This is a genomic window from Undibacterium sp. Jales W-56, assembly GCF_025548535.1.
Classification (GTDB): Bacteria; Pseudomonadota; Gammaproteobacteria; order Burkholderiales; family Burkholderiaceae_D; genus Undibacterium.
This window is the reverse complement of sequence record NZ_JAJLQW010000002.1, coordinates 287,552-345,222: the sequence shown is the minus strand read 5'-3', so window position 1 is coordinate 345,222 and position 57,671 is coordinate 287,552. Positions and strand designations below refer to the sequence as shown.

Annotated in this window: 47 protein-coding genes and 1 tRNA gene (1 of these 48 cut by a window edge); 29 read left to right on the top strand and 19 right to left on the bottom strand. The window is 51.5% G+C overall.

From position 1 onward, the window contains the following. The 16 genes from rpsB to LPB67_RS07405 all read left to right on the top strand — a co-directional run. Positions 1–569: the 3' portion of a 30S ribosomal protein S2 gene (rpsB, locus tag LPB67_RS07480; RefSeq protein WP_262836493.1), read on the top strand. The gene continues 181 nt to the left of window position 1, outside the view; the window shows 569 of its 750 coding nt (coding positions 182–750); its start codon lies beyond the left edge, outside the window; its stop codon occupies positions 567–569. Between the two features lie 125 nt (positions 570–694). Next, entirely contained in the window at positions 695–1,576 is an 882-nt protein-coding gene (gene tsf, locus LPB67_RS07475) for a translation elongation factor Ts (protein ID WP_262836492.1), read from the top strand. Positions 1,577–1,749: 173 nt separating this feature from the next. Further along, entirely contained in the window at positions 1,750–2,466 is a 717-nt protein-coding gene (gene pyrH, locus LPB67_RS07470; RefSeq protein WP_262836491.1) for a UMP kinase, read from the top strand. 64 nt (positions 2,467–2,530) lie between these two features. Next, on the top strand, positions 2,531–3,091 hold the full coding sequence (frr, locus tag LPB67_RS07465; RefSeq protein ID WP_262836490.1) for a ribosome recycling factor: 561 nt from the start codon (positions 2,531–2,533) through the stop codon (positions 3,089–3,091). Between the two features lie 87 nt (positions 3,092–3,178). Further along, positions 3,179–3,934: a polyprenyl diphosphate synthase gene (gene uppS / locus LPB67_RS07460; protein ID WP_262836841.1), complete on the top strand. Its 756-nt coding sequence runs from the start codon at positions 3,179–3,181 to the stop codon at positions 3,932–3,934. A 15-nt stretch (positions 3,935–3,949) separates the two neighbouring features. Further along, a complete protein-coding gene (locus tag LPB67_RS07455) occupies positions 3,950–4,774 on the top strand; it encodes a phosphatidate cytidylyltransferase (protein WP_262836489.1) in 825 nt (274 codons plus the stop codon). Continuing rightward, positions 4,774–5,955, top strand: a complete 1,182-nt coding sequence (ispC, locus tag LPB67_RS07450; protein ID WP_262836488.1) for a 1-deoxy-D-xylulose-5-phosphate reductoisomerase — start codon at positions 4,774–4,776, stop codon at positions 5,953–5,955. The genes LPB67_RS07455 and ispC overlap by 1 nt, the downstream gene beginning before the upstream one ends. Next, positions 5,952–7,331: an RIP metalloprotease RseP gene (gene rseP, locus LPB67_RS07445; protein ID WP_262836487.1), complete on the top strand. Its 1,380-nt coding sequence runs from the start codon at positions 5,952–5,954 to the stop codon at positions 7,329–7,331. The genes ispC and rseP overlap by 4 nt, the downstream gene beginning before the upstream one ends. 72 nt (positions 7,332–7,403) lie before the next feature. Further along, positions 7,404–9,767, top strand: coding sequence for an outer membrane protein assembly factor BamA (bamA, locus tag LPB67_RS07440; protein ID WP_262836486.1), 2,364 nt, complete (start codon positions 7,404–7,406; stop codon positions 9,765–9,767). 104 nt (positions 9,768–9,871) lie between these two features. After that, positions 9,872–10,348 (top strand): OmpH family outer membrane protein, encoded by a 477-nt coding sequence (locus tag LPB67_RS07435; RefSeq protein ID WP_262836840.1) that lies wholly within the window; start codon positions 9,872–9,874, stop codon positions 10,346–10,348. Between the two features lie 12 nt (positions 10,349–10,360). Continuing rightward, positions 10,361–11,410 (top strand): UDP-3-O-(3-hydroxymyristoyl)glucosamine N-acyltransferase, encoded by a 1,050-nt coding sequence (lpxD, locus tag LPB67_RS07430; RefSeq protein ID WP_262836839.1) that lies wholly within the window; start codon positions 10,361–10,363, stop codon positions 11,408–11,410. Beyond that, complete coding sequence (gene fabZ / locus LPB67_RS07425) at positions 11,410–11,874, top strand: 3-hydroxyacyl-ACP dehydratase FabZ (RefSeq protein ID WP_262836485.1); 465 nt, start codon at positions 11,410–11,412, stop codon at positions 11,872–11,874. Before lpxD ends, fabZ begins: the two co-directional genes overlap by 1 nt. Position 11,875: 1 nt before the next feature. Next, on the top strand, positions 11,876–12,664 hold the full coding sequence (gene lpxA / locus LPB67_RS07420; protein WP_262836484.1) for an acyl-ACP--UDP-N-acetylglucosamine O-acyltransferase: 789 nt from the start codon (positions 11,876–11,878) through the stop codon (positions 12,662–12,664). Beyond that, positions 12,665–13,834, top strand: a complete 1,170-nt coding sequence (gene lpxB, locus LPB67_RS07415; RefSeq protein WP_410482719.1) for a lipid-A-disaccharide synthase — start codon at positions 12,665–12,667, stop codon at positions 13,832–13,834. It abuts the gene before it with no gap. 142 nt (positions 13,835–13,976) lie between these two features. Beyond that, positions 13,977–14,756, top strand: coding sequence for a TatD family hydrolase (locus LPB67_RS07410; protein WP_262836482.1), 780 nt, complete (start codon positions 13,977–13,979; stop codon positions 14,754–14,756). A 6-nt stretch (positions 14,757–14,762) separates the two neighbouring features. Beyond that, entirely contained in the window at positions 14,763–15,449 is a 687-nt protein-coding gene (locus LPB67_RS07405; RefSeq protein ID WP_262836481.1) for an ankyrin repeat domain-containing protein, read from the top strand. A 98-nt stretch (positions 15,450–15,547) separates the two neighbouring features. Here the strand turns inward: LPB67_RS07405 and LPB67_RS07400 are convergent, their stop codons facing one another. From LPB67_RS07400 to LPB67_RS07370, 7 genes are all read right to left on the bottom strand, one after another. Further along, on the bottom strand, positions 15,548–16,879 hold the full coding sequence (locus LPB67_RS07400) for an alpha/beta hydrolase family protein (RefSeq protein ID WP_262836480.1): 1,332 nt from the start codon (positions 16,877–16,879) through the stop codon (positions 15,548–15,550). Between the two features lie 98 nt (positions 16,880–16,977). Then, on the bottom strand, positions 16,978–18,198 hold the full coding sequence (locus tag LPB67_RS07395) for an MFS transporter (RefSeq protein ID WP_262836479.1): 1,221 nt from the start codon (positions 18,196–18,198) through the stop codon (positions 16,978–16,980). A gap of 411 nt (positions 18,199–18,609) precedes the next feature. Further along, entirely contained in the window at positions 18,610–20,781 is a 2,172-nt protein-coding gene (locus LPB67_RS07390; protein WP_262836478.1) for a hypothetical protein, read from the bottom strand. 154 nt (positions 20,782–20,935) lie between these two features. Beyond that, positions 20,936–22,450 (bottom strand): hypothetical protein, encoded by a 1,515-nt coding sequence (locus LPB67_RS07385; RefSeq protein WP_262836477.1) that lies wholly within the window; start codon positions 22,448–22,450, stop codon positions 20,936–20,938. A gap of 6 nt (positions 22,451–22,456) precedes the next feature. Then, on the bottom strand, positions 22,457–23,701 hold the full coding sequence (locus tag LPB67_RS07380; RefSeq protein WP_262836476.1) for a RimK family alpha-L-glutamate ligase: 1,245 nt from the start codon (positions 23,699–23,701) through the stop codon (positions 22,457–22,459). 2 nt (positions 23,702–23,703) lie between these two features. Further along, positions 23,704–25,116 (bottom strand): pyridoxal phosphate-dependent decarboxylase family protein, encoded by a 1,413-nt coding sequence (locus LPB67_RS07375; protein WP_262836474.1) that lies wholly within the window; start codon positions 25,114–25,116, stop codon positions 23,704–23,706. A 347-nt stretch (positions 25,117–25,463) separates the two neighbouring features. Further along, positions 25,464–25,748: a hypothetical protein gene (locus LPB67_RS07370; protein ID WP_262836473.1), complete on the bottom strand. Its 285-nt coding sequence runs from the start codon at positions 25,746–25,748 to the stop codon at positions 25,464–25,466. Positions 25,749–25,759: 11 nt separating this feature from the next. On the opposite strand from LPB67_RS07370, the gene LPB67_RS07365 reads away from it, so the two are divergent. Both LPB67_RS07365 and LPB67_RS07360 read left to right on the top strand, forming a co-directional pair. Then, the gene (locus tag LPB67_RS07365) at positions 25,760–25,984 is read left to right on the top strand and encodes a hypothetical protein (RefSeq protein WP_262836472.1); all 225 of its coding nucleotides are present in this window, start codon (positions 25,760–25,762) and stop codon (positions 25,982–25,984) included. Positions 25,985–26,127: 143 nt separating this feature from the next. Continuing rightward, positions 26,128–26,844, top strand: coding sequence for a hypothetical protein (locus LPB67_RS07360; protein WP_262836471.1), 717 nt, complete (start codon positions 26,128–26,130; stop codon positions 26,842–26,844). Positions 26,845–26,912: 68 nt separating this feature from the next. Here LPB67_RS07360 and LPB67_RS07355 read toward each other — a convergent pair whose 3' ends face one another. From LPB67_RS07355 to LPB67_RS07345, 3 genes are all read right to left on the bottom strand, one after another. Continuing rightward, a complete protein-coding gene (locus LPB67_RS07355) occupies positions 26,913–27,920 on the bottom strand; it encodes an LLM class flavin-dependent oxidoreductase (protein ID WP_262836470.1) in 1,008 nt (335 codons plus the stop codon). Between the two features lie 396 nt (positions 27,921–28,316). Then, positions 28,317–29,183 (bottom strand): glutamate racemase, encoded by an 867-nt coding sequence (gene murI / locus LPB67_RS07350; RefSeq protein ID WP_262836469.1) that lies wholly within the window; start codon positions 29,181–29,183, stop codon positions 28,317–28,319. Positions 29,184–29,206: 23 nt separating this feature from the next. Further along, complete coding sequence (locus LPB67_RS07345; RefSeq protein ID WP_262836468.1) at positions 29,207–30,727, bottom strand: fumarate hydratase; 1,521 nt, start codon at positions 30,725–30,727, stop codon at positions 29,207–29,209. Positions 30,728–31,138: 411 nt separating this feature from the next. Here LPB67_RS07345 and acs point away from each other — a divergent pair, with 411 nt between their 5' ends. Continuing rightward, complete coding sequence (gene acs, locus LPB67_RS07340) at positions 31,139–33,121, top strand: acetate--CoA ligase (RefSeq protein ID WP_262836467.1); 1,983 nt, start codon at positions 31,139–31,141, stop codon at positions 33,119–33,121. Between the two features lie 226 nt (positions 33,122–33,347). After that, complete coding sequence (locus LPB67_RS07335; protein WP_262836466.1) at positions 33,348–33,818, top strand: GNAT family N-acetyltransferase; 471 nt, start codon at positions 33,348–33,350, stop codon at positions 33,816–33,818. A gap of 246 nt (positions 33,819–34,064) precedes the next feature. On the opposite strand, the gene dbpA is transcribed toward LPB67_RS07335, so the two are convergent. From dbpA to LPB67_RS07320, 3 genes are all read right to left on the bottom strand, one after another. Continuing rightward, positions 34,065–35,450, bottom strand: a complete 1,386-nt coding sequence (gene dbpA / locus LPB67_RS07330) for an ATP-dependent RNA helicase DbpA (protein WP_262836465.1) — start codon at positions 35,448–35,450, stop codon at positions 34,065–34,067. A 96-nt stretch (positions 35,451–35,546) separates the two neighbouring features. Continuing rightward, positions 35,547–35,783: a hypothetical protein gene (locus LPB67_RS07325; protein WP_262836463.1), complete on the bottom strand. Its 237-nt coding sequence runs from the start codon at positions 35,781–35,783 to the stop codon at positions 35,547–35,549. 127 nt (positions 35,784–35,910) lie between these two features. Further along, positions 35,911–35,987 (bottom strand) — tRNA-Met (locus LPB67_RS07320). Between the two features lie 274 nt (positions 35,988–36,261). Between LPB67_RS07320 and LPB67_RS07315 the strand changes: the two genes are divergently transcribed. The 3 genes from LPB67_RS07315 (at position 36,262) to LPB67_RS07305 (ending at position 41,584) form a co-directional block, all read left to right on the top strand. Next, complete coding sequence (locus LPB67_RS07315; RefSeq protein ID WP_262836462.1) at positions 36,262–38,970, top strand: GGDEF domain-containing protein; 2,709 nt, start codon at positions 36,262–36,264, stop codon at positions 38,968–38,970. 195 nt (positions 38,971–39,165) lie between these two features. Next, positions 39,166–40,536: a nucleotide 5'-monophosphate nucleosidase PpnN gene (gene ppnN, locus LPB67_RS07310; RefSeq protein ID WP_316685143.1), complete on the top strand. Its 1,371-nt coding sequence runs from the start codon at positions 39,166–39,168 to the stop codon at positions 40,534–40,536. Positions 40,537–40,627: 91 nt separating this feature from the next. Beyond that, the gene (locus tag LPB67_RS07305) at positions 40,628–41,584 is read left to right on the top strand and encodes a chemotaxis protein (RefSeq protein ID WP_410482715.1); all 957 of its coding nucleotides are present in this window, start codon (positions 40,628–40,630) and stop codon (positions 41,582–41,584) included. Between the two features lie 103 nt (positions 41,585–41,687). Here LPB67_RS07305 and LPB67_RS07300 read toward each other — a convergent pair whose 3' ends face one another. Then, on the bottom strand, positions 41,688–42,119 hold the full coding sequence (locus LPB67_RS07300; RefSeq protein WP_262836461.1) for a hypothetical protein: 432 nt from the start codon (positions 42,117–42,119) through the stop codon (positions 41,688–41,690). A gap of 212 nt (positions 42,120–42,331) precedes the next feature. On the opposite strand from LPB67_RS07300, the gene LPB67_RS07295 reads away from it, so the two are divergent. The 3 genes from LPB67_RS07295 (at position 42,332) to LPB67_RS07285 (ending at position 44,633) form a co-directional block, all read left to right on the top strand. Next, a complete protein-coding gene (locus tag LPB67_RS07295) occupies positions 42,332–42,556 on the top strand; it encodes a hypothetical protein (RefSeq protein WP_262836460.1) in 225 nt (74 codons plus the stop codon). Between the two features lies 1 nt (position 42,557). After that, positions 42,558–43,211, top strand: a complete 654-nt coding sequence (locus LPB67_RS07290; protein ID WP_262836459.1) for a chloramphenicol acetyltransferase — start codon at positions 42,558–42,560, stop codon at positions 43,209–43,211. Positions 43,212–43,358: 147 nt separating this feature from the next. Next, the gene (locus LPB67_RS07285) at positions 43,359–44,633 is read left to right on the top strand and encodes a DEAD/DEAH box helicase (protein WP_262836458.1); all 1,275 of its coding nucleotides are present in this window, start codon (positions 43,359–43,361) and stop codon (positions 44,631–44,633) included. 147 nt (positions 44,634–44,780) lie between these two features. Here LPB67_RS07285 and LPB67_RS07280 read toward each other — a convergent pair whose 3' ends face one another. Then, on the bottom strand, positions 44,781–45,317 hold the full coding sequence (locus LPB67_RS07280; RefSeq protein ID WP_262836457.1) for a sugar O-acetyltransferase: 537 nt from the start codon (positions 45,315–45,317) through the stop codon (positions 44,781–44,783). Continuing rightward, complete coding sequence (gene pssA / locus LPB67_RS07275) at positions 45,317–46,669, bottom strand: CDP-diacylglycerol--serine O-phosphatidyltransferase (protein WP_262836456.1); 1,353 nt, start codon at positions 46,667–46,669, stop codon at positions 45,317–45,319. Before pssA ends, LPB67_RS07280 begins: the two co-directional genes overlap by 1 nt. A 302-nt stretch (positions 46,670–46,971) precedes the next feature. Here pssA and LPB67_RS07270 point away from each other — a divergent pair, with 302 nt between their 5' ends. The 3 genes from LPB67_RS07270 to LPB67_RS07260 all read left to right on the top strand — a co-directional run bounded on the left by LPB67_RS07270 (position 46,972) and on the right by LPB67_RS07260 (position 51,673). After that, positions 46,972–47,340: an FKBP-type peptidyl-prolyl cis-trans isomerase gene (locus LPB67_RS07270; protein WP_262836836.1), complete on the top strand. Its 369-nt coding sequence runs from the start codon at positions 46,972–46,974 to the stop codon at positions 47,338–47,340. 99 nt (positions 47,341–47,439) lie between these two features. Then, a complete protein-coding gene (locus tag LPB67_RS07265) occupies positions 47,440–49,536 on the top strand; it encodes a CocE/NonD family hydrolase (protein ID WP_262836455.1) in 2,097 nt (698 codons plus the stop codon). Positions 49,537–49,600: 64 nt separating this feature from the next. Next, the gene (locus LPB67_RS07260) at positions 49,601–51,673 is read left to right on the top strand and encodes a M13 family metallopeptidase (RefSeq protein WP_262836454.1); all 2,073 of its coding nucleotides are present in this window, start codon (positions 49,601–49,603) and stop codon (positions 51,671–51,673) included. Between the two features lie 110 nt (positions 51,674–51,783). On the opposite strand, the gene LPB67_RS07255 is transcribed toward LPB67_RS07260, so the two are convergent. The 3 genes from LPB67_RS07255 to cphA (LPB67_RS07245) all read right to left on the bottom strand — a co-directional run bounded on the left by LPB67_RS07255 (position 51,784) and on the right by cphA (LPB67_RS07245) (position 57,110). Then, a complete protein-coding gene (locus LPB67_RS07255; RefSeq protein ID WP_262836453.1) occupies positions 51,784–52,050 on the bottom strand; it encodes a hypothetical protein in 267 nt (88 codons plus the stop codon). Between the two features lie 164 nt (positions 52,051–52,214). Beyond that, positions 52,215–54,785 carry a cyanophycin synthetase gene (gene cphA / locus LPB67_RS07250; protein WP_262836452.1) on the bottom strand — a complete coding sequence of 857 codons (2,571 nt, stop codon included), beginning with the start codon at positions 54,783–54,785 and terminating at the stop codon, positions 52,215–52,217. Positions 54,786–54,932: 147 nt separating this feature from the next. Then, positions 54,933–57,110: a cyanophycin synthetase gene (gene cphA / locus LPB67_RS07245; protein WP_262836835.1), complete on the bottom strand. Its 2,178-nt coding sequence runs from the start codon at positions 57,108–57,110 to the stop codon at positions 54,933–54,935. Positions 57,111–57,671: the final 561 nt, after the last annotated feature.

Genomic DNA, 57,671 nt, shown 5'->3' with positions numbered 1-57,671 from the left:
CTAACCGCGGCACAATTTTGCTGGTTGGCACTAAGCGTCAAGCCCGCGACATCATGGCTGCTGAGGCGCAACGCGCCGGCATGCCTTTCGTTGATCAGCGCTGGTTGGGCGGCATGCTGACTAACTTCAAAACTGTCAAAACATCGATCAAGCGTCTGAAAGACATGGAAGCTTCTGTTGAAGACGGTTCTGTAGAGAAATTGAGCAAAAAAGAAGCGTTGATGTTCCAGCGCGAAATCGTTAAATTGCAAAAAGCAATCGGCGGTATCAAGGATATGGGTGGTATTCCTGACGCAATTTTCGTGGTTGACGTTGGCTACCACAAAGGTGCGATCACTGAAGCCGCTAAATTGGGCATCCCGGTTATCGGCGTGGTTGATACCAATCACTCCCCGGAAGGCGTTACTTATGTCATTCCTGGCAATGATGACTCTTCCAAGGCGATTGCCCTGTACGCTCGTGGCGTAGCTGATGCAATTTTGGAAGGCCGTGCGAATGCAGTGAATGAAGTCTTGGAAGCGGTTAAGCCAAGTTCCGATGAATTCGTAGAAGTACAAGATCAGGCGTAATTGCAGGATACTTCGTTGAATTCACTGGCGTAAAGCAAGTAAAAGGGGGCAACAGTCGTTCGCCCCTTTTTTTAAATAAATTTTGATGACAGCGCCCATTTGGCGCTACTGATTAGGAGAAAAACATGGCGGCGATTACAGCAGCGATGGTAGGCGAATTACGTGCAAAGACAGATGCGCCGATGATGGAATGCAAAAAAGCACTGACAGAAGCTGAAGGCGATATGGACCGTGCGGAAGAGTTGCTGCGCGTTAAGTTGGGCAGCAAGGCATCCAAAGCGGCATCCCGCATCACAGCCGAAGGCGTTGTAGCAACGCATATCATCGGTAATGTCGGTGCGATGGTCGAAGTTAACTGCGAAACTGACTTCGTGACTAAGAACGATGATTTCATCGCTTTGGTGAATACATGTGCAAGATTGATTGCAGAGCACAATCCAGCCGACGTAGCTGCGTTGTCCGCATTGCCGCTCGAAGGCGGTACAGTTGAATCAGTGCGCGCTGCATTGATCGGTAAAATCGGCGAGAACATGTCTATCCGTCGTTTTGTGCGCTTCAACACAGAATCGAAACTGGCTGCTTACCTGCATGGCACACGTATCGGTGTGGTTGTCGATTTCAATGCTGCGGATGACCAGGTTGGTAAAGACGTAGCGATGCATATCGCGGCGATGAAGCCAGTTTCTTTGTCTGCTGACCAGGTGCCGGCGGATCTGATCGAAAAAGAGCGCTCTGTCGCCTCACAAAAAGCGGCTGAATCTGGCAAGCCTGCAGATATCGTTGCTAAAATGGTCGACGGTTCCGTACAGAAATTCTTGAAAGAGGTTTCCCTGTTGAATCAAACATTCGTTAAAAACGACAAACAAACGGTCGAACAGATGTTGAAAGCAGCCAATGCTTCCGTTAAATCTTTCACTATGTATGTAGTGGGTGAAGGCATAGAAAAGAAACAGGATGATTTCGCCGCAGAGGTGGCCGCGCAGGTCGCAGCAGCAAAACAGGCGTAAGCAAGTAAGCGGGCCGAAAGGCCCGTTTTTTTAAGTCTTGGCTTGTAGGAATGGCATTATTGGAATGGCATTACCGATGCGCCAATAATAAAAATATTGTTAAGCGCAAACCGCTATCAAGATTTTTTTCTTAAGTATTATTTATTGATCTCACATCCGAAGGAGTCCAGAACGTGACTAAACCAGCATACAAACGTGTCCTGTTAAAACTCTCTGGTGAGGCCTTGATGGGAGATGATCCCTTCGGCATTAATCGCGCGACGATAGAGCGCATGGTAGCCGACGTCGCCGAAGTGTCGCGCATGGGTGTGGAGCTGGCAATCGTTATCGGCGGTGGCAATATCTTCCGCGGTGTGGCGCCGGGAGCGCAAGGCATGGACAGGGCTACCGCTGACTATATGGGGATGCTGGCAACCGTCATGAATGCGCTGGCTTTGTCCGATGCAATGCGCCAGGTCGGTTTGACCTCGCGTGTCATGTCTGCTATCGCGATCGATCAGGTCGTCGAGCCTTATGTCCGCCCGAAAGCCCTGCAATATCTGGAAGAGGGCAAGGTGATCGTATTCGCCGCAGGTACCGGCAATCCGTTTTTTACGACGGATACCGCTGCCGCTCTGCGTGGTTCAGAGATCGGCGCAGAAATTGTTCTGAAGGCGACCAAGGTCGATGGCGTCTATACAGCGGATCCGAAGAAAGATCCACTGGCGACGCGTTACTCTACCATCTCTTTTGACGAGGCTATTTCGCGTCATTTGCAGGTCATGGATGCAACCGCATTTGCTCTGTGCCGCGATCAAAAATTACCCATCAAAGTATTTTCCATCGTCAAACCAGGTGCGTTGAGAAACGTGATCTTAGGTGCAGACGAAGGTACCCTGGTACACGTATAATTTCCCGTTTGGCACGACGCATTGGCGCTGCTAAATTGATAAGCTTGATGTTGAGGAGGACGGCATGACCGTTGCAGATGTAAAGAAAAATACCGAACAGAGAATGCAGAAGTCGATTGAGACGCTGAAATCTGATTTGTCCAAAGTCCGTACAGGGCGCGCGCATACCGGCATTCTGGACCACGTCCAGGTTGACTACTATGGTACGGCGACGCATATTACCCAGGTCGCTAACGTGACCCTGATCGATGCCCGTACGATAGGTGTGCAACCTTGGGAAAAGAAAATGATCTCGGCGATTGAAAAGGCCATTCGTGATGCGGACTTGGGCCTGAATCCCTCGACGCAGGGCGATATGATTCGCGTCCCGACACCTCCTTTGACTGAAGAGCGTCGCAAAGAGATGGTCAAACTGGTCAAAACCGAAGGTGAAGATGCGAAAATCGCGATTCGCAACATTCGTCGTGACGCTAATGAATCCCTGAAAAAGCTGTTGAAAGATAAAGCTTGCTCCGAGGATGACGAACGCCGTGCGCAAGACGATGTACAGAAATTGACGGATAAATTCGTCAGTGAAGTAGATAAACTGCTTGCTGAAAAAGAAAAAGAAGTGCTGACCGTATAGATTGGTCAGTAGTTTCTTGCTCTGATCCACATGGAGTTGAATATTCCGGATGTCATGTGGGTAAGAATTATTTCATTCTGGATATACATGGCTCATCACAGTTCCACAAAAGCAATTCCTGCTATCAGTAATGTACCCAAGCACATTGCCATCATTATGGATGGCAATGGCCGCTGGGCGACTAAACGTTTTTTGCCGCGGGTCGCTGGACACATTAAAGGGGTAGAAGCTGTCAGGGGAATCGTTGAGGCTTGTATCAACCGGGGCGTTGATTATCTGACCTTGTTTGCCTTTAGTTCAGAAAATTGGCGTCGTCCCGCGGATGAAGTCTCTTTACTGATGCGCTTGTTTGTAACCGCGCTTGAAAAAGAGGTTGCCAAAATGCATGCTAACAATATCCGTTTGAAGGTTGTCGGCGATCTGACGCGTTTTGATGCGCCATTGCAGAAGATGATACAAGTGGCAGAGGCAAAAACAGCCGGCAACTCCGGCTTGACCGTTACTATCTGCGCAAACTACGGCGGTCGTTGGGATGTGGTGCAGGCGTTTAACCGTCTGGTGGCAGAAACGCAAATGACGGCACCCATTGATGAGGATCAATTAGCGCCGTATTTGTCGATGGCCTATGCGCCGGAACCGGATTTATTTATCCGCACTGGCGGCGAAACCAGGATCTCGAATTTTTTACTTTGGCAGTTGGCATATAGCGAACTGTATTTCACCGATACCTACTGGCCTGATTTCGATGCTTCAGCGCTAGATACGGCGATCACTTCCTATCAAACAAGAGAACGTAGATTTGGCCGGACCAGTGCACAATTGGCAGGACAAACATCGTCATAGCTCTCAGGCAAATTAATGCTTAAAACTCGTGTCATCACGGCGCTTCTACTCTTGGCAGTGTTATTGCCTATCCTGTATGCAGGAAATTTCGTCGCGTTCGCGATTGTGTCCACACTATTTTTTGCTGCGGCAATGTGGGAAAACCAGCGGCTATTTGGAAAACCCGCGCCCATCGTGTTAGCTGGCATTTGGACTGTATTGTTTGCTGGCATCATCTTCACTCAAGTCGCTTTTTCGCAATTAATATTATTCGCTTTGTGTACCGCGTTCTGGATTGCGAAGCTGGTGCCATCGCTTGCGTTTGGCCTGCCGGCACCGAATAATCGTATTGGAAATGCGTTGGTCAGCGGTATGTACAGCGCCTCTATTTTTGCTTGTTTCATCGCAATCACCAGCTTGTTTAATCACTCCCCTCAATTTTTATTGTCTGCGATGGCCGTTGTCTGGGTCGCGGATATTGGGGCTTATTTTTCCGGTAAGGCGTTTGGTAAGCATAAGCTGGCACCAGGCATCTCTCCGGGAAAATCCTGGGAAGGGGCAATCGGTGGCTGGATTGCCGTGCTGGTGATAGGATTGGCTGCTACTCAAGTCTCGTGGTTGGCCGATACCTTGCCTGCGAAAACCTTCTCTGCTTTCGGCTGGATAGGATTTGCGGGATTGATGACTTTATTGACTGCCGGCAGCGTCGTCGGCGATTTATTCGAATCTTCATTGAAGCGTCGTGCCGGAGTGAAAGATAGCAGCGCTTTACTGCCCGGTCATGGCGGCGTATTGGATCGTATCGATGCGCTGATCCCTGTGCTGCCGCTCGCCGCTTTGCTAGATATGTGGTTTAAATAATGTCATCTGTTCAGAATATTTGCGTTCTTGGCTCGACCGGTTCCATCGGCGTTTCTACTTTGGATGTGATCGCCCGGCATGCGGATCGGTATCGTGTTTTTGCCTTAACTGCGCATAGTCAGGTAAGTAAGCTGGCTCAGCAATGCGAGCAATTCAAACCGCAAGTGGCGGTAGTCGGCTCGGCAGGCGCGGCGACTGAATTGCAGATACTGCTCACGGAAAAAAAATTAACGACGCAAGTGATGTACGGCCCGCAAGCCTTATGTGATGTCGCATCCGCCAATGAATGTGATACGGTGATGGCGGCGATTGTCGGTGCCGCCGGTTTGCCGGCTTCACTTGCAGCGGCAAAGGCGGGTAAAAAGGTGTTGCTCGCAAATAAAGAGGCGCTGGTCATGTCGGGCCAACTTTTTATTAATGCGATCAAGGCGAGTGGGGCGGCGTTGCTGCCTATCGACAGTGAGCATAATGCGATTTTCCAATGCTTGCCGTCGCACTATGACAGGCTGCCGCAAGCTCACGGCATTCGTAAAATTACCCTCACAGCATCCGGCGGACCGTTCCTGAATCGGAGTTTGGAATCCTTATCGGATGTGACGCCCGATGAAGCAGTTGCGCACCCTAATTGGGTCATGGGCCGGAAAATCTCCATCGACTCTGCAACGATGATGAACAAGGGCCTGGAAGTCATCGAGGCGCATTGGTTATTCGCTACGCCTGCGGAGCAGATCGATGTGTTGATCCACCCGCAAAGTGTGATTCATTCTATGGTCTCGTATGAAGACGGTTCCGTACTTGCGCAGCTTGGCAATCCCGATATGCGCACACCGATTGCGTATGGCTTGGCTTATCCTGAGCGAATTAACTCTGGCGTTGCGCCATTGGATCTGGTGAAAGTCGCAAAATTGAATTTTGAAGCACCGGATTTTTCACGTTTTCCTTGCCTTGCGCTGGCGTATGCAGCTTTGCGGGCAGGGCAAACAGCCTCGATTATTCTGAATGCGAGCAATGAAATTGCCGTGCAAGCTTTTTTAGACGGCAAAATCGGTTTCAGGATGATTGATCAGATCATTGCCCGCGCCATGGATAAAATCGCTTTGTCTGCTGCCCAGGATATGGAAAGTATTCTGGAATGCGATAAAGCGACGCGCGCCATTACCTCCGCGCTGATTGCCTCATGAGCCAGTTGCCGACTTTATTACAAACCTTGTTGGCCTTTGGCTTTGCTTTGGGTCTGCTGGTGATTATTCACGAGCTCGGACACTATGCAGTCGCGCGTTTATGCGGTGTCAAAGTACTGCGGTTTTCAGTCGGTATGGGTAAAGTTATTTACTCAAGGCGACTAGGTGCGGATCAAACCGAGTGGGCGATATCGATTTTACCTCTCGGTGGTTACGTCAAGATGCTGGACGCCAGAGAGCAGGATCTGAGTTCCTTGTCCGAACAAGACTTAAAGCGGGAGTTTGGCCGTCAATCCGTCTGGAAGCGTATCGTCATTGTCGCCGCTGGCCCTGTTGCAAATTTTTTATTGGCGATTTTGCTGTTTACCGGACTCTACGTTCATGGCGTATCAGAACCGGTCAGTAAAATCCGGGTTCCTTCAAGCCATTCGCAAGCTTATGAAGCAGGGTTGCGTCATGGCGATGTGATCGTCAGTGTGAACGGCCAGGCAATCCAGACATTTTCAGAATTGCGTTGGAAATTATTACAATTGGGCTTAGAAAAAACGAATGCCCAAATCGGTGTTAAGCGAGCCAATTTTGATAATAGCGCTCTGCTTGATCAGCGGGTATTTGACCTGCCCTTATCCCAGCTTTCAAATAAAGACCTGGAGACCGATTTCTTAGCCAAGCTCGGATTTTCAGTTGCACGACCCGCCGCTATTTTAAGCGCCGTTGTCGCAGACGGCCCGGCGATGCGGGCAGGGTTGCAGGCGCAGGATCAGATACTTGAAATCGATGGTAAGCCATTGTTGGATGGATTGGAGTTGACTGAGATTGTCAATGCGTCAGCGAATAAACGTCTACATCTGTTGGCCAAGCGCGGTGAACGAATTTTTGAACTCGATGTCACACCAGAGTCCGAAATGCTGAATGGTCAAGCGATAGGGCGTATCAAGGTCCAAATGATGCTCGCGCCAGAGATGGTGCAAGTCGAAAGTTCGGTGCCGGATGCGCTTGTCAAGGGCAGTAAAAAAACTTGGGATACCAGCATACTGACTTTTAAAATGCTGGGAAAAATGTTAACTGGCGATGTTTCTTTAAAGAACATCACAGGCCCAATTACGATAGCTGATTATGCAGGACAAACATCGCGCGCTAGTTTGGTCAGCTATTTAAGTTTCATTGCCTTGATCAGTATTAGCCTTGGTGTAATGAATTTGCTCCCCATTCCTGTGTTGGATGGAGGACATTTGTTGTATTATTCGCTGGAAGTTTTGACAGGGAAACCTGTATCAGAGCGCTTCGGTGAGATAGCACACCGCGCAGGAGTGGCCTTATTGATGGCCTTGATGGCGGTGGCTTTTTTTAATGACATTACAAGACTGATGTCATAATGCGCAGTTCAAGCAAACTATGCTGCTGGTTGCCGATCTTTCCGGTAGAAATTTGAGATTAAATAACACCCAATGAAATTACATATCGAGCACCTTACTTTGTCAAATTCTTTACCTACTTTACGACGCCATGCAGTGGCATTAGCTGCTTTGGCCCTGTGTTCAGGAAGTGCGATGGCGATTGAGCCATTTACCGTTAAAGATATCCGCGTCGAGGGAATTCAAAGAACTGAAGCTGGGACCGTATTTACTTATTTACCGGTTCGCGTGGGTGAGGTGTTTGATGATGCGAAAAGTGTGACCGCGATCAAATCCTTATATGCAACGGGCTTTTTTAAAGACGTCCAGATCGAGGTGCAAAACGGTGTATTGGTGGTGTTGCTCGAAGAGCGTCCATCAATCGCGAGTGTTGATTTTACCGGTACCAAAGAATTTGAAAAAGATGCCTTGATCAAGGCTTTGAAGGACATCGGCGTCGGTGAAGCAAAAATTTTTGATAAAGCGACCGTTGACCGCGCCGAACAGGAGCTGAAGCGCCAATATCTGTCAAAAGGCTTATATGGTGTAAAAATCACCACGACGATCACACCTATCGAGCGTAATCGTGTCAACGTGACGTTCGCCGTCGAAGAAGGCGAGATTGCCCGTATCGCGCAGATTAACCTGGTCGGCAATAAAGCTTTTTCTGACAGCGAATTGCGTGAATTACTCGCCTTGACGACACCCGGCTGGTTTAGCTGGTACACCAAAGCGGACCAATATTCGAAGCAAAAATTATCCGGTGATATTGAGACCTTGCGCTCTTTTTATCAGAATCGTGGCTATCTTGAGATGCAAATTGAATCCACACAGATTTCAATTACGCCGGATAAAAAAGATATTTACATCACGATCAATATTATCGAAGGCGATAAATATACGGTCTCCGATATCAAGCTGGAAGGTGAAACCTTAGGCCGTGAAGAGGAACTGAAATCCTTACTGCTATTGAAGAAGAACGATATCTACAATGCGGCGCGTTTAACCGAGAGCACCAAGCGTATTTCTGAACGCATGGGCAATTTTGGCTACGCGTTCGCTAACGTCAATGCAAATCCATTACTGGATAAAGAAAAGAAGGAAGTAGCCTTTACCATTTTCGTCGATCCGGGCAAGCGCGTATATGTACGCCGCATCAATCTCGCGGGTAATACGCGTACCAGGGATGAAGTTATCCGCCGCGAATTCCGGCAGTTTGAGGGATCTTGGTATGACGGCGAGAAAATCAAAATTTCACGCGATCGCGTAGATCGCCTTGGCTACTTCAAGGATGTCAATCTCGAGACTCCGGAAGTCCCGACCAGCGTTGATCAGGTGGATGTCAATTTGACGATTACCGAAAAGCCTACAGGCAATATCTTACTGGGTGCCGGTTATTCCAACGCGGAGAAATTGACCTTGACCGGCTCAATTCAGCAGGCAAATGCCTTCGGTAGCGGCGACACCATCGGTCTGGATATCAATACCAGCCGACAAAACCGCACGATAGCTTTTTCTCACACGGATCCTTATTTTACCGACGATGGCGTCAGTCGTAGCTTCGACTTGTATTTGCGGACGACTCGCCCGATTATCGGCAGTTATGGCGATTACAAAATCCAGACTACCGGCGGCAATATCCGCTTTGGTGTGCCATTCTCAGAGGTTGATACTGTATTTTTTGGACTGGGATTTGAGCGTACTAATGTGCAAACTATTGATGCTTTGAGTCCAGGTCGTTATAAGCAATATGTGGCTGATTATGGAAATGGAAATAAAGACAAGACCTCTGCCTCATATGGTATAGGTAATGCAATCACCAATTCTTTCCCATTGACGGCAGCATGGCAAAGGGATAGCCGCGATAGCGCTTTAACCCCATCGATTGGCCAATATAAACGCGCCAACCTTGAATTGGCCGCGATCGGTAACTTCAAATACTATCGCGCGATTTATAATCAGCAATATTTTACGCCGGTCTACCGCTCCATCGTGTTAGCGATGAACGGTGAGATTGATTACGGTCATGGACTGGGCGGCAAACCTTATCCATTGTTTAAAAATTTCTATGCCGGCGGTATTGGTTCAGTGCGTGGCTATGAACCTTCATCTCTGGGGAGCAGGGATGCAAATGGCGACGCGCTCGGTGGTGCAACTAGGTTATTGGCTAATATAGAATTACAATTACCATTCCCCGGTGCCGATAAGTCTTTAAGATGGTTCACTTTCTTTGACGCGGGGAATGTGTTTGACGAAGGTCAAAAAATACGTGTCAGTGATCTGAGATATTCTGCCGGTATGGGTATTAGCTGGATTTCTCCGGTAGGTCCGTTAAAATTGAGTATTGGCCGGGCCTTGAATGCAAAGCCTGAGGATAAAAAACAAGGCTTCCAGTTCCAGTTGGGTACCGGCTTCTAAACGTAACGCATGTTTTTCTGCATCGGTTCTAATTTGTTTTAGTTTGTTTTTCGGAGAATATTTTGAGTCAACTTACTACCCCGTCCAAATTGTTGCAACGCCTGATGGTTTGTGCGGCTTGTTTTGTCAGCGTTGCTCAAGTTCATGCACAGGATTCGAAAGTCGCGATTTTCGATTCTCAGCGAGTCATGCGAGAATCCGGCCCTGCTAAAGCGGCAGAAGAGAAGATCAAGCAGGAATTCTCCAAGCGCGGCAAGGAATTAGACGATTTCGGTGCGAAGATCAAGGCATTGGCCGAAAAATTAGAAAAAGATGCACCGGTTATTTCTGAATCCGACCGTATCAAGCGGCAACGCGAGTTGGCCGACCTGGACCAGGATTTCAAACGCAAGCAACGTATCTTCAACGAAGATCTGAACCAGCGTAAAAATGAAGAGATCGCTGCTTTGGTCGATCGCGCCGTCAAGGCCGTGAAACAAATCGCCGAGGCGGAAAAATACGATATCGTATTGCAAGACGCTGTGTACTTTAATCCGCGTGTGGATATTACAGACAAGGTACTCAAAGCCTTATCCAAATAAACAATGACCACCATTAGCATTCGGCTGGGGGAATTGGTCGATCGCTTCGGTGGTCAATTAATTGGATCTCCCGATCTGGCCGTGACGGGCATCGCTCCTCTTAGCGATGCCGGGCCGGATCAATTAAGCTTTCTTTCAAATTCAAAACTGCGCGGGCAGGTGGCTTTGTCCAAGGCTGCCGCCCTCATCGTGTCGAATCAGGATCATGCGGGCTTGATCGATTCCTATCCTGGCGCTTTCATCCTTGTAGATAATCCTTACGTTCATTTTGCCCGTGTAGCCCAATATTTCGCCAGCTTGCATGCGGTTGCGCCTGCGAAGGGAATACACCCTAGTGCATCGGTCAGTCCCCATGCACATGTCGATGCGAGCGCCTCGATTGGTCCTCATGTGACGATTGAGGCCGAAGCCGTGGTGGGGCCGCATAGCGTGATTGGCGCCGGTTGTTTTCTCGGTCGCGGTGTCAGTATTGAAGCGGATAGCTTGATTCATCCTAATGTCACTATTTACGATTATTGTAGTGTCGGATCGCGCGTCATTATTCACTCGGGAGCGGTGATCGGGGCGGATGGCTTCGGCTTTGCGAACGAACGTGGCAACTGGATAAAAATCCCGCAGACGGGCCGTGTTCTGATCGGTAATGATGTGGAAATCGGCGCCAATACCAGCATAGATCGCGGCGCTCTGGCGGATACGATCATCGAGGACGGTGTCAAGCTCGATAACCAGATCCAGATTGGTCATAATTGCCATATTGGTGCGCATACGGCGATGGCAGGTTGCGTCGGTGTCGCGGGCAGTGCCAAGATCGGAAAGCACTGTACATTTGGCGGGGCCGCCATGGTATTGGGACATTTGAGCATTGTGGATAATGTTCATATTTCATCGGGCAGCATGGTGACCCGTTCGATTCTGGAACCCGGTCAGTACACCGGTTTTTATCCTTTGGCAAAAAATGCCGATTGGGAAAAAACCGCCTCTATCGTGCGCAATTTAAGTAGCATGCGCGAAAAAATTCGACAGTTAGAAAAAATAATTAAATCGCTTACAGAGAAATCATGATGAATACCCTCGATATCAATCAAATCAAGCAATACCTCCCGCACCGTTATCCTATGTTGTTAGTGGATCGTGTGCTGGATTGGGAAAGCGGTAAGCGCATTACGGCGATCAAGAACGTGACTGCCAATGAAGAGTTTTTCAATGGACACTTCCCGAACAAACCAGTCATGCCAGGCGTATTGATGATAGAAGCGATGGCGCAAACTGCCGCGATCCTGTCTTTCCTGACCATGGATCAAAAACCCGATGAAAACACCATTGTGTATTTTCTCGGGATCGACGGCGCGCGTTTTAAGCGCCCGGTCGAGCCTGGCGATCAATTAAAAATTGAAGTTGAAATTTTGCGGATTGCCCGCGGTATCTGGAAATATCAAGCCAAGGCGACGGTCGATGGTCAATTGGCAGTTGAAGGCGAATTGATGTGCACGTTGCGCTCGGCAACGGATGCAACAACGGCGGCATAAAATGCTTGTCCATTCAACCGCACTGATTGACCCTCATGCTCAACTCGACAGTAGCGTTGAGGTCGGTGCTTATTCTATTATTGGACCCAATGTCAAGATTGGTGCCGGTACCAAAGTCGGTCCGCATGTCGTGATTGATGGTCATACCACGATAGGCCAAGACAATCATTTCCACGCTTACTCATCGATAGGCGGGCCGCCTCAGGATAAAAAATACGCTGGCGAAGTCACTTATCTGGAAATCGGCGATAGAAATCTGATTCGTGAGTTTTGCACCTTCAATTGCGGCACCGTTCAGGATCGCGGCATTACGCGGATTGGCAGCGATAACTGGTTTCTTGCCTATGTGCACATTGCTCATGACTGCACGGTCGGTAATCACACGATCTTTTCCAACAACGCGGCGCTGGCAGGGCATGTAGAAGTCGGTGATTGGGTTATCATGAGCGGCTTCTCCGCCGTGCATCAATTTTGCAAAATCGGCCCACACGCTTTCGTCGGCATGAATACCAGCCTGACCCAGGACGTACCGCCATTCGTTCTGCTGTCCGGCAATCCGGCGCAAGCGCACGGCGTTAATCTTGAAGGCTTGAAGCGCCGTGGTTTCAACCGAGAGCAATTAAATGCGATCCGTCAGTCATACAAACTGATTTATAAATCCGGCCTGACGCTGGAAGAAGCGAAATCCGCCCTCGATCAGCAACAAGAGGGCATGGCGGCTGACGCGGCTCAACAGGTCAAATCGATGCGCGATTTTCTCGATGCATCTACACGCGGCATCGTCCGCTAAATCCTGCACGTGTCGAATCGCCCCATCATCGCTATGGTCGCTGGAGAAACCTCCGGCGATATGCTGGCTAACCGCATGCTGTCCGGTCTGCGTCCCAAACTTCCCGATGCCTTAATGCATGGGATTGGCGGTCCGAGGATGGCGGAATACGGCTTCGTCAACGATTGGCCCATGGACAAGCTCTCAGTGCGTGGCTTGTTTGAGGTGCTGGCGCATTATCGCGAGATCAGTGGCATACGCAAGCAATTGCGCGAGCAGTTATTGCTTGAAAAGCCGGATGTCTTCATCGGCGTTGATGCCCCGGATTTCAATCTCGACCTGGAGATACAGCTAAAACAGGCGGGCATCCCGACCATGCACTACATCAGTCCCTCGATCTGGGCCTGGCGCGGCGGGCGCATCAAAAAAATCGCCGAAGCCGTCTCGCACATGCTGGTCGTATTTCCATTTGAAGAGCAGATTTACCGCGATGCCGGCATTCCCGCTACGTATGTCGGACATCCGCTCGCCCAGGTGATTCCTTTAGAGATCGATGTCGCTGCGGCGCGCGATGAATTGGGGTTTCCCCGCGATGCGAGGATTGTGACGATACTTCCAGGCAGTCGCATTTCCGAAATCAAATACAACGCCGCAACGTTTATATCTGCTGCGAAGATACTTTGTGAGCGCGATCCGCAACTGCAGATCGTGGTGCCGATGGCCGGCTCCAAGCAGCGCAGCTACTACATCAAACTGGTAGTCCAGGCCAAACTGGAGGGCGTGCCGGTCTTATTGATCGACGGTAAATCGCATCTGGCGATTGCTGCAGCCGATGCCGTATTGGTGGCGTCAGGTACCGCGTCGTTAGAGGTCGCGCTATTCAAAAAGCCGATGGTTATTGCCTATAAGATGATGGAAGCCTCATGGCAGATTTTGCGCCACATGGGCTACCAGCCCTGGATCGGCCTGCCGAATATCCTGGAGCGTGAATTCGTCGTGCCGGAGTTTTTGCAAAGTGCCGCTACCCCTGAGACTTTGGCGGATGCCTTGTGGAAGCAACTCAATGACGCTAGTTTGTGCGATCGCCTGAAGCAGCGCTTTACCGATATGCATCACACGCTGTTACGCGATACCGCCGAATTGTCCGCCAATGCCGTGCTGGACCTGATCGCCCGCAGCAAAGGCAGCTAGTCCGATCTTGCCAAGCCGAGATAGCTGACATATCGGCATTCTGCCATCAGCCATAAATTGGACTATGCTAGCGCTTGTGGCTCCGTTCATCACTCCGTTATTAGCAGCACACTGATTTCCTTTTTATTTAACGCCCTTTTTTATGTACATCGATTCTCATTGCCATATTAATTTCCCGGAACTCGCTGTACGGATGCCAGAGATCATGGCGAAGATGGTGGAAAACGGCGTGACGCATGCTTTGTGCGTATCGGTCGATTTGCCCGATTTTCCGCAAGTATTGGCGCTGGCAGAAACCTATCCGCATATCTACGCATCGGTCGGCGTGCATCCCGATTATGAGGACACAGAAGAACCCAGCGCAGAGCAATTAGTAGCGCTGTCGCAGCATCAGAAAATCATTGCTATCGGCGAAACGGGGCTCGATTATTTTCGGCTCAAAGGCGATCTGGAGTGGCAGCGTGAACGCTTCCGGCAGCATATCCGCGCCTCCAGGCTGAGTCGCAAACCCTTGATCATCCATACCAGGGCAGCCTCGGAAGACACCATCCGCATCATGCAGGAAGAAGGTGCGGGAACAGAGCAGGGCGGTGTCGCAGGCGTTATGCATTGCTTTACCGAATCACTGGAGGTTGCCGAGGCGGCGATCGCGATGGGTTTTTATATTTCATTCTCTGGCATTCTGACTTTTAAGAGTGCCAGGGATTTGCAAGCGGTGGCGCGTGCTTTGCCACTGGAGCGTATTCTGATAGAAACTGATTCACCCTACCTGGCTCCGGCGCCGCATCGCGGCAAGATGAATGAACCTGGTTTTGTCCGCCATGTAGGCGAATTTTTGGCCGACTTAAAAGGTATTCCGCTGAAACAGGTGCAGGAAGTCACATCGGCAAATTTCTTTAAATTATTCAATCTGGCGCATTGATTCTCTATGATGCTATTCGCTAAATATTTTAAAAACCCGATAACAACGACCGTATTGAGATTGCTGAGCGTGATCTTGATCTTCGCTCAAGCCGCCTTCGTGCTGCCGGCACACGCTGACGCTTATGATGATTTGCTGGTAGCAGTGAAGTTCGATGATATCGAGGTAGTCCGCTCTTTACTGAATAAAGGCATAGACCCGAATTCAGTCGAGGCAATTCGGGGCGAAACCATCTTGATGCTGGCATTGCGGGAACATTCTCAAAAAGTGTTCGAGGCACTGTTAAAGCAACCAGACATCAAGATCGAGGCCAGGGCAAACAATGGGGACACCGCCATCATGCTGGCCTGTTTCGAGGGGAATGTAGTCGCAGTCAAGCAATTGCTTGAGGCCGACGCGCAAATCAACCGGCCCGGCTGGACCGCCTTGCATTACGCCGCTGCCAAAGGCAATGTCGAAATCATCGGCATCTTGCTTGAACACTCCGCTTATATCGACGCGGCATCACCGAACGACACCACGCCACTGATGATGGCCGTCCGCTCAGGCAAAACAGATGCGGTAAAGTTCTTGCTTGATGAAGGGGCCGACGCGAGTTTGAAGAATCAATCAGGCATGACCGCCTTGGATTTTGCGCTCGCATTTGAGCAGAAAGAAATTGCCGACTTATTGAAGTCAATAATCAAGAAATAGATTCAGCCTTCCGCTTGCCACGTTGCTTGCTACTGTGATGCAATTGAAAAAAACCGCACTGGCAAGTGCGGTTTTTTTATTTGAGTGTCCTGCATCATCTAAGGCTGGCGCTGTTCCAGTTTCAAGCCGACCGCAGTGCGCGCCGCAAAGCCTTTCCAATAAGTGTGATCACTCTTGAATGCGCCGTTGCTGTCAGCCGACCATTTACCGTCTTTGGCATTGTCGACCAGAGTCAGGTAGGGATCCATCGCCTTATCGTTTTTCAGATATTTCCCCAAAAATGCCGTCACAAAATGCTGTGCAATATTGTTCATGCGGGTGTTATCCCATACCGCATCCATATAATGCTCCGCCGGAGAGCGTTTCATTGCCGGTGCCGGGAGCCAGGCTTCTTTCGGCGGCGGCATCGGTGCGCCGGCATTGTGGTTGGCATTCTCAAACGTCAGCAAAAATCGCGGCGCATTCACACTCGCCTCGAAAATATTCCGCACTCCCGGCGAGTAACCAGAAACATCATCGACACTACCGGCCACAAAAAACACTGGAGTCCTAATAGCCGCCAGGCCGGCAGCATCCCATACACCGAAATTCCAGCCCCAGGGAGCGAAGGCAACCGCAGCCTTAATGCGCTTATCCTGTGACGCAAGGTAATTCGCATTGCCGGACTGACGCAGCGCCAATGCGCCGTTCGGCACGCCGGTAGGGGCTTTCACGCTTTTTTCCGTGAAGCCGCCGCCGATGACATTAACGACGCCGTAGCCACCCATAGAGTAGCCAATCAGGCCGGTGACATCTGCATTGATCAGTCCTTTTAAATTGCCGCCTGCCGCACTGGCATTGAGTCTTGCCATTTCGTTTAATACAAAGAGCTGATCCAAAGGCCGGTTCAATAAGGTACTGGCGAAAGCGCCCTGATCGTTATATGTGCTATCCGTATGATCGATGGCGACCACGACGTAACCTTTGCTGGCAAGATTTTCGGTCAGATGGCTTAATAAAAAACGGTTGCCGGGATAGCCGTGGGAAACGATCAGCAGCGGGTAAGGCCCATGCGCCGTATCGGGCGGCGCATCGCGGACGGCTTTGCCAGCCAGGGTGATCGGCGTTTTTCCATCGCGCAGATAAGTGCTGTAGTGACCTGCGCCGGCTTGGCCGTCGGGCAGACTAGCCGGATACCAGACCTCGACTGTCAGCGGCCTGTCATAAGTGGGAATGGCATCGCCTGGTTTGGCTTTCAGAATATCGAGTTGCCCGGCATGGACGAGTTGCAGGGTCTTTACGCCGATTGCCAGGCTACCGTATTGGGCCAGCTCCGGTGCATCCGGGCGTATTGTATCGATGTGGTTATCTTCTGCTGCGGCATAGCGGGCCTGAGTCAGCGCGAGGCTCAAACAGATTGCAAGAGCCATGGGGAAAAGTTTTTTCTTCATAAGATTCCTTGATTGTGCCGGTATTTAAAAATAGTACCCACCATAGAATATCAGCAGTGCTTGATGGCTTGAAATGACGGTCGTCAACGGTACACTGATCATATCGTTGATTTTTTTCGCAAGTAATAGCTAAAGCGCAGGGCGACCGCTAACACGCCAATCGCGCCGATCAGCATAATATTGGTCGTGCCTATCCGTGCCAGCAATCTTCCCGCAATCCCGACGCCCACTGATTGCCCCAGGAAAAAACACGATGCAAATGCAGAAACCGCGGCACCTCGCCTCTCCGGCGCCATCTGGGTCGCATTGATCTGCAAAGTATTGTGCAGCATGTAAAAGCCGAGTCCCGCAATAAAGCATCCGGGAATAGCCCACCACCAGTCAGGCGCCAGTCCTATCGCCAGTAAAGAGGCCGCTAAAAATATACCGCCCCATCGCGTTAAGCCGGACTCGCCGAAGTAATGAACCAGTTTTGCCGAGCCCACTGCAAACGCAAATCCGCCGAAGCCAAATAGCATAATCAGCGCTCCCGCCGAACTAAGAGAAACGCCATGCACTTGATGTAAATGACTCGCGATAAAAGCGAAAGCACCGTATAAAAATGCACCTTCCAGAAATACCGTACCCAATACCAGACGCGCCCAGGGCAGGGCGGCGATTTGGCGGAATTCTGCGAACATATGAGCAAGCGCTGCACCTTCGATCTTTCGGGTCGATTTGGCATACAAAGGTAATTGCCGGTTTAAGAGGATCAGGCCAATTCCAACCAGCAAAAAAATAATAGTGACCATGATAAACGGCAAGCGCCATTGCCCGGCATCGGCAGCAAAACCGCCGATCAATACGCCGGTCGATAAACCGAGAATTTGTCCGATAAGGAAACGAGCCAGTACCGGTTGACGACGCTCATAGGGAACGACGTCACCTATCCACGCCATGGATAAGGGAATGATCGCAGCCGCAGTCGCACCGGCCATCAAGCGCGCGACGAGTAAATGCTGAAAGCTATTCGCCAGTGCGCACAGCATGGAAGTAAGCGCACAGGCAAAAGCAGCGCAGGCCACCACAAAATATTTACCATACCGGTCGCCAAGCGGACCAAAGAATAATTGCGACAGGCCGTAGGCAATTGAGAACACCGTCACCACTAGCGAGGCGTCCCCAAGTGCGATGGAAAATTCTTTTGCCAGCAAAGGCAGCAGGGGATCCGTCACCCGCAATGAAATACCGCTGCCGAATGCGGCCAGAGATAAAAGCGGTAATGCAATGCCCGGTATCGGCGTCGGTGCAGTTGATGCAGGGGTATTTGCTGGATTCATGAAAACAGTTGTTGTGCAAAAAATTCATTTGAAGCAAAGCGACGGATCAACATGCGCGAGACTGGCGACGGCATAGCGGCATCGATTGATTTCTTATGAGGCAGCCATGCATTTTAGAGGGAAACGATTTTTTGCGTCGGATGCTAAAAAACATTGGACGCGCGGAGTTTGAATGCTGCAGTTTTATTTAAACTGTGTTAGCTCAGACTTGAGCTGGCACTGCCTGTTGATTAGTGCCGTTGAACAGCTGTTAAAGACTGTTTGCGGTCATTAGATCTCTCAAGGAAGCTGCAGAAAGCACCTCCAAAGTGAACATTGTTGCTTCGGGCTTGTTGCGGGGCTCATGACATGTGACCTTATGGAAGTAGAAGTAGATGGCCCTGCAAGAGGCGCACCACTTCGCCTTTGTTTCTACTGTTTCATTAGACTGTCTACCTCTTTGTATAAACGGGTCAGGTGATCAATTGTTAAATCAAGAATCGGTTCATACATGAACGAATTTAGATGAATATTCGAACTCACCGTAATGCCGACTTTTTCAAGCGTTCGAAGTGCTGGAGAATCGGGTTCTAATTTAGTGTATTCCTTTATCAATACCCCAAACTGATTTTTTGATTCACACCAATAATTTTGATCGTCTCTGATTTTTCTGATTTTCTGAATAAGAAACTCTTCCGACCTCATGCGTGTTGCCATGGAAAGCAAAACCTTATCTTCCAGATTCAATCCGGCGTGGTTCATTTCGTTGGATATAGCGTGAGCCTGCTCATGCAGCAAGTCCTTGATGGGCTTGTCATTTCCGACGTGTTCGGTTTCAAAAAGTCTGTTGTACACGTCAAAATAGTCTGCCACTGTGATGCTATCAGTATCCTTCTTCCAATGAAGCAAACAAGTTAACTTGAGATAGTCTGCATCATCTTCGCCCTTGGTGTATTCGATCAGATTGCGAGTGAATGGAATGGTTGCGCACATTACGCGCGAATTTGTGTGGACCTTTTTTTTCAGAATGCCAATGAAGTAATTTTTGATTCCGTCAGCTTTCGAGAGCGATACGCTTGCAGTTTGGCGATTGGCCATCAAGCATCTATCGTGATGAACAAAATTATTCGCAAGAGTTCTAAAAAAATCAAAATTATGGGTCAGAATGAGTTGGTAGAAATTGGGCTTGTTATCCAAGTCTTCAAGGTATTGAATAATGGCATGTTTGTTCTTGTAATCGAATGAATCGGCAACGTCGTCGATGATGAATAAGGTTTCTTGCCCAGATAGTGATCTCGCTTCGACTTCAAAAATAAAATTCAACAAATAGAGAGCACGCTTTTCACCTTGACTCAATGTTTTTATTTCCGATCGAGACCATTCAACAATGTCGTCGCCATCTTTAAACGTAAATTTGAGTCTAGCTTTTTCCTTTCCCAGTGCAGCTTGTGTTTGGTTTGCCACCGATAGAGTGAATGGCATATCCACGAATCGATCATTGAAAAGCGTAACGGCATCAGACCATCTCGGGGCGGATTTAGCTGCTTCTGTTTCTATGGCTTTGATTTCTTCCTTGGTTTTGTGGTGTAGTTCAATATAACTGGCTGAATCTGGACTGTTTTGTACATATTGAGCCCACAATTCCTGTCGGAATTCTGCTTGCTTTTCTGGTTTCAATCGGTCAAGAAGGGCGTCAATTTGACCACTCGGCAAATTTTCAATTAGATCAGCTAACGCCTGTGTTTGTGCGTTCTTCGCTAGGCTTGTTCGAATTTTCTTTAGATTTTCATCTTCGTCAATATGGGCGTGAATTTTCTTCAATCGCTCATCCAGTTCGGTCTTGCCAATGGCGGTTGCATCCCCCCGCATTTGCAATCGGTGGCCACCGTTAAAAAAACCTTGCTTATCCAACGTGCTGAATGATGTTTCGGCCCTCACTGGATTAAAGACGCCTTTTTGATAAATCGTGCCTTCTTGACTGAAAAGCTCTTGATAGCGGGCGTTGAATTCTTTGGCGTTGGATACGAATTCCGCACTTTTTAGAACCTCAATGGCCTTTTGATCAAATAGGGTGCTGTAGTTGAGTTGGGTAACGTCCCCGCTTATGGTACGTTCTTTTAGCTTTGCTACGCAGTCTGGGAAATCGTTGGTTCCTACATCTTCAAGCAGTGCTTTTTCAATATCTTTCTTGGCAAGTCCAGATGCCTTTTGGAGTGCATTAATGACTTTTGTCTTTTGTTTATCCAGATCAATTAATATCGCATCGTAACGAGATTTGTGTTCAGGGTTGACAAGGATATCCGTTATTGCGGAGCTATCCTCTTGTATATCTATTTCAGATTTAAGGACATAAATAGAATCTTTTTGGATAGGTTTTCCGTCAATTAATGCTTCGGAAGTAGATGGCCTGTTATAACGCTCTTCCTCGGCATTTTTTCCTTGGGCAAGCTTTTCAAACGTCTTAGTGAAAGAAGTTTTCATGAGCCCATTAGGAGCGTAAATGGCGAAAGCTTTATTGCCCGGCTTTCCATTTCCAAAATCGAATTCATCGTCGAGAGACTGAATTCCATAACAGTTCTTGAAGTTCACTCGCAGTATTTTCATGCACTCCCCTAAAATTAATGCCTCCGATAGAACGTCTCTGGCTCGTACTACCATTTAATATTTAAATATTAATAATTTGCAGCGTATCTGACGTTAAAAATTCAGCTTGTCACTCACGATGACGTTTGCAGATACTCATCTCCGGCAGATTCTGTCAGATCAAATGCGAGTCGCGACATGGATATTCAGCGGCAATGGCATCGCGTACCTGATCGAATGCGGACAGCGCTTCCGCTATCACTTGCTTAGTGCCATCGGTTTGGCATGCCCTGACGATCATTCTGGTGCTGACACTTAAACGTAAAGCGCTGACTGCGACGCCATCACGTTGCCCGCACTGAACTGGTTGACCTAGCTGAAGGCGTCCGGTTTTCGTATTGCCTATCATCAGCGCGCGATAGACATGATGAGTTTCCGTACTGTTTAAAGGTCTGCGCTGATGGTTGGGTGCAGTGTGATGCAGCAGGAAAGAAAAAATAGTCTGCTCTTGATCCCAGTTCTGTTGATGCATTAGTGCAGATCGGTCTAGTTCTCTGACGGGTAGTGCTTCCAATACCGGATCGTTGAGCAATCGCTCTTTAATTGCGGCTTTAAATTCCTGCAAAAAATCGGTGATTGCTTGATTTGGAATCGTTAACATGCACCGCAGTTCAGCCATGGCGGCTTCCCAGCGAAGCAATAATCCAAAATTCGTTTGATGGTGTAGCGCGTGATGAGCGAAAAAGTCCATCGGCCAATCTTGCGCGCATGAGTAATCTTGTACTTGCTTATGCAATTCAGCATGCCGAAAGCGCTGCGCAACGCCCGGCGGTATCAGCAACATGCCAGAGAAGGTAGGACCGGTCAGAAATTTTGAGCCGGTCAATGCCAGCATAAAATCATGCATTACATAGGCTTTTACGGTCGCCACGGATAAACGGAATTGACAGGCATCGACGAACACCTCAATGTGCTCAGGCCACTTTTGCTTGAGCGCCAGCACGATCGCTAAACTTGGGAATATCAGGCCAGTTTTGCTGACATCGGTCAGGACGGTTAATACTCTCTTGCCTTGCGATGCCTGTTGATCCACGTAAGCGGCGTATTCTTTATCTATGCTGGCCGCATCGCGTAATGCGCCGCTTGCTGTGCGGGCATCGATCATGTGTACCTCGCCATGCCATTGGCTGACGGGCGCACCAATCCGTAATTGATCGGCAAACACCGATCGTTGATTAAAGTGTTCGCCACGCAAAGCGAGGGGAATGCTGCTGCCGGTTTCTACCTTGTTGATCATGACCGTGCATGCGGGCTGTAGCCATTGCGCTGCCAGCAGATGGATGTCGGTTCCGGATGCCGCCGCTAACACCTGTACTCCGAGGTCGTTTAATCTGCAGTGAGTCAATAATTCCTGGCGCAGCCTATCCATCTGTTCCTGATACACCACCTGCGGTTGTTTGCTGATGAGCTGGTGCTGACAGAGTTGCCTTAATTGTTCCGCCGCCAAAAAACCGGTTTCAGAGACGGTGGATGCGGTTGACGATCCGAAGCTGAGTAATTCCGTATCCGGTTGATGGCCGCAGCCATAGACGGTCAGTCCTGAATCCGCATCCGGCACAATACGATAATCACCGCCACTGGCAAGTAGCTGGCGGGTAGTCGGCAATGAAAAGCTGGTGTTATCGCTCAAAACGGATTAGCTCGTCACGTTGTCTGCATTGCTGTTGCGGGCGTTTTCCAGTAACTGGCGGAACGCATTGAATACTTTGCGCATAGCAGGTTTTTTATAGGGATACATATCCACAGGATCCATCGCGTGGACAATCATGGCGTTGTCCACTTCAAAGATGAGCAGATCACCGGTCAGCGTTTCGGCACAATCGATACCGAGATAAGGAAGTTGCATCCGCTGGTAAATAGCCTTGAGCGCCTGGGCATGACGCAGCGCAAATTCGTTCTCAAAATTTGCCATGCATTGCGCTTCTTCCGCACGTTTTTCGGCGCTCTCGTTCATGCCTGCATTCAGGTAGTGCACCATCCAATGCGAGGATACCGCAAAGTGGCAAACAAACGGTTGACCTTCAATGAGCGCGATACGGTATTTGCGGAACAGCCCGTCCGCGCTGCGATAATCGACGAAGCGCGATAGATAGAAGCGATCGGCAGCCACTTTGGCGAGGTAATCGGCCGCATCTTCTCTGGAGGCTAATTTTTCCAAATTTTGACCAGCATGAGAGCCGACTGGCCTGACGATGAACGGAAAGTTGTCGTTGGGCAGAAGAGTCTGCGGATTGATGCCGCCGTTGGCCAGCAACTCCAATGTCGCTCTGTCGATGCGCACGGTGACGGGCATATCGACGCCGGGTAAATTCTGCAAGACGGCACAGACGCCATCACGCGACAGCACGGCGATGTGTTCCGGCAAATTAATCACAGGACGTGGCCATTGCGCGACCAAAGCTGCGATCTGCGCAAGCAAGGGCTGGTTGGCTTCAGATTCAGCCATCGCGACCATCATGACATCATGGTCGGGGACGATTTCGGGCCATTCGGAATTCAAGGTCAGGTAAAGCAAATCCAAGGAGACATCGGAGTCTTCGACTAAGAATTCAATCGGTGTATTCGCCATCAGATCGCCCGGCCCCATGAGGACCAGTAAGCGCAAGCCTGGTACGTCGAGTTTGGACGGGATCGAGTAGAGCGGCTGCATTTCTATCGCCTGGGCTTGCATCGCCATTGCGACATCGCGATGACCGATCAATTGCAATACCGTCGAGCAATCCAGGTAGGCATTCGCATCGCCAGGATTGGCTTGGGCCCTGGCTAGCAATGCTTCGCCCAGTGGCTTGAGGTCTTCGTTTTTAAACGCGCGGCGCATCAATGGCGCAACCCCGATTAGCGGTGAAAATGCCTGGCTTGCAGAAGAGAGGAGATCGGTCATCGTTATTCCGTTTGAGGGTGTATTTTAGCTGGTTGAGCGCGGCGATTTGCGCCTGTATTGGTACCTATATGCAGGACCGCCGAAACTAAAGCATCCATATCCTGTTGATTGGTTCTATGGTTGAAAATGGCGGTACGTATCGCTAACTTGCCGTCAATCGTCGTCATCGATGGAACCGCGATACCTGACTCATGCAAGTCGGCGACGATCTCCTTATTCAGCTGGTCTGCATTATCGCTGCGGTAGCGGAAGCATACAATGTTCAATGCAACGGGGGCGAGCAGTTCCAGTTCGGGATGAAGACGTATTTGTGTCTCAAGATAGCGAGCCAATTGACAGGTATTCGAAATAATCCGCCCCAGTTTTTCTGTGCCATAGACCTTGATGGTGAACCAGGTTTTTAAAGCACGGAATCCGCGCGACAAATCCGGACCAAAATCGCAAGGCCACGGCGATCCGCCCGCCAGTCCGCGCGCTTCACGGCTCAGGTAGGCTACCGGTGCGGCAAACGCGTCCATGTGTTGAGCGGCATCGCGCACCAGCAAAAAGCCTGCGTCATACTGCACCTGACCCCACTTGTGGAAATCAAAAGCGATAGAATCTGCGCGTTCGATTCCCGTCAGTTTGGGGGCTATATCCGGCGACAGCATACCCAATGCGCCATAGGCGCCGTCAACGTGGAACCACATGGATTCAGATTGTGCGATTTCAGACAGGGCATTCAAGTCATCGATGGCACCCACATCGACCGTGCCCGCAGTCCCGGCGATAAAAAATGGCTGTAATCCTGCTGCACGGTCAGCCGCAATCGCCAGTTGTAATGCATGGATGTTGATTTGATGCTGTTGATTAACCGGAATACGTCTCAGAGCGGCAGTGCCCAGACCGGATAAATCCATCGCTTGCGCGATGCAACCGTGTGCTGCGGCAGAGGTGTAGGCGACCAATTTGGCTTGATGCGATTGCAGGCCTTGCTGACGTATCGTTTTACCCAGGCATACTGTTCTTGCAACCAGGACGCTCATCAGGTTCGCCATGGAGGTCCCTGTAACAAACACGCCGCTTGCGGTATCGGGGAAGCGAAATAATTCGCGCATCCAGCGCACGATCTGGCGCTCGACTTCAACCGGCATTTGATTGCGGCCGCCAAGATTGGCGTTTAAACCGGCACTTAATATCTCCGCCGCCATGCCGACTGCCGTGCCGCCGCCGTGGACCCAACCCATAAAGCCCGGATGAACATTGCCCACCGCATAGGGCAAAACCGATGTCATAAAAATTTGATGAACCTCGCTCAGGGCTTGTCCCTGGTCCGGCAATGCCTCATGAAAAGGGGCGCGGATTTCATCGGGGATAGGTTGCCAGACAGGACGCTGGCGGATGTGTTCAACATAGTCGAGCATGTCGTCAAGCATGCGATGACTTTGTGCGCGAAAGTCATTCCAATCGACAGGGTCAAGCGAATCAATAGCAGTTTTTTGCATCTATGCCTACCGCAAACATGAATAACTGATTATCGCACTTGGAAAAAATATTGTTGATGTTTTTTAGCAAGAAAATTTTGTTCAAATCGGCTGACTGAATTGCCCGGATTGCGAGTTCAGTTAAAAACTAAGTACGTACATCATATGGAAGAATTTACAAAATAAATTTTGACAAGCGGTATTTTCTGACCTATCTTGAGTTGACTATAAATTAATAATTTATTGACAATTAATTTTTAAAATCGGACTTCCGCAAAACGACAAGCTGCGTAACACATTCACATTGAGACCGCAGGCTGGATGCGGCTTTCAGCGGCATTTCGTGCCAACAGGCGCGCCTGGCTTGCGGGTTCGTTTTGATATAAGCATTCCAGTAGCAGTGACTCTTGGCTTTTCTCTACGTCTCTGTGGCCAGAGGTTTTGGTTTTTGCGTAAATTCTAAAATCAGTTTTAAAAATTCTCATCTCTGCAAATTGAAGTGAAGCCATTTGTTGCATTCGGGCTGCAGTAACAAATGTTGTGCTAGTGACGCTAGTAATCATGTGGCAGCCCAATTCATTCATGGGAGTGCATCATGCTATCGCAAACAGCCAGAGATTTTATTCTTCATATCACCAATTATTTTCACGGTCACTGGGAAGATCCCGAGTGGGGCAGGATGCCAGTCAATCAGCTCTTGGTTGGACTCGCCATCCGTGAGCTGGCTCAGGGAATTCAGGATGTTGAAATCCGTGGTCATATTCAAACCGCAGCAGATAAAGCCATCGCGAAAAACAGCCAGCTTGTCGCCCGACATTGATGCATTTTTCCTGCTCAAAGAGAGAACATTGCCTGGAATCTGGTATCGCACTGCGCGATCTGCGCTGGAGTTTGCGGCGCTAGCTTGCGCATGCAAACCATCCAGGCGCGTAGCAGGCTGGATAAAAAAAGGGAGAAATCGACATGGCCAATATCAAGATCGCCGTGATCAATGCAAGTACCGTGATTACCGATGATAAAGAAGTTAAAAAAGTGGTGGATGCCTTACAAATTCAGGTACAGCGCGACTTTGCTCCGGCCTGGGGCGTTGATGCCGATCTGCGCGTGGTTCCCAAGGGAAAAAAGCCGGCAGCAGGCGAGTGGTGGCTGGTCATCCTTGATAATTCCGATCAGGCCGGTGCGCTTGGTTATCACGACGTGACCAAAGATGGATTGCCGCTTGGAAAAATATTTGCCAAGACAGATCAGACATATGGTCAGCAATGGAGCGGCACGGCCAGTCATGAATTGCTAGAGATGCTGGCAGACCCAAACATCAATCTGACGGTTTTTGAAGAGCAAACGGCTGGCGGACGATTGTATGCTTACGAAGTCTGCGATGCTTGCGAAGCAGAGAAATTCGGCTACCAGATTAATGGAGTGCTGATGTCGGACTTTGTCTATCCATCCTGGTTTGAGTCTTTCCGCACATCTGGAACGCAGTTCGATTTTATGAAAAAAATTAAGAGTCCATTTCAGTTGCTGGCAGGTGGATACATTGGCTTTTATGATGTACAAGCTGGATCGGGATGGCAGCAGCAAACCGCGGAAAAAGTCAATTTCCGTTCCAGGCCGCCCGTCGGCAGCCGTCGTGAGCGGCGCAGTGTGCCATTGGGACAGAGAATTGCCAGTACGGTTTGAGTTTGCCAGGATTTGACAGCGCTAAAAATAGCGGCCTGTAGTGATTATTTCAGTACTTATTTTAGTAACTAACTGCCGCCAAAATTTCTACGCAAGGATGTTCGTATGCTTGCCGTAATTTCATACGAATGCAGGCGAGCGGTGTGATCGAAAATCTGCGACGTGATCATCAATTCATCCGCCCCGGTCTGGTCGATAAAAGTTTGCATAGACTTGGTTACTGTATCGGGCGAACCGATTGCCGAGCAGGATAATATCTGCTCGAGCAAGGCTTTTTCTCCCGGATGAATCTGATGGAGAAAATCATCGACTGGCGGCGGCAAGCGCTTCGGCCTGCCGCTGCGCAAATTGATAAACGCTTGCTGTGCCGAGCTTGCCAGGTAATGCGCCTCTTTGTCTGAGTCTGCTGCGAATACATTAAAGCCAAGCATGACATACGGCTTTTGTAATTGCGCCGATGGTTGGAATCTTTCACGATAAATGGCGATCGCCTGCATCATTTGCGTCGGTGCAAAGTGTGAGGCAAAGGCATATGGCAGACCCAGGCTAGCAGCGAGTTGCGCGCCGAACAAACTGGAGCCTAGTATCCAGACCGGAAGTTTTAAGCCGGTTCCGGGAATGGCGCGCACGGCTTGCCTTGGCTCATCTGAAAAATAATCGATGAGTTCCGCTACATCTTGCGGGAACTCATCGGCGTCTGAACTGAGCGTCCTGCGCAAGGCTCTGGCAGTCGCCTGATCTGAGCCGGGTGCGCGACCTAGTCCCAGATCGATCCGTCCCGGAAACAGCGATTCCAAGGTGCCAAATTGCTCCGCAATCACCAAGGGTGAATGGTTGGGCAGCATGATGCCACCGGCACCGACTCTGATCGTCGATGTGCTCGCCGCGACATGGCCGATCAAAATCGCGGTGGCGGCACTCGCAATGCCAGGCATGCCATGGTGTTCTGCCAGCCAATAACGGTGGTAGCCCCACTGTTCTCCATGCTGAGCCAGGCTCAGCGTATTGCGGAATGATTGCGAGGCGTCGCTGCCTTCGGCAATGGGGGCGAGATCAAGAATAGAAAATGGAATCATGCAAGGAATATGGGTTTGTTGAAACAAAGCACAAGTGTGGTTTATAAATCTTGAGATGAATTATGATTCATAGGGCTTACGCAAAAAACAAACCTCTGACCATCGGGATACGCAGACACAGAGGAATCTCGATATCAAAGAACCCGCAAGCTGGATGCGGCTTTCAGAGGCATTTCGTGCCAACAGGCGCACCCAGCTTGCGGATTCGTTTTGATGGGGAGCAGTTTGCCGTTTCGTGTAAGTGCCGATGACATTCGGGATTTAATTAAAAACGCTTATCCGGTCACGCCTTCTGTCTTCATGCAGCTAGCATCTCGTAAATCGTTTAAAGCGACCAACGACGACCAATCCACAGAGTGTAGCACTCAAGTAAATCATGGGTTGGCGCGCATCCTGTTAAGCGGATATCGGCAGGACAGTCTCACCAGCCGCGAAAATCTGATATTCCCCGGCACCTAGCTTCAATAAACCTTGTATCCCCTGTTCGACATTCACTACTTGGCCGCTGGTGAATACGGTCAAACGAGTTCGTTGCATTTGTCGGGATACGGATTTTGGGATGGCAGGTATTGCGTGTATCAATTTGTCTAACCGGCGCGCAACCGCCTCGCCGGTATCGATGATGTGGACAGGTGGGCACGCGCTATCGGCAATTACTTGCCTGATCTGATCTGCGACAAAAGGATAATGGGTGCAACCGAGCACCAGCGTGTCTATGCCTTGCTCCAGCAATGGGTGGAGATAGCGGCGCAGTAAATTGAGGGTGGCGTCGCTATCAAGTTCAATTTTCTCGATTTGATCCGCCAGGCCTACGCAGGCTTGCGGCAGAAACTGCGTGCCGGTGTCGCCACTGAGCTGGTTTTTTAATGTCTGGAATTTATTGCTTTGTAATGTGGCTTGCGTCGCCAGTACGCCGACGATATGGTTTTTACTTTGCTGTGCTGCCGGTTTCAGGCCAGGCTCTACGCCGACAATAATGAGGTCGGGAAAAGCGCTGCGCAGCGCTTTGATCGCGGCTGCGGTTGCGCTGTTGCAGGCCACGACGATGGCTTTGCAATGTTGCTTGCGCAGGAATTCTGCGATGACCAGACTGCGTTCAATGAGGAACGACTCTGACCTGTCACCGTAAGGTGAGAAGCCAGAATCTGCAAAATAAATCAGCGATTCATCAGGGAGTTGCTGCCGTATATGCCGGAGTACGGACAGACCGCCAATGCCGGAATCAAACACACCAACCGCACCATCGTCGTCAATTGCTTGCATAGTGTGTTTGTTCCCGCTGGTCTTTAGTTCGTCACTGGAATGATGCCGATCTTTGATTGCCATTCTTTTGGCCCGGTATTGTGTACCGAGGTGCCTTTAGAATCGACCGCTACCGTGACCGGCATATCGACGACGTCAAATTCGTAGATTGCCTCCATCCCCAGGTCCGCGAAGCCAACGACTTTGGCGGTTTTGATCGCTTTGGAAACCAGGTACGCCGCACCGCCCACCGCCATCAGGTAAGCCGACTTGTGGTTCTTGATCGATTCAATGGCAGCCGGACCGCGTTCCGCCTTGCCGATCATGGAAATCAGGCCGGTTTTTTCCAGCATCATGTCGGTGAATTTATCCATGCGGGTGGCGGTAGTCGGGCCTGCCGGGCCGACCGCTTCATCGCGCACCGGATCGACCGGGCCGACGTAGTAGATCACGCGATTGGTGAAATCGACGGGCAAGCTCTCGCCTTTGGCCAGCATGTCCTGGATGCGTTTGTGCGCGGCATCGCGGCCGGTCAGCATTTTGCCGTTGAGCAGCAAAGTCTGGCCCGGTGTCCAGGACGCAACTTCTTCCTTGGTCAGGGCGTTCAGGTCGACGCGTTTGGATTTTTCGGTATCGGCGGTCCAATGTACGTCCGGCCATGTCGAGAGCGCAGGCGGATCCATGTAGACCGGACCTGAACCATCCATGACGAAATGCGCATGGCGGGTTGCCGCGCAGTTCGGGATCATCGCGACCGGCTTGGATGCGGCATGGGTCGGATACATATTGATCTTCACATCCAGCACGGTAGTCAAGCCGCCCAGGCCTTGCGCGCCGATGCCGAGCGCATTGATCTTGTCGCACAATTCGATACGCAATTCTTCGGTCTTGTTTTGCGGACCGCGTTGTTTGAGTTCGTACATGTCGATGTCTTCCATCAAGGACTCTTTTGCCATCAACATGGCTTTTTCTGCCGTACCGCCGATACCTATGCCCAGCATGCCCGGCGGACACCAGCCGGCGCCCATGGTGGGTACGGTTTTCATGACCCAGTCGATCAGGGAGTCGGAGGGATTGAGCATCACGAACTTCGATTTGTTTTCCGAACCGCCGCCTTTGGCCGCGACCTGTATGTCGATCGTATTGCCCGGCACCAGTTCCATGTGGATCACGGCTGGCGTGTTGTCTTTGGTATTTTTGCGGTCGAACAAGGGGTCGGCCACGATCGAGGCGCGCAAGACATTGTCGGCATTCGCATAACCCTGGCGCACACCCTCATTGACCGCATCCGTGATCGAACTGGTGAAACCTTCCAGCTTTACACCCATGCCGATTTTCATGAAGACGTTGACGATCCCGGTATCCTGGCAAATCGGGCGGTGACCTTCAGCGCACATGCGCGAATTGGTCAGGATCTGGGCAATGGCATCTTTGGCTGCGGGGCTTTGCTCGGCTGCATACGCGCGTCCCAGATGGGCGATGTAATCGGCAGGATGATAATAGCTAATGTATTGCAATGCGGCGGCAACGGATTCGATCAGGTCGTCTTGTTTAATGACTGTCATGATATGGCTCTTGGCTAAGTGAAAAATCAGTGTGGATGTTGAATGTTTTTCGGCTGCGTTTTGGGTCTGGATGAGAAAATAACGCTGGCCGGCGGGAATAGCGTGTGCGTGGAGTCTTTTGACATGAGGCAAATTGGGGCGAAATAGCGAAGCAACCGCTATTTTACACGGGCATGGCGCTGGTCGTGCAGCTTCGCTCGCAGCAGAATTGAGATAGCGTAAGGCTTGAGTAAGTCTCTGCGTCTATGGTAATGGCTGTCGTAGGTGGCATCATTTGTGGCATTATTTGCAATGTCATTAAAGTCGGGTAATTCAACGCAATCTATTGTGAGGAATCGCTGAGTTGGCCATTGCGACCGGAGTGACCATGAATTCAATCAATAAGCCAATTACAATAAGCCGGAGATAACCATGTCTGACCTTGACGCTGCGAAAGCAGAATCTCGTATTTTTCCACCGCCAGCCGCTTTTGCCGCAACTGCCACGATTTCCGGCATGGCTGCCTACAATGCGCTCTGCGCTGAAGCCGAGCGGGACTATGAAGGTTTTTGGGGCAGATTGGCGCGTGAGAATTTGCATTGGCATAAGCCTTTCACCAAGGTGCTGGATGAGACTCAGGCACCGTTTTATAAATGGTTTGAAGATGGCTTGCTGAACGTTTCGTATAACTGCCTGGACGTCAATCTGCAAAACGGTAATGCCGACAAAGTCGCCGTCATCTTTGAATCGGACGGCGGCGACGTGACCAAGGTGAGCTACCGGGAATTGCACCGCAAGGTGTGCCAGTTCGCGAATGGCCTCAAGTCCCTGGGAATTGCCAAAGGCGATCGTGTCGTCATCTATATGCCGATGTCGGTGGAAGGCGTGGTTGCGATGCAGGCGTGTGCGCGTATCGGTGCGACACACTCGGTGGTGTTTGGCGGTTTCTCGGCTAAATCCTTGCAAGAGCGCATCGTTGACGTCGGTGCAGTGGCGGTGATCACTGCGGATGAGCAGGCGCGCGGCGGCAAGCATTTAGCGTTGAAATCGATTGTGGATGAGGCATTGGCCCTGGGTGATTGCGACAAGGTGCGCAATGTCGTGATCTACCAGCGCACCGGCGGCAACATCGCGGTGGTGCCAGGTCGCGACATCTGGATGCATGAATTGGTGGCCAGCCAATCGGATGTTTGCGAGCCGGAGTGGGTCAGTGCCGAGCATCCGCTGTTTATCCTGTACACCTCAGGCTCCACCGGTAAACCAAAAGGCGTCCAGCATTCTTCCGGCGGCTATTTGCTGTGGGCGATCCTGACGATGAAATGGACCTTCGACCTGAAGCCGCATGATGTGTTCTGGTGTACCGCGGATATCGGCTGGGTGACAGGGCATACTTACATCACTTATGGCCCGCTTGCCGCAGGTGCAACTGAAATTGTCTTTGAAGGCATACCGACGTTCCCGAATGCCGGTCGTTTCTGGGACATGATACAAAAGCATAAGGCAACGATTTTCTATACTGCGCCAACGGCGATCCGCTCCCTGATCAAGGCGGCCGACGGCGATGAAAAAATCCATCCCAAGCAATATGATTTGTCGTCATTGCGTTTGCTGGGCTCGGTTGGCGAGCCGATTAATCCCGAGGCCTGGATGTGGTACTACAATCACATCGGCAATCAAAAATGCCCTATTGTCGATACCTTCTGGCAAACAGAAACCGGTGGCCATATGATGACGCCGTTGCCGGGCGCAACGCCGCTGGTACCCGGCTCCTGCACCTTGCCTTTACCCGGCATCATGGCCGCAATCGTGGATGAAACCGGGCACGATATACCGAATGGACAAGGCGGCATCCTGGTCGTAAAGCGCCCGTGGCCATCGATGATCCGCACCATCTGGGGCGATCCCGAGCGCTTCAGGAAAAGCTATTTCCCGGAAGAGTTCGGCGGCACGATGTACCTTGCCGGGGATGGCGCGATACGCAATAAGGACACAGGTTACTTCACGATTACCGGTCGCATAGACGACGTGCTGAATGTCTCCGGTCATCGCATGGGCACGATGGAGATTGAATCCGCGCTGGTGGCGCATCCGCTGGTTGCCGAAGCGGCGGTGGTCGGCAAGCCCGACGACACCACGGGTGAAGCGATCTGTGCTTTTGTGGTGTTGAAGCGCAGTCGCCCAAGCGGCGATGAAGCGAAGCAGATCGCCACGGAATTGCGCAATTGGGTAGCCAAGGAAATCGGCCCGATTGCCAAGCCGAAAGAAATTCGCTTCGGGGATAATTTGCCTAAGACGCGATCCGGCAAAATCATGCGTCGCCTGTTGCGCGTATTGGCTAAAGGTGAGGAAATTACGCAGGATATCTCGACACTGGAAAATCCGGCAATTCTCGATCAGCTCAAGCAGGCCCAGTAAAAGCCGGCTTGATAAAAGTCGGCGAATCTGTGACAGAGGCAATGCAGGCTGCCGGCGCGCATTCAGAAAATCACTGGGGTTTCTATCCATGATGGGCAGGGCCTCAGTGTCGTATGGGAGCTTCTCGTTCCTGCCTAATAAAATCCGTATTTTCTGATTTTTTATCCGATTTTAGTCACAACGCCTGGATATACTGGAGTGCATCAATTCATTTGAGAGAGTTTCAGTGACATCCTTAATTCCCATGGCGCAAACAGAGTTTGACGCCTACATCGACAACGCAATCCCTGCCTATGCAAAAGAAAAAGTCAGGTCTGGACAATGGGGCGAAGCAGAGTCGTTGAAGTTGGCGCGAGCATCTTTTGATGAATTGCTGCCGCAAGGTCTGACTACGCCGGATCATTATCTGTTTTCGATTCAGTCAGATGATGCTGTCCACCTCGTCGGCATGATATGGATCGCCGCACAAACCAGGGCCGATGCGCGGATCGCCTATGTGTACGATGTCATGGTGAAGCCGGAATATCAACGTCTTGGTTATGCAACGGCGGCATTCCAGGCGCTGGAACATGAAGTCAGAAAGCTCGAACTATCAGGGATTGCCTTGCATGTATTCGGCCACAACAAAAGTGCGCAGGCTTTATATCAAAAGCTGGGATTTTGGGCGACGAATATAAATATGTTTAAAAAGATTTGATGGCAGGACTGACGCAACAACCCAAATCTCTCATTACCGCGACGCGGAGACGCAGAGGGCGTCATGGAATGCCGATATCAAAGCGAAGCCGCAAGCTGGCTGCGCCTGTTGGCGCGAAATGCCTCCGCAAGCCGCATCCAGCCTGCGGTTTCGTTTTTAAAAATTTCCTGTACATGATGGTAGGCAGCTTGCTGTTTTGCGTAAGTGCTAAATGGAAATTCTTGTCACGCAATTCAATGCAGACAGTCAATAAATGATGCGCATCCGGAATTGCCGGCCTTTGATATTGCTGCGACTGAGTTTTTCCATTGCCTGTTCCGCAATATGCCGGTCCAGCGCGACGTAGGTCATAAATTCGAATACATTGATTTTGCCGACCTGTTCTTTGCGTAATCCAATATCGGCAGTGAGGGCGCCCAGCAAATCGCCCGGTCGCAGTTTGTCTTTTTTTCCACCCATAATACAGATGCTGACCATCGGCGCTTGCAAGGCGTTGCCGGGGTTCTCTTGCAACTCCTTAAGCTCATGCCACCTGACGGCTTCGCCCTGGTATTCTTCAATGAGCTTTACCCATTTTTTTTCGCCCGGTGTGGCAAGGCTGAGCGCCAGGCCTTTTTCGCCCGCACGGCCGGTACGACCGATGCGATGGATATGCACTTCGGTGTCTTTCGACACATCGACATTAATCACCGCCCCCAGCGTTTGTATATCGAGGCCGCGCGCAGCGACATCCGTGGCGACCAGCACAGAACAGCTCTGGTTGGCGAAGCGCACCAATACGTCATCGCGGTCTCGCTGTTCCAGATCGCCATGCAGCGCCAATGCGCTGATGCCTTGTGCCTGCAATTCGTCAGTCAGTTCTTTGCAATGGATTTTGGTATTGCAAAAGGCAATGGTAGAAGCCGGTTGATAATGATTCAGCAGGCGGGCCACTGCCGCATTGCGTTCTTCCGGCGTGACTAGATAAAACAATTGCTCGATATGGCTATCGTTGTGCTGCGACTCGACTTTGACCTCGGCAGGGTCGCGTAAAAACTGCTCGCTCGCCTTGCGGATATCGTCTGGATAGGTGGCGGAGAACAGCAAAGTCTGGCGCCGCGGCGAGCATGCCGCAACGATGCCATAAATATCCTCATAAAATCCCATGTCGACCATGCGGTCAGCCTCATCCAGCACCAGCGTCTGTACGGTATTCAGGTTGATGCTGCCGCGTCCTATGTGATCCAGCAGGCGACCGGGAGTGCCGACGACGATATGTGCGCCGTGTTCCAGCGAAGCGATTTGAGGCCGCATTGCCGTACCGCCGCATAGCGTGAGTACTTTGACGTTCTCTATCGAGCGGGCCAGGCGACGCAGTTCATTGGAGACCTGATCCGCCAATTCGCGGGTCGGGCAAATCACCAGGCCTTGAATCGCGAAATAGGTAGGATTTAATTTTGCCAAGATACCCAAACTGAACGCCGCTGTTTTGCCACTGCCAGTCTTAGCCTGGGCAATCAGATCCCGTTGCTCCAGGATGATAGGCAGGCTGGCGACCTGGATCGGCGTCATTTCCTTGTAACCCAGACTGTCCAGGTTGGAGAGCAAAGGCGCCGACAAGGGCAGGGTATTAAATGCAGTCTGATTGGACATGGGGGGCTTGATTGAATTCGTATCGGTGGAATAAATGGCAGTCTAACATTCATCGTCTGGATCGGCGGCATTCTGATCCTGTTGACTGTTAACGACTCAACGCCAGATCGGCAAGCCGCTCGCATCCCTGTTTTCATCATACTGCCAGATCGGCAGGCCGCTATGATCAACCGGACAGAGCGCATGCAGCAGGTCAAGTTGCACCTGTTTAGCTAGTGTAGGCTTGCGTTTGCTTATCTTATTACGGTGTCGTTTAGGCTCTTCCGGGCCTTCCGTCTGCGCAGCATGAAAACCGGGCAGTTCTAATGTTGCCGTATCTTTGGTATCTCTCATCGCGTTTTGTGTTTCTCAGGGGTTACAATTTAAGAACACGAAAATAAAATAGCGAGGCAGCCGGGAACAGAGACTGTCAGCGGCAAGCGCAAAAATTAAACTGGGAAATGTGCGGACGCACGAACATTGGTTGCGGGGGCAGGATTTGAACCTACGACCTTCGGGTTATGAGCCCGACGAGCTGCCAGACTGCTCCACCCCGCGTCTGAGGGGGCGAATTGTACCTTGGCATGGCGTGCGGCACAATCAATTCCTGAATTATTTTATTTGCCGTCATTTCCGCGCTGCCGACATGTGCTTGATGGTGCCTGGCAACTGTCGTGAATCATTTATCTTTTTTGTCATAGATATATATGAGCCCACATAAAATTTCTAAAAAATGCATGCATAATAGCTAGCTTTGATAGCCCGGCTTATTTCAACAATTTCCATGCATTTATACGCGTTTGATCATGAAGTAAATCGGCTTGAAACGGAATTGACGACACTCGCTGGTGCCGCACGTATCAGTCAGTCGGTGCTGCTTGCCTGGTATCTGCGACAACGCGATAGCCGGCGCGCCTTGTCTCTGGTCAATGAGGTCGATAATTTATTGCGGAATAGTCCGCTCATGCCCGATCAGCGCAGAGTCGTGCGCGCGCGGATGGCGATTATTCGGGCCGAAGTCGCGGCGCTATTTCGCGAGTTTGAACAAGCGGAAGAGCTTTTGCATAACGCGCGAACGGTCTTTTTTGCGATGAGCGATCTGGTCGGTGAGGGCGATACTGCACTGACGGAATCTTTGCTCGCCTTAGAGCAAGGCCAGATGGAACGCGCCAGCTCTGCTGCGCGCCATGCAGTGAATCGTTATCAACTGACTGGCGATGCGTTGCGCAGCAGTCTGGCGCAGGCCTGGGAAATTTACCTCAACGCTTATTCCGATGCAGATAATACGAATGAGCAACTGCAAGCGCTGATCGCAATTAGCCCGGAGCCCAGACATCCCGCGCTGGCTGCCTTGATTTCAGCCGCCCAGGGTGAAATATTATTTTCGCCGGAACTAACCCGGTCGGCAGTGATGTATGCACAGGCTAGCGAGTTTGCCAGGCAGGCAGGTTTGGTGCGGCTGGCAATTATGGCGGCGGCTAATGCCGGCGTGTGCCTGCAAAAGCTCGGCGATTTTAATGAGGCGGCTGCCAGCTATGATTGGGCAGTGTCGCGCGCGCGCCAGACCGGCTGGCCTGCATTGATCGGCTTTAGCCTGATGCGTCTCGGTGAGTTGCTGCGACATCTGGGGCAGCTTGACCAAAGCCAGATCGTGTTGCAAGAAGCGCTGGAGAGCCTGGACGCGAATAAGAGCGGTATTCACAAGGCGATTGCCCAGGCCGAACTGGCCAATACCTTATTGCTGCAGGGTGAGGCTGAGCAGGCCGCGCGCTACTTTGCATCTGCCATTGGCCTGTATCGCGAAGCAGGGTCGCGAAATAATTTGGCCGAACATTTAATCTGCTATGCACGCGCACTATCCGCCTCCGACAAGCCAGAGCAGGCTCTGGCGGCGATCGCAGAGGCGCGGCAATTGATTATTGAACCTTCCATCAATGCACTGGGCGTTGATATCAGCATGGCGCTGGCTGAAATACATGCCATGCATAAATTACCCTATCCATCGCCGATGACGGCGCCGAATATCGTGCTGCATTTTTTGCAGGAGGCGCTGAGTTTCGGTAAGTCTTTGCAGGGCTGGCTGGCACCTTCCAAATTGCTTTTGTCGTTAGCCGAGGCCTGGTCTGAGGCCGGCGACGGGCAACGCGCTTTCGCTTACGCAAAACAGGCGATTGCGGCGGACCGGCGTGAACGTACCAAGCAAGCAAGCAATTGGGCGACTTTGATGCAAGTACGTTACGAAACCGAGTGCGCCAGAGCGGAGGCATTGCACCATCAGCAATTGGCCGCCACCTTGATTGAGACTACCCAGACCCTGGATCTGTTAAGCAAGATCGGTCAGGAAATTACGGCAGATTTAAATCTCGACAGTGTATGCAGGACCTTGCATCGCCATCTGGAAGCCTTGCTGGATGCAAGCGATTTATCGATCTGGCTGTTAGCCAATGACGGTATTGGCCTGAATCTGTACCACAAGGTTGAAAACGGTGAGATACAGGCGATTCAAACCTTGATTCCGGACCGGAATACCCGACATGCCGCGCGTTGCGTTACCGAGGCGCAGGAGCTGTTATTCGAAACGGATGGCGCCGCTGCTGACGATGACGCCTCACATGCATCTAAAATTCGCACTGCCTTATTCGGTCCCTTAGTGGTGGGCGATCGGGTGTTGGGCGTGATGTCGATACAGTCTTTAAATCAGTCGGCTTATGCCGAGCGCCAGCGCTTGATTTTTCGCAGTCTGTGTGCCTACGGTGCAATTGCATTGGATAATGCGCATGCGCACCACGATTTACAAAAAACCCAGCTGCAACTAGAACAGGCGCTGAAAGAATTGGAAGAAGCCAGCCTGACGGATCCTTTGACTGGCTTAAAGAATCGCCGCTTCCTGTCGCAAAACATCGAAGCGGACGTGGCCTTGAGCGTTCGTAGTTACCAGGCATCGTCCACGCCGGAAGAGCCGACCGGACCGAAGGATACGGATTTATTGATGTTCCTGGTCGATCTGGATCATTTTAAGCAAGTCAATGATAAGTACGGTCATGCCGCCGGTGACGCGATTCTGGTTCAGATACGTCAACGCCTGCAACAAGTGTTCCGCGATTCGGATTATTTAATACGCTGGGGTGGTGAAGAGTTTTTGATTGTGGCGCGTGGCACGTCGAGAGACCGGGCGGAGGAACTGGCCGAACGAGTCAGAAACATTGTCGCCGAAATTCCATTCCAGCTGGAGGGCGATGTATTCATAGGACAAACCTGCTCAATCGGCTTCGCCTGTTTTCCATTTGTAAAAGCCTACCCGCGGGCGATTGACTGGCAAGACGTGATTGATATTGCGGACATCGCTTTGTATTCGGCTAAGCATTGCGGTAGAAATAGCTGGGTCGGCTTGCATGCGGAAGAACATGCCTGGCCGGAGCTATTATTGTGCACCTTGAAAGCGGATGCGCAAACGGCGATACTGAATAAGGAATTGCGCTTATCCACCAATAAAGAGCAAGAGACGGTATTGCATGCTTTAGCGAAGAAACCTGAAAACTGAAACGGTGATTGCAGGACTGAGCCGAAGCTTGCCAGCTGCAATAATAAAATCAACAGGACCGCTGCAAAAAAAAATAAACGCAGAGATGCAGAGTAAACACCGCAAGAAAGGTTTTTCTTTGTGTTCTCTATGCCTCTGCGATGAGCGATTTTCTGTATTTGCGTAAGTTTTAATCAAAAGAAAGACATGTATTTCATGGAATATCCCGTCATTGACACACAAATTTCTCCGGATGGTCGCCTTGAGATTTTATCTAAGTCCGAGGTGCAAAAGTTATTGGATACCAGCCACAGCGGCCTGTATCAATTGTTTCGCCGTTGTTCGTTGGCGGCATTGAATTGCGGTAGCGGTCTGGATGACGGTAAAGAATTGCTGGAACGTTATAAGAGCTTCGATATCAGCATTGTTCAGCGTGAGCGCGGGATTAAGCTGGATGTTAAAGGCGCACCGGCCAGTGCTTTTGTCGATGGCATCATGATCAAAGGCATTCAGGACCATTTGTTTACGGTATTGCGCGATATCCTGTTCATCCACGGTGAGATAGAGGATAGTCCCAAATTCGATCTCGATACGACTGAAGGCATTAGCGATGCGGTATTTCATATCTTGCGCAATGCCAACGTATTACGCCCGCAAACCAATCCGAATATGGTGGTCTGCTGGGGCGGGCATTCGATTTCCAGTGTTGAGTATGACTACACCAAAGAAGTCGGTTACCAGATGGGGTTGCGGGCACTCGACATTTGCACCGGTTGCGGCCCGGGCGCAATGAAAGGCCCGATGAAAGGGGCAACTATCGGTCATGCCAAGCAGCGCATCGCTGGCGGGCGTTATTTGGGGATTACCGAGCCAGGTATCATTGCGGCAGAGGCGCCTAATCCGATTGTCAACGACCTGATTATTCTGCCGGATATCGAGAAACGTCTGGAGGCTTTTGTCCGGGTCGGACATGCCGTGGTGGTATTTCCTGGCGGAGCAGGTACCGCAGAAGAAATTTTATATATTTTAGGGATTTTGCTGCATCCCGATAACGCGGATTTGCCTTTTCCCCTGATTTTTACCGGACCGGAGAGCGCCAAGGATTATTTCCGTCAGATCGATCAGTTTATCGGTGATACGCTGGGGGCCGCAGCCCAAGGTAAATACCAGATTATCGTCAATGATCCGGCTTTGGTGGCCCAGGAAGTACAGGCGGGCATCAAAAAGGTCAGGGAATTCAGAAAAGCGAAAGGCGATGCGTATTACTTCAACTGGTTACTGAAAATCGACACCGAATTCCAGAAACCCTTTGATCCTACGCATGACAATATGCGCAATCTTGAATTGCATAAGAATCAAAAGAACCACCTGCTGGCGGCAAATTTGCGCAGGGCTTTCTCCGGTGTGGTGGCAGGCAACGTGAAGGATCAGGGGATTCGTGCCATTGAAAAGCATGGACACTTCGAAATCAGGGGCGATGTTGCACTTATGGAATCGATGGATGCGCTGTTAAACTCATTTGTTGCGCAAAATCGCATGAAACTTCCCGGTAAAGCGTACATACCGTGTTACCGCGTTATAAAATAAATGCTGGCAATACAATCCGACGTAATAGCGAGGCAATTTTATCCTCCGATTACCAACATGATCGACTCCCTAACCTATGAGGATGACAGACATGAGTAGCAGCGTACAAAAGGAAGTTGATGAACGCACCAATCTGACCGGCTCTAATAAATTTGAGCTGCTCTTGTTCCGGCTGGGGGGCGATGCCAATGGTGACCGGTCTGAATTATTCGGCATCAACGTCTTCAAGGTACGTGAGATTGTCGCGATGCCTGCCATCACGGCAGTGGCAGGAGCGATGCCACATAATCTAGGCGTCGTCAATTTACGTGGTCAGATTATTCCTGTCCTCGATCTCCCGTCCATCGTCGGTTGCAAACCTAAGACCGGCCTGAATATCATGCTGGTCACCGAATATGCGCGCTCCACCCAGGGTTTCGCGGTTGAGTCGGTGGAAGAAATTGTCCGCCTGGATTGGAGTCAGGTGTTATCTGCAGAATCGAGTGCGGGCGGCGGAATGGTGACTAGTATTGCCCGGCTGGACGGCGATGTGGAAAACACCCGTTTAGCGCAAGTACTCGACGTGGAGCAGATTCTGCGCCAGATTGCGCCTAAGGATGGTAAGGATGTGGACCCGGAAACGATGGGCGCCAAAATTGGTTTGCGCCCAGGCACCTCGATTTTAGCGGCGGATGATTCTGCTGTGGCGCGGGGGCTGATTGAGCAAGCTCTGAACGCGATGGGTACGCCGTTTATCATGACCAAGACCGGCAAAGAGGCATGGGAGAAGCTGCAATCCATTTCAGCGGCGGCTCAGGCTGAAGGTAAGACGGTGTATGACAAGGTAGCGATGGTGTTAACCGATCTGGAAATGCCCGAAATGGATGGGTTTACTTTGACGCGTAATATCAAGCAGGATGAGCGTTTTAAAGCCTTGCCGGTGGTTATTCATTCATCCCTGACCGGATCGACAAACGAAGAGCATGTAAAAAGCGTGGGAGCGGATGCCTATGTCGCCAAATTTGCGCCAGACGAATTAGCCGCGACAATCCGCGAAGTCTTGCGTTGAGCAGCTTGTTGGCCAGAATAAATTAGCAGAACATCTTTGTAAAAATCTGGCATATGGAACACAAAGGGCGCAATCAGCGCCCTTTGTGTTTTGCCGGGAGTTCCTAACGCTCTGCGGGCGCTTGCGCCGGTACACGCTGCCAGCCGGCCGGGCAGCTTTTTACGGCAGGATAGAATCCATCGGGGTTGTGGCAGTAATACCAGTCGCCATTGTCCTGTCGCGGCACGTCTGGGCTGACCGTGTAGGCATTCATCGGTTCAGGATAACCTGGTTCTACATAGATAGTCCGGGTAACGGTCGTCACTGTAGGTGCAACGAAGATTGTTGGATAATATCGATAAGTAGTCGGATAATAGGGTCGTCCATCATAATAACGACTGCCGGCGATCGGAAATGGATAGCCATAGGGATAGGCATAAAATTCCGCACCCCAGCGCGGCCCATGGTGAAAATGATAGCGATCTGCCCACGCTGGATTACTGTTCGTGAGTGCAAGGAACGCCAGGCTGCAAAGCATTGATTTTGTCCAGCTCATCATGAGGCTCTTCAATAAAACTAGATAACATCACAAGTGTAGGCTGAAATCAGCCTTCGTGCAGAGCGAATAACGGCTTGTTACCATTGAACCGGAAATACGAAACGCTGTTGCCGCCGTCATTTAAGGCAGCGTTAAAGCGCGGCAGAAGCAAGGCAAAGCAAAACCAAAAAAGAGTCCCGGTCGACTCGCCAACAACCTAAGGAATCATCATGACCTACGAAGAATATTTAGATGAAGTCACCACCCTGATGACCGAGATGTATGATCTCAGCGATCAGGCAGCGATCAAATATGTGATGCGTGCTCAGGCCGCCGACTACTTCAGTTTGCACGACGATCATCCGGAGATGCGTACTCAGGAACGTGCTGTGCAGGACGCCAAAACGGTATTCGAACAAAGAAACAAATCGCGTCCGGAAATCTATCGCAAATAATATGAAGACAATTCTGGATCTCGCCACCTGGAAGCGGCGCGAGCATTTTGCCTATTTCTCGCAATTTGAAGAACCTTTCCACGGCATCGTGGCTAATGTGGATTGCACCTGGGCCTATCAATATTGCAAACAGCAGCAGCACTCGTTCTTTCTGTTTTATCTGTACCAGGTACTGAACGCCGTCAATCAGACGGATGCCATGCGTTATCGGATCGAAGACGGGCAGGTCGTCGATTACGCAAGAATCAACGCATCTGCGACCGTCCAGCGGGATGACCATACGTTTGCCTTTTGTGATTTCCCGTTTGATCCGTCTTTCCATGGTTTTGTATCGGGTGCACAGGCAGCGATGGATAGAGTCAGGCAGTCGAGCGGATTAGGTTTTAATGCCGGCCAGATTGATAATGACGTGATTCATTTTTCTGCGATGCCCTGGATTAGCTTCACCGGCTTGACGCATGCCAGGCAGTTCAAAGAAAAAGACAGCGTGCCAAAAATCTCGGTCGGAAAATATGTTCAACAAGACGGTAAATTAATGATGCCAGTCGCCGTTTTTGTTAATCACGCTTTGGTTGATGGCTATCATGTGCATCTGTTTTTGCAAAAGCTGGAAGCCTTGATGAACCAAGCGCCTGGCAATACAACAGAAAGTTGAAAAAGACCGGAGCGGCCGATGCCGATGGCATCAGTCGCAGTCATCTAAAGTTCGGCAGCAAAACGATTAACATAATTCCAGCGTTTATGCTCTTCCCCGCAAACAACAGCTTGCTGTTTTGTCTCACCTCTTTTCGGTATATCAGCTATGTCATTTTCTTCACTCGGTTTATCTGCTCCGCTCATCAATGCTGTGCAGGAGCGCGCTTATAGTGAGCCGACGCCGGTCCAGAGTGCGGCGATTCCTGCGATTTTAGCCGGGCGCGATGTGCTGGCCTCTGCGCAGACGGGGTCCGGCAAGACGGCTGCTTTTTGCCTGCCTCTGCTGCAAACTTTAACGATTAAGCCGCGTGGCGCGCGCGGCGAAACAAGAGCGGTGCAGATATTGATCCTGGTGCCGACCCGCGAACTGGCAACGCAAGTCGGTGAGACTTTGCGCATTCTTGGGCAGCACTTGCCGCAGCCGGTCAAACTGGCGGTGCTGTTTGGCGGCATCTCGATTAATCCGCAGATGATGCATTTACGCGGCGGTGCCGATATCGTGATTGCGACACCGGGCCGCTTGCTCGACCTGGTGTCGCACAATGCGTTGCAACTCTCGTCGGTGCGCAGTCTGGTCCTGGATGAGGCAGACCGTTTGCTTGAATTGGGCTTCGCTGATGAATTGAGCCGCGTGCTGAGCATGTTGCCGCTGCAAAGACAGAATCTGTTTTTCTCGGCGACTTTTTCGCCGCAAGTCGACGCACTGGCGACCAGTATGCTGCATGACCCTGTCCAGATAGCGATCGCAACGACGGCGGAAAGTGCGCCGGATATTGTGCAGCGGGCGATCGTCGTCGATGCCAGACAGCGTACCCAATTATTGCGGCATTTGATCAGCACTGAAAAATGGTCGCGCGTGCTGGTATTTGTCGCAACCAAATATGCCGCCGACCTGATCTCGACCAAACTGCGCCGTGCCGATATCAATGCCGAAGCCTTTCATGGCGAGCAAAGCCAGGGCAAGCGCAGTCAGGTGCTTAGTGATTTCAAGGCATCTCGCCTGAAAGTCGTCATCGCTACCGATGTCGCCGCACGCGGTATCGACGTCAGCCAGCTGCCGGTGGTGGTGAATTACGATTTGCCCCGTTCCAGTGACGACTATACCCACCGTATCGGACGCACCGGCAGAGCCGGCGAATCTGGCCTTGCGATTAGTTTTATATGTGCAGACAGCGCCAATGAAGCGCATTTCCGTTTGATAGAGCAGCGCCATCAACTCAGAGTGGCGCGCGAGCAGATTCCGGGTTTTGAGCCAGCATTCGAGGCCGCTGCATCAACTGCCGGCATGGCGGTTGCGGTAAGCGACCCGAATGGCGGCATCAAGGGTAAGCGTCCGAGCAAAAAAGATAAGTTGCGTGCTCTTGCTGCAAAATCTGAATGATCTCAAAGCGTTTTTAGAATTTTTCAAAAATCATTCCGCAATACTGGTGCGGCTCGCAGGCCGAAATCAGGCTGTAAGCCTCACCAGTATTGCGGAATCGAGAAATTATTCTTTTTTAGGCGACACCGATTTACATGTTAACAGGCCCTAGCTAATTGATCTGATGACACGACATGGATTGCCCGCTGCCACGACATCCGGCGGAATATCCTGTGTGACGACGCTGCCGGCGCCGATCACCGATCGTGCCCCGATGCTGATGCCGGGCATGACGACGCTATGTCCGCCTATCCAGCAATCATCCTCCAGCCTGATCGGGGCAATCATCTGCATCCCTGCGGCACGTTCTTTGGCGTCTATCGGATGGGTGGTCGTATATAAATGCACGGCAGGTCCAAGCAAGACGCGCGCGCCGATATGAATTGCGGCGGCATCGAGCATCACGCAATGATGATTCGCGAAAAAATCTTCGCCGATGAAGATGTTTTTGCCATAATCGCAAAAGAAATCCGGTTCGATAAATGCAGAAGAAACAGCGCCAAATAATTGCTGATACAAGGGCTGTCTTTGTTTGAGTTGTTGCACCGGAATCGCATTGATTTGCCTGCAAAGCTGTTTCGCTAGTTTGCGCGTAGCGAGATGCGACGGCAATCGTGGATTGAATAGATTCAAGACCTTCATCATCAGAGCACGCGGTAGGCTAATCTGTCCATCCGGGTTCTGCTCAGGCGACCGAGAAGACGCCGCACGGCCGCAGGGTAGTCCGAGGTTTTTTCTATGGCGCTGTAATGGGCTATGGGCCTGGTGTGCTGAAAAATATGGCGTAACTCTTCCTGTCTTTGCACGGCCAGTTCCTGTTCCGGATCCTGTATCAATAAGGCGTTTTCGAGATCGAGACGGAATGCCCGGGGATTCAGGTTGTTGCCCGTTAGCAGCATGATATGCCGGTCTACCCACAGGCCTTTCAGGTGATAGGTATTGTCGCCGTCTTTCCATAAATGCAGATTGAGCTGGGTACCCAGTTCGGCCTGATGCGCTTTGGCAAAGCGGCGTAAATTGGTTTCGTACAAATACGGGAGTGCACCGATCACTTTAAAATTTTGTTCGGGCGGAATATAGAAATCATTCGCGGTTTTATCGCCGACGATAATGTCGATGTTGACGCCGCGTTTCAGCGCCCGGTTGATCTCCCGCGTTACGGCCAGCGGAAAATTGAAGTAGGGGGTGCAAATCGTAATCTGTTCCTGACTGGCTGCCAGCAACTGACAGATCACCCGGTTTAAAGGATTGTTTTTCCCGACGCCGACCAGCGGCGTCACGCTTAATTGTGGCGTGTTCGGTGAGCTGGATAACACATCGTAACGCGCCCGCTTGAGTTGCTCCCTGAATTCATGAATCTCGCGCCGCATACTGCGGGTTGACGGGATGTGCGGCGTGTCCAGCTTATGCACTGCCGCCGCCCCCAGAATATGCTCGCGTATAAACTGCACCATGCTGTCGGCAAGCACTTTATTGTGTAATAGCAGATAACGGTCATGCCGGTACTTGTCCTGTTTATGCAAATACACATTGTTCAGGCTCGCGCCGCTATAGATGACCAGATCATCAATCACAAAACCCTTCAGGTGCAAGACGCCGAATAGCTCGCGGGTTTGCACCGGGACGCCGTAAATCGGCACTTCGGTAGCCTGTGAGCGGGCCTGATCTTGATACCAGCCCGCATTGCCCGCCTGCTTGCCGGCTTGTTTCGCCTCGCCGATCAGGCCGCGCTGCGCCCTATGCCAATCGACCAGCACGCGGATATCCAGCGCCGGACGTAGCGCTTTGGCCGCATGCAGCGCGGCCAGAATCTCTGCGCCGGCTTCATCATGCTGCAAGTAGAGGCTGCACAGATAGATGCGGTGTCTGGCTCCGGCAATGTGTTGCAGGAGTTCGGTCCGATAAGCAGCCGCGCTGTGCAAAGTTGAAACCGAGCTTGCCCTCAAAGGGATCAGCGGTAATTGGTCCAGCACATGACGGGAAGTGAACAGGGGCATGTCAAGTTAAATGCAAAATAGGGAAGGCCTGATGGTAACACCGGAGTTTGTCAGAATGACTTTGAAACCTTGCCAATTTGCCACATTGACGGACAAATCTATTATTATCTTGCCCAGCGTGATTTCCAATTGATTCCTCCTCCAATGACAAGGTAAAACACATGAAGTTCAGCCTCAATACAGATAGTGTCGTCCGGGCGATCTTGATCGCCTGCTCAGTCGGTTTAATGAGTGCAGCAGCGCATGCCCAGTTTCGCAATGCTGTGCCGAATGCGGCCAATACCGCAGCGGACAGTCTGACGATGGTGCCGAATGCGCCGGAACAAGTGACATCGCTGATCAGGCACGACAGCCAGATCGGCAGCGGTGCCGAAGCCGTGTACGGCTCGCATGTCGAAGTCCATTACACCGGCTGGCTGTACAACCCGAAAGCGCCGAACTTGCGCGGCGCAAAATTTGACAGTTCACGCGACAGCGGTCAGCCATTTCCTTTTCATCTGGGCGCGCGCCAGGTGATTAAGGGCTGGGACATGGGCGTCACAGGCATGAAAGTCGGCGGCAAACGGACCCTGATCATTCCCAGTTATCTCGGTTATGGCACGACTGGTTCTGGTGCGATTCCGCCCAATGCAGCCTTGATCTTCGATATCGAGCTGCTCAGCGTTCAGTAGTCAAGAGCTCCCCCGCTTCTTAAACGAACCGGTTTGCATAGGAAATAACAGGAAATAAAAAGCAAAACTCTGGCACTTTTTGCCAGATTACTGGTCGAAATGACGGTTTTTACAAAAACCATCTCTGGGAAACAGCGCCACGGTCTGTTTCAACATACCACCCCATCGTATCCGAAAGTCTTTATGCCAGGTTTGCCTCCTTTGTTCAAATCCATTTGTCTGGCGTTCCCGCTGTCCTTAAGCCTGGTGTCCGGCGCTGCCTTTGCAGACCAGGGCGGTACTCAAGAAATGGCGAAAGCCGAACCGGCCGAAACAGCCGAAGCAGCTAAACCCGGTTTCCGTGAAAATTACACCAAGTACGAATACCGCATTCCCATGCGTGACGGCGTGAAGCTGTTTACCGTCGTGTATGTCCCCAAAGATACGGGTAAATCGTATCCTTTCCTGATGACGCGCACGCCGTACAGCGCGGGCGTGCATGAGCAGGGCGAATTGCATTACGGCGTCAGTTTTTATCCCACTTCTTTGGGGCCTTCCAAGGAGTTCGATGCCAGCGGCTATATTTTTGTGGATCAGGATGTGCGTGGCCGCTATATGTCAGAAGGCAAGTGGCAGGAGATGACGCCGCATCAAAAGACCGCCCGCGCTGCCGGCGAGGGCATCGAAAGCCAGGATATGCATGACACGGTGGAATGGCTGTTGAAAAATATCCCGGGCAATAACGGTAAAGTCGGCATCTGGGGCATCTCTTATCCGGGTTTTTATACGTCGGCGAGCGTGATTGATTCGCATCCGGCGATCAAAGCGGCTTCACCGCAAGCGCCTGTCACCGATTTGTATATGGGAGATGATTCCTATCACGGCGGCGCATTCATGCTGGCGGCCAACTTCGGGTTTTATGCGAGTTTTACGAACGAAAAAAATCCGACTAATTTACCCAGGCGCTGGGAGCAATTTGATTACGGCACTGAGAATGGCTACGACTATTTTTTGTCGCACCTGTCATTGAAAAACATCACGAATCAGCTCAGCGAGAAACAACGTGAACTGCTGATGCCAACCATCTTGCATACGACCTATGATGATTTTTGGAAATCCCGCAATATCGCACCGCACCTGAAAAATATTCACGCCGCCATTTTGACCGTAGGCGGCTGGTATGACGCCGAAGATCCGCAAGGTCCGCTGACGACCTATCGCAGCATCAAGAAAAATAACAAAGGTATTTTTAACGGCATCGTCATGGGGCCGTGGGCGCATGGCGGCTGGGGGCGCGCTGACGGAAAGAGCCTGGGCTACGTGACTTTTGATGTCAAAACGGGCGACTATTACCGCAAAAATATCGTCTTCCCGTTTTTTGAGCAGCACCTGAAAGGCGTGACCGGTAAGGCGATGCCGGAAGCGCAGGTATTCGAGACCGGCATCAACGTCTGGCGCAGCTACCCCAGCTGGCCGCCGCAACAAGCGCAGGCGCGCACCTTGTATCTGGGAGCGAATGGCAGTTTGTCCTGGACCATGCCGAAGGCGAATACCACCGCCACTGATGGCTCGCCGGACTATGATGAATATGTCAGCGATCCCAAAAAACCGGTACCTTTCGTCGGCTATACAACGATTGGAGTGCCGCAAGAGTATCCGGTAGCTGACCAGCGTTTTGCCGCAACCCGTCCGGATGTGCTGGTGTACAAAACGGACGTGTTGGAAGAGGACGTGACTGTCGTAGGTGCAATCTCGCCGAAGTTATTCGTCTCCACCTCCGGCACCGATGCCGACTGGGTGGTTAAATTGATCGACGTGTATCCCAATGAGTATCCGTCGGCAGCGGCTCCCAGAAATCGTGCCAACGATGTGCCGCCGCCATCCATGAGCATGGCCGGTTATCAGCAATTGGTGCGCGGAGAGCCGATGCGCGGCAAGTTCCGCCAGGGCTTTGAGAAGCCGCTGCCGTTCGTGCCCGGCCAGGTCGAGAGCCTGAACTACAGCATGCCGGATATCAATCACACCTTCCGCCGTGGTCATCGCATCATGGTGCAGATACAAAGTTCCTGGTTTCCATTAGTCGATTTGAATCCGCAAAAATTCATGGAAATTCCGGAAGCGAAACCGGAAGATTTTCAAAAAGCGACGCAGCGCGTCTACCACGCGCCGGGACAATTTTCAGGAATCGCGCTACAGGTTTTGCCAGGCACGCAGTAGCGACTATTGAGCAACGTACCAGAAATTCCATCTTCAAACCTTCAACAGCGGAGAGACCATCATCATGAAAAAAATAATCCACCACCATGCCATGCTCTTGCGTCGCAGCGTACTGGCCGTGTCCTTATGTGTAGCCGCCATGTCCGGCGCGCATGCCGAAGCGGCCAGCAATGGCCTGGTACTGGAAGCCCAGACCATGGACAAGAAGTTCGATCCCTGCACGCATTTTTTTGAATATTCGAACGGTACCTGGCTGGCGAATAATGCGATCCCCTCGGATCGTGCGCGCTATACCGCGTATGACGAAGTCACCGAGCGCAACCTGCTGGCATTGAAGGCGATCGCAGAAGCTGCAGCATCGGCAAATGCCGACGGCAAGGCTAAAAATGCGGTGACTCAACTGGTCGGCGCCTACTACCAGAGCGGTATCGATGAAGCAAGCATAGAAGCCGCCGGAGCAAAGCCCCTGGCTGCTGAATTGGCGCACATCGAGGCGATCGCGGATCGTGCCCAATTGCTGGCAGTGATCGCCAGGCAGCACCAGATCGGCGTCGGATCGCTGTTCAATTTTTATGTCGATCAGGACGCGAAAAATACCAGGCGCTATATTCCGCAAATCGTCCAGGGCGGTTTGGGTTTGCCGGATCGCGATTATTATCTGAAGACCGATGCCAAGACGCTGGAGATACGCAGGCAATACCAGAAGCATGTCGAGCATATGTTTACCTTGATCGGCGATAGTCCGGAACTGGCGAAACAAAATGCCGCCGCGGTGCTGGCCTTGGAAACGCGACTGGCAAAAGCCTCGATGAGCAAGGTTGCCTTGCGTGATCCGCAAGCGTCTTACCATTTATTGAATTTGACCGGCTTAGCCAGGCTCGATGCGCATACCACGTGGGCCAGCTATTTTAAGGATATCGGTTTAGCCGATCCGGCCGAATTTAATGTAGGCCAGCCTAAATTCATCGCCGAGGCGGGGCAGATGCTCAACACGCTGCCGCTGCCGCAATGGAAAACCTATCTGCGCTGGCAATTGGTGAATGCCCGTTCCAAGGATTTGTCGTCCGCATTTGTGAATGCGAATTTCGATTTCTATGGACGCACACTGGCCGGCACCAAAGAATTGCAACCGCGCTGGAAACGCGTCCTGAGCACCCTGGATGCGAATGTCGGTGAAGCCTTGGGGGAACTGTATGTGGCGCAGTTCTTCGGTCCCGAAGCCAAGGCTGGCGTGCTGGAGATGGTGGACAACATCAAGCTGGCGATGCGCGACAGTATCAGCAAGCTTGAATGGATGTCGCCAGAAACCAAGAAGCAGGCGTATCGCAAGCTCGATACCATCGTCGTCAAAATCGGTTACCCCGATCAATGGCGCGATTACAGCCGACTTAAAATCGATGCGACTTCGTACGCCACCAATAATATGCGTGCTGCCGAGTTTGAATTTAAACGCAATCTCGCCAAGCTGGGCAAGCCGATTGACCGCAATGAGTGGGGCATGACGCCGCAAACGGTGAACGCGTATTACAACCCGACCATGAATGAGATGGTGTTCCCGGCCGGTATCCTGCAACCGCCGCTCTACCATGTGAAAGCCGATCTGGCCGCAAATTACGGCAACACCGGTGCGACCATCGGGCATGAGTTGACCCATGCATTTGACGATGAGGGTCGTCAATACGACGCCGACGGCAATTTAAAAAGCTGGTGGACTAAAGCCGATGAAAAGGCTTTCCTGAAACGCGTCGCCGGTATCGAAAAGCAGTTCGATGAATTTAATCCTATCGATCAATTGCATATCAACGGCAAGCTGACCGCAGGTGAAAATATTGCCGATCTGGGCGGCGACAAGATCGCTTTGCAAGCCTTGCGCAATGCGCTGAAAAGCAAACCGCAGGCGGAGCAGATTGATGGTTTGACGCCGGAACAGCGTTATTTCGTCGCGAATGCGCAGAGCTTCCGCGGCAAGATGCGCGATGAAAGTTTGCGCTTGCAGATCGCAACGAATCCCCATTCGCCGGAAAAATACCGCGTGATAGGACCGATCGCCAACATGCCGGAATTTACCGAGGCCTTTTCCTGTAGCGCCAGCAAATCGCCATTGCGCCCGGAAGCGAAGCGCGTGACGATCTGGTGATGGCTGAAAATGATCAGTGAGGTGCCAGCTCCGCTTTTTGGGGCTGGCGGTGAAGCAGCTGAGGCAGTTTAGATGCGATGGAACTCGTTGGGAATGAGGTAGCCGGGCGATTACATTTTTTCCATTTCTTCAGGATCGAGCGCGATCACATGGGTTTGCGGCAGGCCTTGTTCGTCGTGCCATTCGCGCACGACACAGGCTTGACCATATTCGTCGAGGTCGATGATTTTAAAAAAATTACCGATCATCGATTCAAACAAGATGCGTTCGTCGGCGGGAAAGCTTTTAATAAAATCCTGGCTCAGGCTGATGACGCGCACGATATCGCCGACCGCAACGGGCTGGTTTTTGCAATCATGCAGTTTGGTATTGGTCATGGGAATTCCGTTTGGTTAGCTTGATTGAGGCAATGTTCCTGAGTCTTTCTGGGTGTCAGAATGAGCTCCATCAGATAAGGAGTCCGCAAGCCGGGTGCGCCTTGCGGCACGAAAATGGCCTGAAAGGCGCATCCAGCTTGCGGATTGTCATTTGAAATACTGAATTATCCTTCAGCAATACGCTGCGCAATATGCGCCAGAGCTTCTTCTACCTGATCAATCAGGATCAGGCACAGGTCGCCTTCGCCCAGACGTGCCATTGCCGTGTCTATCGCCAGAAACTCGCCATTAATTTCGTCGATGCGCTTGGTGCGATTGGCGTTCGCTAAACCGGCGCGCAGCAGGGCCACCACTTCGCCATCGGCGCGACCGCGTTGACATTGATCCTGATACAGCACCACATCATCAAACGCATCGCCGAGGATCTCAGTCTGTTGACGGATATCCTGATCGCGGCGATCACCAGCACCGCTGATCACCACGGAACGGCGTTTGGCCGGCATGCTTTCGACCGCACGTACCAGAGCCAGAATTGCATCCGGATTGTGACCATAGTCAGCAATCAGAGTCGCGCCGCGATAATTGAATAAATTGAAGCGGCCTGGGGCATTATCGCTTTCATTGGCGAACGATTTGAGGCCGGTATGGATCGTATCCCAGGCGATATTCACCCCCCAGGCGGCGGCGACGGATGCCATCACGTTCTCGACCTGGAAGCCGATGCTGCCGTTGCGTGTAATGGGGATATCGGCAAGCGGAATTTCGTGACGTTTCTTGCCTTCTACTGCGACCAGATTGCTGCCCTCGACATAGACCACGCGATGGCCCTGGGCCCGATGCGTTGCCATAATCGGATGTTGTCCATCGGCGGCGAAAAACGTCACTGAACCGCTGCAATTGACTGCCATGCCCGCCACGATCGGGTCGGCGGCGTTCAATACGGCGACGCCTTTATCGGCCACGTTTTGCACGATCACGCGTTTCAGCACCGCCAGGTCTTCGACTGTGGTGATGTAGTTCAGGCCCAGATGATCGCCGGAGCCGATATTGGTAACCACGGCAACCTGGCAGCGATCAAACGCCAGACCTTCGCGCAGGACACCGCCGCGTGCGGTTTCAAATACGGCGGCATCGACATCGGGATGCAACAGGACATTACGCGCGCTGCGAGGGCCGCTGCAATCGCCGCTGTCGATACGGCGGCCTTCGATGTACACGCCGTCGGTATTGGTCATGCCGGTACGCAATCCGCTGGCCGTCAGCAGATGCGCGATCAGGCGCACAGTCGTGGTCTTGCCGTTAGTGCCGGTCACTGCAACGATAGGGATACGGCCATCGTTACCGTCTTCGAACATCGACGACACAATCGCTTCGCCAACGGCCCGGCCTTTGCCGAATGAGGGGGACAAATGCATGCGCAAGCCAGGAGCGGCATTGACTTCGACGATGCCGCCATTCTGGTCTTCAATCGGTTTGAGTACGCTGTCGCATACCAGATCGACGCCGCAAATATCGAGGCCCACCATTTGTGCGGCGACTACGGCACGCGCCGCGACTTCTGGATGGACATCGTCGGTGACGTCGGTGGCAGCGCCGCCGGTAGAGAGATTCGCGTTGTTACGCAAGATCACGCGCTGGCCTTTGGCCGGGATCGAGTCCGCGACCAGATCTTGTTTCGCCAGGCTGGCCAGGGCGATATCGTCAAAGCGGATTTTGGTCAGCGAGGTGGCATGACCGGTGCCGCGACGCGGATCTTTGTTGACCTGTTCAACCAGTTCCCGTACCGAATGTACGCCATCGCCGACGACTTGCGGCGGATCGCGGCGAGCGGCGGCGATGAGTTTATTGCCGACCACCAGCAGGCGAAAATCGTTGCCCGGCAAATAGCGTTCAACCAGGATGTCATCGCGGAATTCGGCAGCGGCGTGATAGCCCGCCTCCAGTTGTTCACGCGTGGTGACATTGACGGTCACGCCTTTGCCCTGATTGCCGTCTTTGGGTTTGACAACCACCGGCAGGCCGATTTCGCAGGCGACTTTCCAGGCGTCCTCCAGGTCGAGCACGGTACGGCCAAGCGGTACAGGCACGCCGGCGGCGTCCAGCAGCTTTTTGGTGAGTTCTTTATCTTGCGCAATCGCTTCGGCAATCGCGCTGGTGCCATCCATTTCGGCAGCTTGAATCTTGCGCTGGCGACTGCCCCAGCCGAACAGCACCAGACTGCCTTCGGTCAGGCGACGATAAGGAATATTACGGTCGACCGCAGCCTGCACAATGGAGCCGGTGGAGGGGCCGAGCCGGACGTCTTCATCGAGTTCTCTGAGCTGTGACAGCGCTCCAGCGAGATCAAATGCGGTGTCGCTGATCGCGCTTTGGACTAAATTTTCGGCCAATTCCAGGGCCAGGCGACCGACTGCTTCTTCCGAATATTCAACGACGACCTGGAAGGTGCCTGCCTCTAAAGTCTGGGTAGTACGGCTGAATGTGACCGGGCAACCCGCTTGCGCCTGCAAGCCAAGCGCCGCCAGTTCCAGCACATGCGCCATAGGAATCGGCTCATTATGGCCGGTCGGCTGCAGGGGGCTTATTTCTGGGAAGCGGGCACGCAAGCGTACTTCAAATCCTTTCATGTCGCCTACTGAGAGTTCTGCTTCGCTACAGCTGACAATCGCCTCAACGGCGGTGTGATGGCTCCAGAGATTGGGGCCGCGTAGCGCTCGTATGCGTGATACTTCCATAAACCTTCATCCTATCTTGATGGCTTTGCCAATGGTTTGTTTGCTCGGTAACCAACTTTGCTGGCGTGTTTGCGCAGTGTCTTGCGTCAGGCCATTGCCCAGCTTGGCTACCTTCATGTCTTGTCAGTACAGTGACGCCTGTTTACCTTAATACGGGGATTTCTTCGGGCTGGAATCAAAGGTTCTCAAACCGGCAACGATAAAATCGGCTGAAATATCCAGCGCCCAGGCAGCCGCAACTGCAGCCATGATGGCTTCAGGCTGCGCTGCCTTGCTCGGTTTCAGCGTTGACAAAGAAAATATGTCGATTTCTTCTGCACCGGTTGCCAGGACTACCTGGCCATCCCGTAAAAACACGGCGCGCTGATTCTGTGCGCGATGCTGGGCGATGGCATCCAATGCCGGGTTGATGCCATAGAAAATCACTTTGCCGTCGCACAGTTCCGCCAGTTCAACGACTTGCGGCTGGGCTGCGTTGAGTACCGCAACGCCGTCAGGCAACACCACATCGACCTGGGTGCGCATGACCCTGAACATCTGGTCTGCTGCATTGATATAGAACTCACCCAGGTTGGCATGACCATCCATGTCCGTCACAACCGCAACCTGACATTTATCGTAGGCCAATCCTTCAGTCAGGATCATTCTGGCATTCGTTTCAAATACCGCCGCTTCGACAGAACGATTCAATAACAGACGTTGGCTGGCCTCCCATTGCGCACAATCGGTTTTAACAACCTGACGCTGATCGAGGAACAAACCCTGGCTGCAGGCGACGCCGGTATGCTTGCCGCTGACATGAATCATGCTGGCGATCAGGCGCGCGATCAGGCTGGTGCCTTGTGAGCCGGCGACGCCGATGACCGGGATGCGGCCACTTTCTTCAGCGGCAAACAGATGCGCAATGATGGCGGTACCGACCGGTCTGGGTTTGCCTTCAGCGGGTTTTAGATGCGCCAATAAACCAGGACTGGCATTGACCTCGATGATGGCGCCGCGCTGCTCTTCCAGCGGACGTGAGATATCTTCTGCAACCAGATCGATGCCGGCGATATCCAAACCGACAACCCGTGCCGCCAGGGCGGCGGCTTCGGCGATTGACGGATGTACTTCATCGGTGACGTCGAAGGCGACATTGCCATTCGGTTGTATCAATACTTTTTGCCCGTCTAATGGCACTGAATACGCGGTAAAGCCCTGACGTTCGAGTTCCAGTATGATTTCTGCGCCGTTCTCCGGCGCCAAGGCATTCAACGGGGAATCTTCGTTAGTGCCACGGCGTGGATCGGTATTGATTTGCTCATCCACCAGCTTGATGATATTTGAGGTGCCGTCGCCGATGACCCATAAGGCCTCGCCCTTGGCCGCCGCGACCAGGCGTTTGCCGACGACTAACAGGCGATGTTCGTTGCCGGTAATGAAGCGTTCCACGATGACGCTTTGACTGTCGCCCTTGCGTGCTGCCAGATGATAGGCGGCATGCACATCGGCTTCCGTCATCAGGTTCAGCGATACGCCGCGACCATGATTGCCGTCGTAAGGTTTGACTACGACAGGGACGCCAATGTCTTCAGCGGCTTCCCATGCTTCTTCTGCGCTTTTGACCAGACTGCCTTCGGGTACCGGGACGCCGCAGGATTGTAGTAATGATTTGGTTAAATCCTTGTCGCTGGCGATGCTCTCGGCAATCGCACTGGTGCGGTCAGTCTCGGCGGTCCAGATGCGGCGCTGGGCGGCACCATAACCTAACTGAACCAGGTTGCCGTCGGTTAAGCGGATAGATGGAATCTTGCGTTCGGTCGCAGCGTCAACAATATGCGCGGTTGAAGGGCCGAGACAGAGTGAATCGACCATGTCGCGCAATTCGACCAGTCTGGCATCGAGGTCGAACGGCGTATCGTCAATGGCTGCCATCAACAGATCGCGGGCGACTGCCAGTGCCGCTTTGCCTACCTGCTCTTGCCTGGTGCGGAACGCCATTTTGTAGATGCCAATTTCAGACGTAGAGCGGGTCTGGCCGAAGCCGGTCCGCATTCCCGAGAGATTTTGCAATTCGAGCACCACGTGCTCAAGTATATGTCCGGCCCAGGTGCCTTCTTTCAGGCGCTCTAAAAAACCGCCGCGTTTGGCTTCGCTGCAACGATGCTCAACCAGGCCTGGCAACCAGGCGGTCAGCCGCTCATACAGTCCGGGGAGGGTATTCGAGGGAAAATCTTCCAGCGTTCCTATATCTAGCCAAGCTTCGATTACAGGGCGATAAGTCCAGATATTAGGTCCGCGTAAATGGGTCACACGGAGAAATTCTATGTCTTTCTTCTTCGTTATCATGTATTTGATTTCTTGATAGCAGAACGTTTTTTTCGTTCTTAAATCTCTCAGAGGCGTGTACTTGCTACTGAAATTTATATTAATACCGGGCCGTCACCATATCCGCCAGCATATCGGCGGCTAACTTCAAGCCGGGTTGCCGCCATAGTCACCTTATTGCCACCGATATATCAGCGGCTATTTCGGCGAATCTGCATTTTAACCTTGATTCAATTCGTGCTGATTCATATATAAGGTCGTTCGGGGCAAGCTCCTGAGCGAGGTTTTTTCGGACTGGATCAGGTTTGTTATAGAGCAATTTCGCAATTGCCCAGAACGCTTGCTGGTATACTTGTGCGAATTTTTCGCATTATCGTGTCAATTTTTGCATCTTCCTGGTCAGGTTTTTGTCCGAATTTTTTGTTTCGATAGAATACCGTAAATTAATGCTCTAGTGATATGTTGGATGAGTTAGTCTCGTCGTGAAAAGCATCTAATTGCCGCCATTGATGCGCTATTGATAAATTTCAGCGTCTTATTCAAGAATAATTCAATAATTTATACGAGCTGAGAGCATTC

Bases quoted from the DNA above. Each gene is read 5' to 3' on its own strand.
- tsf (WP_262836492.1), top strand. From the start codon at position 695: ATGGCGGCGATTACAGCAGCGATGGTAGGCGAATTACGTGCAAAGACA.
- frr (WP_262836490.1), top strand. From the start codon at position 2,531: ATGACCGTTGCAGATGTAAAGAAAAATACCGAACAGAGAATGCAGAAG.
- uppS (WP_262836841.1), top strand. From the start codon at position 3,179: ATGGCTCATCACAGTTCCACAAAAGCAATTCCTGCTATCAGTAATGTA.
- LPB67_RS07455 (WP_262836489.1), top strand. From the start codon at position 3,950: ATGCTTAAAACTCGTGTCATCACGGCGCTTCTACTCTTGGCAGTGTTA.
- ispC (WP_262836488.1), top strand. From the start codon at position 4,774: ATGTCATCTGTTCAGAATATTTGCGTTCTTGGCTCGACCGGTTCCATC.
- rseP (WP_262836487.1), top strand. From the start codon at position 5,952: ATGAGCCAGTTGCCGACTTTATTACAAACCTTGTTGGCCTTTGGCTTT.
- bamA (WP_262836486.1), top strand. From the start codon at position 7,404: ATGAAATTACATATCGAGCACCTTACTTTGTCAAATTCTTTACCTACT.
- LPB67_RS07435 (WP_262836840.1), top strand. From the start codon at position 9,872: ATGGTTTGTGCGGCTTGTTTTGTCAGCGTTGCTCAAGTTCATGCACAG.
- fabZ (WP_262836485.1), top strand. From the start codon at position 11,410: ATGAATACCCTCGATATCAATCAAATCAAGCAATACCTCCCGCACCGT.
- lpxA (WP_262836484.1), top strand. From the start codon at position 11,876: ATGCTTGTCCATTCAACCGCACTGATTGACCCTCATGCTCAACTCGAC.
- LPB67_RS07410 (WP_262836482.1), top strand. From the start codon at position 13,977: ATGTACATCGATTCTCATTGCCATATTAATTTCCCGGAACTCGCTGTA.
- LPB67_RS07405 (WP_262836481.1), top strand. From the start codon at position 14,763: ATGATGCTATTCGCTAAATATTTTAAAAACCCGATAACAACGACCGTA.
- LPB67_RS07400 (WP_262836480.1), bottom strand. From the start codon at position 16,879: ATGAAGAAAAAACTTTTCCCCATGGCTCTTGCAATCTGTTTGAGCCTC.
- LPB67_RS07395 (WP_262836479.1), bottom strand. From the start codon at position 18,198: ATGAATCCAGCAAATACCCCTGCATCAACTGCACCGACGCCGATACCG.
- LPB67_RS07390 (WP_262836478.1), bottom strand. From the start codon at position 20,781: ATGAAAATACTGCGAGTGAACTTCAAGAACTGTTATGGAATTCAGTCT.
- LPB67_RS07380 (WP_262836476.1), bottom strand. From the start codon at position 23,701: ATGACCGATCTCCTCTCTTCTGCAAGCCAGGCATTTTCACCGCTAATC.
- LPB67_RS07375 (WP_262836474.1), bottom strand. From the start codon at position 25,116: ATGCTTGACGACATGCTCGACTATGTTGAACACATCCGCCAGCGTCCT.
- LPB67_RS07370 (WP_262836473.1), bottom strand. From the start codon at position 25,748: ATGAATGAATTGGGCTGCCACATGATTACTAGCGTCACTAGCACAACA.
- LPB67_RS07365 (WP_262836472.1), top strand. From the start codon at position 25,760: ATGCTATCGCAAACAGCCAGAGATTTTATTCTTCATATCACCAATTAT.
- LPB67_RS07360 (WP_262836471.1), top strand. From the start codon at position 26,128: ATGGCCAATATCAAGATCGCCGTGATCAATGCAAGTACCGTGATTACC.
- LPB67_RS07355 (WP_262836470.1), bottom strand. From the start codon at position 27,920: ATGATTCCATTTTCTATTCTTGATCTCGCCCCCATTGCCGAAGGCAGC.
- murI (WP_262836469.1), bottom strand. From the start codon at position 29,183: ATGCAAGCAATTGACGACGATGGTGCGGTTGGTGTGTTTGATTCCGGC.
- LPB67_RS07345 (WP_262836468.1), bottom strand. From the start codon at position 30,727: ATGACAGTCATTAAACAAGACGACCTGATCGAATCCGTTGCCGCCGCA.
- acs (WP_262836467.1), top strand. From the start codon at position 31,139: ATGTCTGACCTTGACGCTGCGAAAGCAGAATCTCGTATTTTTCCACCG.
- dbpA (WP_262836465.1), bottom strand. From the start codon at position 35,450: ATGTCCAATCAGACTGCATTTAATACCCTGCCCTTGTCGGCGCCTTTG.
- LPB67_RS07325 (WP_262836463.1), bottom strand. From the start codon at position 35,783: ATGAGAGATACCAAAGATACGGCAACATTAGAACTGCCCGGTTTTCAT.
- ppnN (WP_316685143.1), top strand. From the start codon at position 39,166: ATGGAATATCCCGTCATTGACACACAAATTTCTCCGGATGGTCGCCTT.
- LPB67_RS07305 (WP_410482715.1), top strand. From the start codon at position 40,628: ATGAGTAGCAGCGTACAAAAGGAAGTTGATGAACGCACCAATCTGACC.
- LPB67_RS07300 (WP_262836461.1), bottom strand. From the start codon at position 42,119: ATGAGCTGGACAAAATCAATGCTTTGCAGCCTGGCGTTCCTTGCACTC.
- LPB67_RS07295 (WP_262836460.1), top strand. From the start codon at position 42,332: ATGACCTACGAAGAATATTTAGATGAAGTCACCACCCTGATGACCGAG.
- LPB67_RS07290 (WP_262836459.1), top strand. From the start codon at position 42,558: ATGAAGACAATTCTGGATCTCGCCACCTGGAAGCGGCGCGAGCATTTT.
- LPB67_RS07285 (WP_262836458.1), top strand. From the start codon at position 43,359: ATGTCATTTTCTTCACTCGGTTTATCTGCTCCGCTCATCAATGCTGTG.
- LPB67_RS07280 (WP_262836457.1), bottom strand. From the start codon at position 45,317: ATGATGAAGGTCTTGAATCTATTCAATCCACGATTGCCGTCGCATCTC.
- pssA (WP_262836456.1), bottom strand. From the start codon at position 46,669: ATGCCCCTGTTCACTTCCCGTCATGTGCTGGACCAATTACCGCTGATC.
- LPB67_RS07270 (WP_262836836.1), top strand. From the start codon at position 46,972: ATGGTGCCGAATGCGCCGGAACAAGTGACATCGCTGATCAGGCACGAC.
- LPB67_RS07265 (WP_262836455.1), top strand. From the start codon at position 47,440: ATGACGGTTTTTACAAAAACCATCTCTGGGAAACAGCGCCACGGTCTG.
- LPB67_RS07260 (WP_262836454.1), top strand. From the start codon at position 49,601: ATGAAAAAAATAATCCACCACCATGCCATGCTCTTGCGTCGCAGCGTA.
- LPB67_RS07255 (WP_262836453.1), bottom strand. From the start codon at position 52,050: ATGACCAATACCAAACTGCATGATTGCAAAAACCAGCCCGTTGCGGTC.
- cphA (WP_262836452.1), bottom strand. From the start codon at position 54,785: ATGGAAGTATCACGCATACGAGCGCTACGCGGCCCCAATCTCTGGAGC.